Source organism: Bartonella sp. B1098 (genome assembly GCF_944896145.1).
Classification (GTDB): domain Bacteria; phylum Pseudomonadota; class Alphaproteobacteria; order Rhizobiales; family Rhizobiaceae; genus Bartonella.
Map to the genome: position 1 here is coordinate 57672 of NZ_CALYLP010000003.1, position 57671 is coordinate 115342.

Sequence of the window (57671 nt, forward strand, 5' to 3'; positions counted from 1 at the left end):
TTTAGCAGCACGCCCTTCCTTATGAACAGATGATGGATTACCAAATATCTCTAAAGATTCCAGTAATGCCATCCGTGCCTTTTTTTTGAGCGGTGTTGTTGCGTTATGATCAAAATATCGGCGTTTTATAACCATTTTACATCGCAATCATGAATCTTATGAATTGATGAAAAAAATAGCGCAATTTTCTTGAAAAGTGCACTTAAAAAAGAATATCTAATGATTATTTAAGAGATTCTATGGTAAAAGTCGACCAAGGTCAATGAGAGCCTTTATAGCATTTAAGGAGCATTTATTTTATGCCAGAAATTATTTTTAACGGTCCTGCGGGTCGGCTCGAAGGGCGTTATCAACCTTCCCAACAAAAAAATGCGCCCATTGCGATCATTTTGCATCCTCATCCTCAATTTGGTGGAACGATGAATCATAAAATTGTTTATGATCTCTTTTATATGTTCCAACAACGTGGCTTTACAACTCTCCGTTTTAACTTTCGTGGTATTGGTCGCAGTCAGGGGGAGTTTGATTATGGAATAGGAGAACTTTCAGATGCTGCAGCAGCTCTCGATTGGGTGCAAACACAACATCCAGACTCTAAAAATTGCTGGGTGGCAGGATATTCATTTGGAGCATGGATTGGTATGCAGCTTTTAATGCGTCGACCGGAAATTGAGGGATTTATCTCTGTTGCCCCTCAGCCTAATGTTTATGACTTTTCATTTCTTGCACCTTGTCCCTCATCTGGGCTTATCATTCATGGTGGTATTGATAAAGTCGCCCCCCCAAAAGACGTTCAAATGCTTGTCGATAAATTAAAAACACAAAAAGGTATCATCATCACACAAGAAATACTGGAAGGAGCTAATCACTTTTTTAGTGGATGCCATGAAGAACTTATTGAACGATGTGCCCACTATTTGGATAATCATATTACCAATGAATTTCTCGCTCCCCCTCCTGAAATACTTTCACTCACTTAGGAAAACACAACAGGTTTATAAAAAAGTCAGCAAAAGCCATCCCTGATCATAACAAAGTGATTTTTTTAGACTGTGTTTGCGATTTTTCTAAATTTTATTTCAGGATAGAAATAAGGATAAAAAAGTGTCTTTTTTATTTACTGGTTTCCGTTAAATTCCCTTTTTAAGCGTAAAAAGGGAATAATGCCTGTATTATTATCTTCATTACCAATATGTCGGGTTCTCTTGTGATATATGTCATTTATGGTAGATAAAGCATAAATGATCCATTATATAATCATCTATTATATAAAATGATTGCCCTCTTAAATTAGGAAATTAACTCTGTGTTTGCCTTTAAATCTGATTTTTTACACATTATGAGCGAACGTGGTTTTATCCACCAAATTTCGGATGAAAAAGGCTTAGATGATCTTTTTTCAAAAGAAACTGTCAGTGCTTATACTGGATTTGATCCAACAGCATCAAGCTTACATGCTGGAAGTCTTCTTCAAATTATGATGCTTTATTGGTTACAAAAAACGGGCCATCGCCCCATTGCTTTGATGGGCGGAGGGACAGGATTGATCGGTGATCCTTCCTTTAAAGATGAAGCACGACGGCTTCTAACACAAGATGATATCGCTGCAAATATTGATGGTATTAAAAAGGTATTTGCTAACTATTTGACATTCGGTGATCGAGAAAGCGATGCTTGTATTGTGAATAATGCTGAATGGTTGTGCAATTTAAACTACTTAGAACTTTTGCGTGATGTAGGAAAACATTTTTCTGTCAACCGTATGTTATCATTTGATTCTGTTAAACTCAGACTTGAGCGTGAACACTCTTTATCCTTCTTAGAGTTTAATTATATGATTCTGCAAGCTTATGATTTTGTTGAACTTTATAAACGTTACGGACTGCGTATGCAAATGGGGGGGTCTGATCAATGGGGCAACATTATTAACGGAATCGAATTAGGGCATCGTTTAGGAACACCACAATTATATGCATTGACATCACCATTGCTGACAACCTCTTCCGGTGCCAAAATGGGTAAATCATTGAATGGAGCTATATGGCTTAATGCCGATATGCTTTCACCTTATCAATTTTGGCAATATTGGCGCAATACAGAAGACGCTGATGTAACACGATTTTTAAAGCTCTATACCACATTACCCATGGATGAGATTCTTAAACTTTCTCTCTTACAAGGAACTGAAATTAACGAAGCAAAAAAAATTCTTGCAACAGAAATTACCGCAATGTTGCATGGGCGGACTCTTGCCGATGTAGCCGCAGAAACTGCCCGCAAAACATTTGAAGAAAAAACACTTGGAGAAAATCTTCCAACAGTTGAAATGAACGCAATAGAATTAAAAACGGGTGCTGGATTACTCTCTCTTTTAGTAAAAGCAGGACTTGCAAAATCAAACAGTGAGGCGCGCCGTCATATTCAAGGTGGAGGGATACGTGTTAATGATCAAATCATAAAGGATGAAACACACCTTATTATTGAAAAAGATGTCACGACAGAAGGAATCATTAAACTTTCTTTTGGTAAGAAAAAACATGTATTGATCAAACCTTTATAATCTATCGATGTCTCATTCATTCTATAGATTTTTCTCCCATGAGAGTGATGTTTCTTACGCCTTCTTTAATCATTTTTTTATTGAGCTTTTATAAAAGAATAATTTTTATATGATAGCGAAAAATCTTTGAAAATTTTATTCTAGAGAGTTGAAACTTTATTCCTTCTCTGTATGCTACTCATTGATCTTTTCACTCAAAAAGAAAGATAAAACATGACGAAATCAATGAAAGGGATTCTTGCTCCTGATTTTAACTTGCCACGCGATGGAGGAGAGATAGTCTGTCTTTCTGACTTTAGAGGCAAACCTGTTGTCTTATATTTTTATCCCAAAGATGATACAAGTGGATGTACAAGCGAGGCACTTGATTTCACGAAATTAAAGACGAAATTTGATGAAATCGGTGTTGCTGTTATTGGCATTTCTCCAGATAATGTAAAAAAACACGATAAATTTAAAGAAAAACATGGACTTGATGTCATTTTGGTTTCCGATGAAGAGAAAACAACCCTTGAAGCTTATGGTGTTTGGGTAGAAAAAAGCATGTACGGACGCAAATATATGGGTGTCGAACGAAGCACTTTTTTAATTGATGAAAATGGAAACATTGCAGAAGAATGGCGCAAAGTAAGCGTATCAGGACATGCTGAAAATGTTTTAGCTGCTGCAACGCTTTTACACCGTCATGATGGTGTATAAAATAGTATACTTTTAGAAGCAACAGAATCCTTCCCCAATAGATTTTATTTTTCCAACGGATTCAGTTTTTACAATATGTTTATTTATAAGGATAACTGATTATTTATTTTTTAAATTAATCCTCCTGATATCGTAAATTTTCTCCTTTCAGATTTTTCTTATCTTAAATGAATCAAAAATGAATTCATTTACACGTCATAAGTAGGTCGGGGTGTGAGAGGAAACTATTAAAAAAAAACAAGAAGATACCTCTTTGAACCATTCAACTATCAAGGGCTATTAATATATTACAACATCCATAAAACGAGCAATTTAAGAAATAAATCTGAACAGTTTGAAGGTGGAATATATCATTAACGAATATCCTCAACTTCTTTGTCTTTTCCATAAATACGCTGAGAAAGTGCGGCCTCTATAAATGCATCTAAGTTTCCATTAAGGACGGATTGTGGATCAGTATTTTCAATCCCTGTACGTAAGTCTTTTACAAGTTGATAAGGTTGAAGAACATAAGACCTAATTTGATGTCCCCATCCGATTTCTGTTTTAGAAGATTCAACTGCATTGCTTTCTTCTTCTCTTTTTTTGAGCTCCTCTTCATAAAGACGGGCACGGAGCATTGACCAAGCGGTGGCGCGATTTTTATGCTGAGAGCGCTCCGTTTGGCATTGAACAACAATACCTGTTTTTATATGTGTAATGCGAACAGCAGAATCTGTCGTATTAACATGTTGTCCTCCTGCTCCCGATGCACGATAGGTATCAATACGCACATCTGCTTCTGAAACATCAACTTCAATATCATCATCAATAACAGGATAAACCCAAATGCTTGCAAAAGAGGTATGGCGCTTTGCATTTGAATCAAATGGAGAAATTCGTACCAAGCGATGAACACCTGATTCTGTTTTTAACAATCCATAAGCATTATGCCCTTTTACAAGAATCGTCGCTGACTTTATTCCTGCTTCTTCTCCATCATGAATTTCTAAAACTTCAACCTTCATTTCATGCTGTTCAGCCCAGCGCATATACATACGCAATAACATAGAAGCCCAATCTTGGCTTTCTGTTCCCCCTGCTCCAGCATGAACTTCTAAATAGATATCATTAGGATCAGCCTCTCCTGAAAGAAGCACATCAATTTGCTTTTTATCGATCTCACTTTTAAGATTACGTATTGAATTTTCCGCATCGGCGATAATTTCAACATCACTTTCTTCTTCGCCCATTGCAATGAGCTCAATGCATTCTTCAAGTGTTTTTGTAAATGATAAAAGACTATTGATTGAATCATCAAGACGTTGACGCTCACGCATCATATCCTGTGCTTGTTGTACATCATCCCAAAGTGTAGGATCTTCTGCTTTTTGATTAAGATATTCGAGACGTTTTAGTGATTGATCCCAGTCAAAGATGCCCCCTTAGCAACTGAATTGCTTGTCGGATTTCATCAACTAATGTTTCTATTTCTGCTCGCATAATTTAACACCGTATTTTTTTACACTCTTTCTGGTTATGTCCTTAGTTTTTATACAATTTTAATAGCTTTTATCAAAAAACGGAACGAATCCATCATTCTATTTACAGGACTAACACTATTAAAAAACAGATAAAAACCAAGACTCATGGCAAAAGAAATTTTGTTGGTTAATACAGTCCCCCTGTCCCACTTTCAAGCGCTTTATTAACTTGTGGAGACGTGGTTATTGCTGGAACACCTTCTTGAAAAGAATTTGTCCCTCCAATGACTTGATATATATCAGCAGGACCAGTCCCTGGTTTAAATGCTTCTATAATGACATCTTGATCTCCTCTTTCCGCAAGCATTCCTGTTTTCCGATTAATTGGCATTAAAATCATACCCTTTGGCATCTTAAAGGGAACATCCGGCTTTCCTTTAAGAGCATCTTCCATAAATTCACCAAAAATAGGGGCAGCCAAGGAACTTCCCGTCCCGTTGTATCCCAACGATGCTGGTTGATCGTAACCAACAAAGACACCAACGACGAGGTCAGGGGTAAATCCCATAAACCAGACATCTTTAGAATCATTGGTGGTTCCTGTTTTAGCGGCAATATGTCTATTGAGATAACGTAAACGCGCTGCAGTACCACGCTGAACAACCCCTTCCATCATCGATGTAATCTGATAAGCCGTCATAGGGTCAAGAACTTGATCTCTTTCATCAATCAATGTGGGTTCTCTTTGATTATTCCATGAATGCGTATTACAATTTTCACAAATACGATCATCATGACGATAAATTGTCTTCCCATAACGATCTTGAATTCGGTCTATCAGAGAAGGTTTAATAGAGCGCCCCCCATTGGCAATAACAGAATAAGCTGTAACCATCCGTAACACTGTTGTTTCAGCTGCCCCTAGGGCCATGGGGAGATACGGTTGCAATTTATCGACTACGCCAAAACGCTCTGCATATTCAGCGACAAGAGGCATTCCCATATCATTGGCAAGCCGTACTGTCATAAGATTGCGAGAATGCTCAATACCATAACGCAGTGTTGAAGGCCCAGCAAAGGTACCACCATAATTTTTAGGTTGCCAAACTTCACCATTATATTGGCGAACTTCGATAGGACCATCTAAAATAACTGATGCTGGTGTATACCCGTTATCAAGTGCTGCTGAGTACACAATGGGCTTAAAAGCAGAACCAGCCTGACGATAAGCTTGTGTTGCACGATTAAATTCAGATGCAGCAAAAGAAAAACCTCCCACCATTGCAAGAACGCGCCCTGTATGCGGTTCCATAGCAACAATCGCCCCTTCAACCTTAGGGATTTGTTGTAAACGATAAGTGTTGTTTGTATTGGGTAGTTTTTCAACAAAAATGACATCTCCAACTTGAAGAACATGAGACAAGCTCTGAAAAGTTCTTCGATAACCATTTTCTTTCACAACATGAAGTGCCCATTTTGAATCAGCTTCAGATAAAACAGCAATTTCTCGTTTTTTTGAGAGCATACCAGAAGCTTCGCGCTGCGGCTGTAAACCAATTTCTACTTTATTGGAGTTTGCAGAAAGAACAACCGCTAAACGCCATTCAGGAACATCACTTAATCCTGTGATATTTGCAAGCTCTATCCCCCAATCATCTTTTTTATCAATATGCGCATAAGCTCCACGCCATCCGTGTGCATGATCAAATTTAATTAATCCATTATGCAAAGCCTGCCGAGCAATAAACTGTAAATGTGGGTCAAGCGTTGTACGGATCGAAAGTCCACCTTCGTAAAGTGTTTTAGCCCCATAGCGATGCATTAAACGGCGACGCACTTCTTCAGTAAAATAATCAGCCGCAAAAACATAGTTATCACTTCCGCGTATTGTCGCTCCCAAAGGTTTAGCTTTTGCTTTTTCTCCTTGTTCACGGGTTACATACCCATTTGCAACCATCCGGTCTATAACCCAATTGCGCCGATCAATAGCACGCTGTGTATTCTTAAATGGATCATAATTTGCTGGACCTTTTGGAAGAGCCGCCAAATAAGCACATTGTTCTAACGTCAGATCATTGACGGATTTATTAAAATAGGTCAAAGAGGCAGCAGCTATACCATAAGTACCACGCCCCATATAAATTTCATTGAGATAAAGTTCGAGAATGTGATCTTTTGAGTAAGTTTTCTCAATACGCATTGCTAAAATAGCTTCCTTAAATTTACGCTCTAATGTTGTTTCTGAACTTAAAAGAAAGTTTTTAGCGACTTGTTGCGTTATAGTTGATGCGCCTTCTGGACGTCTTCCAGAACCAATATTACGAATATTATTGATCAAAGCGCGAGAAAGCCCTTCGGGATCTAAACCAAAATGATGATAAAAATTTTTATCTTCAGCCGAAATAAAAGCATCTTTAACAAGCTTTGGGATTGATTGAATCGGTAAATAGAGGCGATGTTTTGTTGCAAACTCTGCCATAAGACGGCCATCAGCAGCATGGACACGAGTCATTACCGGTGGCTCATAAAGTGAAAGAACTTCATAATCAGGAAGTGCATTTGCTTGACCACTGGTCATAACACCCCATGTTATCGCGCCACAAAGTCCAGTAGCAACAAAAAAACGAAGAAGATATTTAAAAAAAATCATCATAAAAACGGCTATCGCTTTCTTCAGAATTAATCAAAGAAAAAATATGTTATTTCAATCACACTACGTGGATATCACCACAAGATTGAGAAAAAGAAAATTTGTTTTCTATCTTTATATTTATACTAGGGTAAACTAAAATCCCATATTAATTACTCTATTTTCTTATAAATTTAAAGAGGCTGTACCATTTTCTGTCTATATTCAGCGAATTGACGAATAGAATAAGCAATTGAGAGAGCCATTTGTTTTCTCCAATTAGGATCGTTTAATAACTTTTCATCCTCTTTATTGGATAGATATCCGATCTCTATCAAGACAGAAGGGATATCTGAAGCTCTTAAAACTTGAAAATTAGCATAGCGATGAGGATTATTGATTAAGTTGATATGACTCTTCGATAAACTTGAAATAACACTATTTGCAAAATTAACCGAAAATGTATGCGTCTCACGCCGTGTAAGATCCATCAAGATATCTGTAACTTCAAGCGTTTCATCTGCAGGCAAACCATCAAGCAAATCAACTTTATTTTCACTTTCAGCTAAAGATTTCGCAATGGCATCAGAAGCTTTATCTGATATGGTATACACCGTAGCACCGCGAAGAGAATGTACATCAATCGTATCCGCATGAATGGATATAAAAAGATCAGCATCAAATTCTTGCGCTTTTTTAACTCTTTCGCTTAATCTTAAAAAAATATTAGAATCACGCGTTAAAGCAACGCTAATATGCGGGTCTTTTTGTAATTCTTCTCGCAATGCACGTGCAAAATCTAAAGTTACATCTTTTTCTAAAATTCCAGTGACCCCTCGCGCACCACCATCAATACCACCATGGCCAGGATCAAGAACAACACGAAAATTTTGCGCCGGAATCAACGGTAGTTTTGTATCAAAATTTCTCCTTTGCTGGCTCTTTAATATCTTATCAAATTTTTCTTGTGTACTTTTACGAATATCAACCAGCAACTGCCATAAACCACTGTCTAATCTTTTTACAATACTTTTTTCAACAACAAAAGCTGTTCTGCTTGTCAAAATAATGCGTGAAGTTTGTATGTCAGAGAAAGCATAACGGACATCTGAGAGCATAACGGACAATGCATTTTGTTTCTTTAAAGGCATATTTTGCATTGAAAAGTCAATTGTAGGTAAATTAATAACCAAACGTGCAGGCCTATCCAAAATCTGCAAACGAATATTTGGTTTTGAATTGAAAAGCGCAATTATACGTGTATGAGCACTATCACCAATGGTTCGAAAATTGATAAGTTTCAAAGGATCCGCAGCTTGAACACCAGTTTGACATAACAAAAAGAATAATAAAAAGCATATGAATTGCACAATAACATCCCAATAGGCTGTTTTCAGCTGTTGGGTAAAAAAAACTCTTATCATAAGCCCTCTTATCATAAGCAAAGTAGTCTACACAATATTTGTAATAATTTATCTCGGTTATATAAAAACGATACACCAGATTTATTTTCTATTTTCAATAAATGTTAAGCCCCTTCATTATAAACACCTAAAAATGAAATTACGGTCATAAAAATATTCTCATGATACATGATTTACATTGTTACTTGCCAAACGCATGATATCAACATAAAAGAATATCGGTGCTTCCTAGCTGATAATAGATCTAATTATCTGTAACTCATAGTAAGTTGTCTTTAAAGGGGTTGTTGCATATTATGCGTTGAGACTTTGTTATGGATGAAAAATTTCTATGTTATAAAATTAGGATTGCGTTATTTAAGATTCGTTGGTTCGGATATCCGGACTGTTTTACAGATTATTTTACCAGAGACTTTTAAGAAATATGAGTTATAAAAAACAGATGGAGATAATGATGAGAAATGGTGTAAATGCAGTCATGCATCTACACGGGATGTTCCATCCTGTTTTTCTGGTACCTCCCTTTTATGGCAGACAGCTCTTTACATCTACGAATAATTACATCGTTCGTTTGAATAAAATTGGGCATGTCGCCTTCAGGATATTAACTTATGTCAAACAAAATGCTTATAGATGCCTCTCATCCGGAGGAAACACGTGTTGTTGTTGTTCACGGCAACAAAATTGAAGAACTTGATTTTGAATCAGAACATAAAAAACAGCTCAAGGGGAATATTTATCTTGCACGTATTACGCGTGTAGAACCATCTCTCCAAGCAGCGTTTGTTGAGTATGGTGGAAACCGACATGGTTTTTTAACATTTTCTGAAATTCATCCTGATTATTATCAAATTCCTATTGCTGATCGCCTTGCTCTTCTTGAAGAAGAAGAAAAGGCAGCTGTAGGAGAAAATCCAACAGATGTTTTTACGGAAGAAACAACTAAAAATAAAAAACGCTCCAGAAGAACAAAGAAAAATGCGAAAAACAATGCTATAGCAGCCGATGTTGAAAATGATAATACCTCCGAAGCTGTAACTATTGATCATACAGAAGAAATATTAAATGCCGATGTTTCTTATGATGAGATCGAAATGGTCGGTGCTGAAGACATCCGTGAAGAACTCCCAACCTATCAAAGAAAACAAGGGCGCCAGTATAAAATTCAAGAAGTGATTAAACGACGTCAAATTTTGTTGGTGCAAGTTATCAAGGAAGAACGTGGGAATAAAGGTGCCGCCCTGACAACATATCTCTCTCTAGCAGGTCGTTATTCTGTTCTCATGCCCAACACAGCACGCGGTGGTGGTATTTCACGAAAAATTACGAATGTACAAGACCGTAAGCGTCTTAAAGAAATCGTAAAAGAATTAGCCGTTCCAAAGGGGATGGGCGTTATCTTACGAACTGCTGGCGCTAATAGAACAAAAGCTGAAATTAAACGCGATTATGAATATCTTATGCGGTTATGGGATACGATTCGCACTTTGACACTCGAGTCAACGGCACCATGCCTTGTTCATGAAGAAAGTAATCTCATAAAGCGTTCTATACGAGATCTTTACAATAAGAACATTAGTGAAATTCTTGTCTCTGGAGACCAAGGATATCGTGAAGCGAAAGACTTTATGCGTATGCTTATGCCAAGTCATGCAAAAGTTGTGCAACCTTATCGCGATCCTACACCTATTTTTGCAAGAAATAATATTGAAATTCAGCTTGATAAAATGTTGCAACCACAGGTTTCTTTAAAATCTGGAGGATATCTTGTTATTAATCAAACAGAAGCACTTGTTGCTATTGACGTCAATTCTGGACGTTCTACGAGAGAATTCTCTGTTGAAAAGACAGCTTTACAAACAAACCTTGAAGCTGCAGAAGAAGTAGCGCGTCAATTACGCTTACGTGACCTTGCTGGTTTAATCGTGATTGATTTTATTGACATGCTTGAAGAACGCAATGTGCGATTAGTCGAAAAAAAATTAAAAGACTGTTTAAAAAATGATCGTGCTCGTATTCAAGTTGGCCATATTTCACATTTCGGCCTTTTAGAAATGAGTCGTCAACGTATTCGCATATCAGTTTTAGAAAGTACAACACAACCCTGCCCCCATTGCGCAGGAACAGGAAGTATACGTTCTGAATCATCAATTGCTTTACATGTCATGCGCTCCATTGAAGAATATCTTCTTCATAATTCGCAATATAATATTATTGTGCGCACACCCGTAGCAACAGCGCTTTATGTGTTAAATCATAAACGCAATATTCTTGTTAATTTAGAAACACGCTTTAAACTTAATATTAGTATTGAAGCAGATGATAGTATTGGAACGCAACATCTTGTTATTTCTAAGGGCACAATAGCAGAAAGCATTTCTCAATCTCCATTGGAAGATGACAATAAGCAAGAAATTGAAGATTCTATTTTCATGAAAAATGAATCTATTGACAATTCTCCTCCCATTGAAACAAAACAAAAGCCTCGACGCAAAAATCGCCACGATGAAATTACTGATCCGTATCTTTCCACCATTCATAAAAAAGAAGAGACATTGAGTGGTGATTCTTATCGTCGAGGACGTCGTAGAGGTCGTCGTGGTGGTCGACGTAATCAAGATAATAATCTTCATCAGATTCGCATTCCTTATGCAGAACCAGTAGGAGATTTTGCTCAGCAGGCTTTAGCAGAAATTAAAGCAACACACCGCAAACGTCGTGTTCCATCTACTCAATCTTCTAAACCTGAAGAAATAAAAAATGATACGCAAGCTCTCGATGTACAACAGCAAGATGAAACAACAAAAGATGAGACAAATCTTAAACGTAAAACACGTAGAACACGTTCTTCAAAGGCGGTAGAAAATAATCTCTCTCTAGAGAATGATCAAAACATTGCAGAACAAAAATCTCTTGAAGAAAAGCCTGAAAGCAGTTCGGTACGTAAAATTAGAGCAAAAAAAGCAGCAAAATCTGTTCATGAAGATGAGGATAAAACCCCTGAAAACACTAAGAAATCAACACGTAGAACACGTAAAAATTCATCCTCTAAAGAAACAACAGAAATAGAAAAAACATTAGAGAAAGAAACTGATATGAAGGTGGAGAGAACTGTCGAAACTTCTCCTTCCCCAATTGAAGAAACAATCAACCAACCTGTTGTTATTTCATCAACATCTCATGATTCTCCTAAAACTGCGCGTATTGGTTGGTGGAAACGTAGAACTCTTTCAAAAAATTAACAATAAAAAGAAACCGCTACAATTTTTTGTGGCGGTCTCAATAAACAATCATAGAAAAAGTTTGAACCAATTCTATGGCCTATGTGTATTATTTTTGTTTTGCTTTCTCTTGCTCAGCCCGCATACGCTCTTCAATTTCTTTTTGATTTGATTGAATAGCTTGCTGCAGCTTTATTTGCTCTTGTTGGAAATCTTTTTCTTCCATACCAGGACCGGTATACGCCGCTGTAAATCCATTAAGAGAAAATTCAATAGGATTAGCTGAACCACGGAAATTAACAGTGGTTACAACCATTTTTGTACCACTTTTCATAGCTGCAATAAGCTTATCATCTAAAACATCATTGGCAATACAACTTGGTCCATTACAAATGATATAAGGAATTTTTTTAGAGAAGCCATCACCTATTTGAATGTGAACACCTTCTGGCAAAAAACGACCTGTAGGCACTTGAATACCTACACGTTTTTCATTTTGCTTCCCTTTTATTTCAACAAGATTAAAAGCCGTTAAAGGTTGTCCCGTATTCGATAATACAGTATTCATTGTATTACAAATATCAACATCATGCTGCTTACTGCAAACTTTGTACCAACCTTGCGATAAAGTCTGCGCATTTGCAGAAATACCAGCTACAAGAAAAAGGGCAACTGCTCCAACGAATACTGAAACAGCAGAATAAAAATTTTTATGCGACATGATTAAGCTAATCCTTTCAACGCGCTTTTAAGTAATTTTAAAAAAATATTAAGTATAGTTCCAATTTAAATTTTATTAAATTATAATGAAATAAAACTTAATTTCATTATTTTTACTTCAATATAAAAAAAAAAGTCAAATTTAGAGAAAAAACTACGACGATCTATGTAAACTTTTATATACCCATATAGCTTTCCCCTCTTTATCACACGGGTATTTGATGCAATTTATCCATAAAACACCTCTGTGCAATTGTGCTAAGATTACACAAACGAATCAATATTGCAATATCAATTAAAATAAACTCCTATGCACTTCTAAAAATCTTACGAATTTAAACTTTTTACCTTTCACGTTAGCCTATAAGGCTTTAGAAACAAATATTGCAATGCATAAAGCTCAAAAATATTGGATAAAATTTATATTTTCTAGATGTCCCTAGTATAAAAGTATAAATGAAAAAGATAAAATTAACTTATAAGAACATTTGATAAACTAAATCCCTTCCTAGCCTGCAGTTTTTGAAGAATTGTAAGGAATTTTTTCTGTAGGCACTTTTCTATCCCTATTTATGAAACAATAGTGGTATGCTTTTGTCATAAAACCGCTTTCATAATAAAAACTGTGTATTTTATATCTTTTGGCTAAAAATTGAGTTTTAAAATACGCTACTAAGGAATTATTTTTTCTTACTTTAACGACACATTTTCTTAGATATACAATCTATAACTGTCGAAAATATTATTATCAATAAACTTCCTTTAAAATAAAATGACATATTAATTTATAAGAATAATTTAATTTTCATAATGGAAATTACATATTGCCTCACGCCTTCTCACCACAAAATGAACCAAATAAATTGTCGACGTTTCAGTTCTTCAAAGTTTAAAGGGAGTTTCAATTTTTCTGGCTCCTTAATCCCACTATAAATACAATAACAACAGCACCGCTCAATACACATTTAGATATTATCGACTTCATTGCATCATCAGTTCCAGATTTAAATACAGCTCTTAATTTTTCGTGAGTTACTCGCTTTACATTTCCTAAACAACTCTATACTGATATATTAAACGTCATTATATTGTATCACTGTATGGAATCAACTTTTAGCTTTGTAATGTGCGTAAGAAAGCTTTTATAAAATTATCTTAATAAAAAATTATAAATTCTTATAAAACTTTCCTTATCTTTTGCAAAATCAAAGATATAAATTATAAATGATTTAAACTTTAACACACAAATAAATTAAACATATCATTCTGTCCCTTATACAAATAACTTAAAGCTATCAAACATCTCTCTTATCGTATTAATAAAACAAGATTTATTATACAATAATGAATAGTTATTAAAATGATTAAATTGTTCTTATGTGATAAAAATAACAATATATTTATGATAAAATATTTTTTATTATTTAGTTTATTAACTTTATTTTTTATTTTATTCACTTGAAGACATTTTTCATAAAGTTTCTAAAATATACTGTTATAAAAAAATAAATATACTTTTATTTTGGACAAAATTACTATAAGAACAAGAAAATACTCTCTAATTGAACCACTTCTCAACACGGGAACGCATACAATTTATAATATTCTTTCTCTTGTCTGGAAGCATTATATTATATATTTCTCTCGTGCTTCTACATAATAAGGCCACGCTTTTTACATTCGAAGGATGACGTATCATCATATCCTTTATACCATTAATTATATGTTCTTCAAAATCTGAAGCACTACCCTCCATATATTGCTTCAAAGTGTTTGATTAATTCAGGATCAATTGAATTAATTGCGTCTTTTGCCCAACTAAAATCTTCTTGCTTCCAACCAAAATCTTTCCGTAATAAAGCACCTACATCACTATACAACATACTCTCTTGAATTTTACAAGAAAGAATAATAATGGGATAATACTCTATCGTTTCATTAATATCTCTATCGTTAAGAATCTCCATATCTGCTGCATCACTACTTACTCCTTTCATAGGCACTTCGAGATTTTAGATATTTTTTTACTTTACTTATTTTCTCTTCATATTCTCCTACTCTATACTCTCTTGCTCTATGCGCTCTATGTGCCAATTCTGTCTTCTTCTTCGCTAACTCATTTAGTTTTGAATGAAGCTTATAACGCTCTTCATTAAGATCGCTTTGTTCTTGTATAAGCCTATCGTGCTCTATATTATGAGAAGGTATTTGCGAAAGCGTTAAATCAGCGAATATCTTTTCGATAAACTTTATCCTCTTTTCAATAACTTGTAGTCTTTCTTTAATACGCTTGTATTTCTCATCAAGCGTTAAACTAGAAAGCGATAACTCGGTTAAGCTAAACTCAGCATGAGCATCTTTTATGCCATATATGCAAGGCAGTAACAAAAAAAACTACCGTTAGAAACTTTTGTAATGAAGCAAGCATGTTATCTTAACCTAAATTTTTCTTTTTAGAGCACTTGTAGAAAATACTTATATGCAAATGCTATTATTGCGGTTACACTGTCTAAGCTAATTTCTTCATTATATCAATACGTGTTATTAGAGGCGCTCCAAATAAATATATAAGAGGCTTTCATTATAAACTTAAATTTAATTCTTATAAAAAATTAATAAGTGTTTATTTTTATAGAGTAATTTTATAAAAATAAGGAACAATTCCAAAAAAGTAGAGAAGCTGTTTTAGACAGAATGTTGTTCTACCATTTTCACAAGCTCAGTCATAATCTTTGCTGCTCCAATAAGTCTTTCATCAACGCTAGCCCAATCCCGAATAAGAGCAATACTTTGATCTGGACGAATTTTTGCCATTGAACCTTGTTTTCCTACCCACTGAACAAGAGCAACACTATTGGCGAAATAGTTATTGCGAAACTGTATGACAATCCCCTTTGGTCCAGCATCCAATTTTTCTACATGAGCTTTTCGACACAATATTTTGATATGAAAAACTTTAAGGATGTGTTGAACTTCAAGGGGTAAAGGACCAAAACGATCGATTAACTCGGCTGCAAATTCATCAATCTGTTTTAAATTCTCGAGTTCTGTCAAGCGTCGATAAAGCCCCATACGTAATGATAAGTCAGGCACAAAACTTTCTGGTATCATCACGGTTGTAGCGAGTGAGATTTGAGGTGACCATTGCTTATCCTCACTTAGCTCTCCATCTTTTAATTCAGCAACAGCTTCTTCAAGCATTTTTTGATAGAGTTCAAATCCAACTTCTTTGATATGTCCTGATTGTTCTTCACCTAAAAAATTGCCTGAACCACGAATATCCATATCGTGACTTGCCAACTGAAATCCAGCCCCTAATGTATCTAGAGATTGTAACACTTTAAGACGACGATCAGCTGCAGATGTTAAAACTTTACCAGACGGAAAAGTAAAAAGTGCATAAGCACGTTGTTTTGAGCGTCCTACCCTCCCTCGTAATTGATAGAGCGCAGAAAGACCAAACATTTCAGCACGATGCACAATTAATGTATTAGCTGTTGGAATATCAAGACCGGATTCAATAATGGTTGTCGATAGTAAAACATCATATTGTCCATCGTAAAATGCATTCATAATATCATCAAGTTGTCCAGCTGGCATTTGTCCATGTGCTGTAACGAACTTGAGCTCTGGAACATGGGTTTTGAGATATTCTTCTACAAAGGAAAGATCAGAAATACGAGGACAAACATAGAAACTTTGTCCACCACGATAGTATTCTCGAAGTAATGTTTCGCGTATAACAAGTGCATCAAATGGAGTAATAAAAGTACGAACTGCCATTCTATCAATGGGTGGAGTGGTAATTAATGAAAGTTCACGTACTCCCGATAATGCCAATCCTAAAGTTCGTGGAATGGGGGTTGCTGAAAGTGTAAGAACATGAATATCACTTTTAAGCTGTTTTAAACGCTCTTTGTGTTTTACCCCAAAATGTTGCTCCTCATCAATGATAAGAAGACCTAACCGTAAAAAATCGACTGCACCACTTAATAATGCATGAGTTCCAATGGCAATATCAATCGTACCATCTGAAATCCCTTTTTTGACTTGTGTGAGTTCTTTCCCTCTCACAAGCCTTGATACATGACCAATTTTAACAGGTAATCCTTGAAAACGCGAAATAAATGTTTTGTAATGTTGACGTGAAAGCAAAGTTGTCGGTACAACGACAGCCACCTGATATCCATTTAAAGCTGCAACAAAAGCACTTCGAATAGCTACTTCTGTTTTTCCAAAGCCAACATCACCGCATATCAAGCGATCCATCGGCTTTCCTGAGGCTAGATCGTCTAAAACGGCATCAATGGCGTTCATTTGATCTTCTGTCTCTTCATAGGGAAAACCAGCAACAAACTCATCAAATGGTCCAACTGGTGGAAGTAAAGCAGGCGCAGCACGGGTCGCACGCTCCGCAGCTATGCGAATTAATTGCCCTGCCATTTCCAATAAATGTTTTTTAAGCCGAGCTTTACGTGCTTGCCAAGCAACACCCCCTAATTTATCTAAAGTTACCTCTGTTCCTTCTGAGCCATAACGCGAGAGAAGCTCAATATTTTCAACCGGTAAAAAGAGTAAATCACCTCCGGCATATTTAATTTCAAGACAATCTCGTAAAATTCCAGTCGTGGTGATGGTTTTTAGACCAACAAATTGGCCAATACCATGATCAATATGCACAACAAGATCACCAGAATTTAAAGCAGAAATCTCAGAAATAAAATTTGTATTACTCTTACGCCGCTTTGGCGATCTGATGAAGCGATCACCTAAGATATCTTGCTCTGCTATAATAGCTAAATCTTCAGCCTCAAAACCATGTTCTATCATGATAACAGCTGCTAATATGCGATCTCGTGGTGTTGCTTTGACTGTTTGCAAGGATTTTACAACTTCTATTTTTTTCAATCCATGCTCATCAAGAACTTGTACCAAACGATTAAGAGACCCTTCACTCCAACACGCTAAAAGTACTTTTTTGCCAGCAGCGCGTAAAGATGTGATGTGATTAATAACACTTGAAAAAACATTTTTTTCTTGCGCATTACGCTCTTTTACAAAATCATATCCCTGTTTAACTTGTGCGTGAATAACTGTTTGTTCCAAACTTTGTGGAATATTAAAAGGCGAAAAATCAATACGCTGTGAAGATTGTTGCACACATTCCAAAACACGCTCTGGCGTTAAATAGAGAAGACTAGGTTCTATTGGATGATAAGAAGTAGAACCTTCGTTATCATTTTCGCGCTCTTTGCGCGCATTATAATAGTCTTTAATAAGGCGATAGCGCTCAATAAAAACTTCTTCTATGAGATGTTCAAAAACAAGCGGTAAGTTGCCACAATGGTCAAAAAAAGTATCAAGGCTTTCATAAAAAAATGGAAGCCAATGTTCCACACCAGCAAAACGCCGACCTTGAGAAATTGCTTCATAAAGCATGTTATTTTTTTGTGATACACCAAATGTACGGGTATAATTGCTTTTAAAACGGCTGATGCATTCATCTGTCAAAACAACCTCGCTCATTGCCTGTAATAAAAGTTCAGTTTTTTGGCGTATTGTTCTTTGACTTTCTGGATCAAATACACGGATGCTTTCTAGGGTATCTCCAAAAAAATCAAGACGTAAAGGCTCAATATCCATAGGAGAAAAGATATCTAGTATTCCTCCTCTTACAGCAAATTCACCAACATCACGGACAACCGTAACGCGTTCAAAACCATTGGTTTCTAGAAATTGAATAAGATTCCCCATGTTATGGCGTTGGCCAACATGTGCATAAATAAGCTGAGCTTTTATCATTTCACGGGGAGGCAATTTTTGCATAATTGCATTGGCTGTTGTTAGGATAATTGCAGAATGTGGATTTTGACGTAAATTGGCCATGCGTGCCAATGCTGATAGTCGACGTGCCATAATAGCAATTCCTGGTGACACGCGATCATAAGGCAAACAATCCCAAGCAGGAAATTGAAGGACGGGCAAATTGGGCTCAATAAAATTTAAAACTTGTTGTAAATGTGCAATTTTTGTTCCGTCTCGGACAACATAGATAAGTGGTTTACCTTGTGCAATTTCTGAACTTAATTTAGCAAGAGCAAAGGCTTCAAATCCATCCGTAACGCCATCAAAAATCATATGAACAGGACTATTGGGGGGAGTGATATTTTTTTTAAATATAGGCATTGAAATCAATAAGTTAAGTAAGTACGGTAATTGGCAATATCACGAAAAAGAGGACTATCAATTTCAGAGGGTGGTGCAATTTCTCCGGTCATCCATGTGAGTAAGTCGCGATCATCAAAAGACATAATATACTCAAGTTCGGAGAGCGTTTTATCATTCATCCCTGTGATATGAGCATTAACATAATGTCCAAAAATGAGATCCATTTCACGAATACCGCGATGCCATGCACGAAAAATCAATCGGCGACGACGCATATCCAATTGATTTTTGTCAACGACAAAAGCTGTCATAAAAAGTCTCCTTGAATAAAGTAATATAAACCATTCAATTAGTCGTATAAAATTTATACCTTGCCTTAAGGAAATTCAATAATCTTCTGATCTTTAAGTGTAATTCGACGATGCATTTGCTTTGCCAAAGCGTAATTATGTGTTGCAATAAGAGCAGAAAGACCAGAGTGACGAACAAGAACAGATAAAGCTTGAAAGACATAAGCTGACGTTACAGGATCAAGATTTCCGGTAGGTTCATCCGCCAAAAGAACCGAAGGGCCATTTGCTACAGCACGTGCAATAGCAACACGCTGTTGCTCTCCTCCCGATAACTCTGAGGGACGATGGTTTGCCCGATGAGAAATACGCAAATACATCAATAATTTACGCGCACGATCTTCTGCGATGGACTTGTTTAATCCAGCTATCATTTGTGGTATCATAACATTTTCTAAAGCCGTAAACTCTGGAAGTAAATGATGAAATTGATAGACAAAACCAATATCGTTTCGTCTGATAGCTGTTCGCTCACGATCAGAGCGCTTTGCACAAGAAACACCCCGTAACAATACATCACCAGCTGTTGGTTTTTCTAATAACCCCGCAATATGAAGAAGTGTTGATTTTCCAGCACCAGATGGTGCGACAAGTGCAACAAGCTCTCCACGATTAAGAATAAAATTCGCTTTATCTAAAACAATGAGCGGCTTATGACTTTCAAAAAAGCGTCTTTCAATCTCTACAAGCTCTAAAATCGCTGTCATTATTCATACCTCAAGGCTTGTACGGGATCTAGTTTAGCAGCGCGCCATGCCGGAATGAGAGCAGCAAGAAATGACAAGAATAAAGCCATAAGAGCAACCAAAACAGTTTGCTTCCAATCAATTTGTGCAGGCAGTTTTGTTAAAAAATAAAGTTGAGGATTAAAAACATCGACATTAAATAACCAAGAGATAAAGTCTTGGATATGATTAATATTCGCGGTCGCGATAACACCTAAAATTAAGCCTAATATCGTTCCAATAAAACCAATCATCATTCCTGTGATAATAAATATACGCAAAATTGCACTCTGTTGAGCACCCATTGTGCGTAAAATTGCAATATCATGACTTTTATCTTTTACAAGCATAATAAGGCCTGAAATAATATTTAAAGCAGCAACAAGAACAATCAGAGAAAGAATGAAAAACATAACATTCCGTTCAATCTGTAAAGCTGAAAAAAAAGCCTGATTACGTGTACGCCAATCAATTAAATAGACCTGTTGATCAACTGCGTTTTCTACAACAGGTTTTATTTGATCAACAGCATCAGGATCGTTTAGAAATAATTCTACTGACTGCACCTTATCGCCTAAATTAAAAAACATTTGTGCTTCATGGAGAGGCATAAAAACAAATATTGAATCATATTCAGACATACCAACTTCAAAAATAGCAATGACTTTATAAGCTTTTACACGTGGTGTAACACCAAAAGGTGTCTCATCACCATCAGGGGTAATAATACGAAGATCCCTCCCAACTGTAAGCCCTAATTTTTCTGCTAAACCACTTCCAATTGCAACACCTTCTTCTTGATCAAACTGAGAAATCGAGCCTAATTTAATGTTTTGAGAAACTGTTTTAAGTTTTTCTAGATCTTGTTTGCGCATACCACGAACTAACGCACCAGAGCCACCTTGAACTTCACCTTGAACAAGCGCTTGACCTTCAATAACAGGCAAAGCAAACTTCACACCATTTGTAGCTTCTAAAGAAGAAATAAGAGTCTTATAATCAGAAAAACCAGAATCAACTGTTTGAACAATAAGATGCCCATTCATACCAAGAATACGATTGAGAAGTTCTGTACGAAAGCCATTCATCACCGCCATAACGACAACTAGAGCGAAGACTCCCAACATAATCCCAATAAGAGAAATAATTGAAATAACAGATGCGACGACATGCTTTTTATTGGGAATCATATAACGAAAAGCGATCATCCACTCATAAGATGAAAAGCATTTATTTTTCAGCCTCTTCATAACATTTCCTATTAAATTATAGAAAGTTGGCTGAGTACATCTTCAACCTTTAGAGATTTTTTTACACCTATTTTTCGATCTTTAATTTCAACTTCATTTTGTGCAATGCTGTTTGGGCCAACAATGATTTGCGTTGGCAAACCAATCAAATCCATTGTTGCAAATTTTGATCCAGGACGTTCATTTCTATCATCTAATAATGGATCAAAACCAGCATCCTTTAATCCCTGATAGAGAAACTCACATGCTTTTGTACATTTTTCATCATCGGGTTTCATATTGATAATCCCAAAATCAAACGGCGCCATCGACTTTGGCCAAATAATCCCCTTTTCATCGTGAGAAGCCTCAATAGCGGCCGCAACAAGACGTGAAGGTCCAATCCCATAAGATCCCATCGAGACCACATGCTCTTTTCCATCTTGTCCCATAACTTTTGCTCCCATTGGAGCAGAATATTTCGTCCCAAAGTGGAAAATATGCCCGACTTCAATACCACGCGCTGAAAGACGATCTTCCTCAGAAATTTTAGCCCACTCTTCTTCATTATGCATTTCTTCTGTCGCGGCATAAAAAGATGTCCACTGTCTAACAGTATCATCTAAAACAGCTTTATCACTAAAATCGATTGAACTGTGGGGAACGCTCAGTTCAAGAAATTGTCTATCACAGAAGATAGCACTCTCTCCTGTTTCTGCCAAAATGATAAATTCATGACTAAGTTCACCCCCTATTGGACCTGTATCTGCACGCATGGGAATTGCTTTTAAGCCAAGGCGAGAAAAAGTGCGTAAATAAGCCACAAACATACGATTATAAGATGTTTTAGAGCCTTCATAATCAAGATCAAAAGAATAAGCATCTTTCATTAAGAATTCTCGTGCCCGCATCACACCAAAGCGTGGGCGAATTTCATCACGAAATTTCCATTGAATATGGTACAAATTAAGCGGAAGATCTTTATAAGAACGAACATAGGAGCGAAAAATATCTGTCACCATCTCTTCATTGGTCGGGCCATAAAGTAAATCACGCTTTTGACGATCTTTAATGCGGAGCATTTCCAAACCGTAATCATCATAACGACCACTTTCTCGCCAAAGATCAGCAGATTGAATTGTAGGCATCAATATTTCTATTGCACCAGCACGTTCTTGCTCTTCACGAATAATTTTACAAACTTTATCAAGCACTTTTTTTCCTAACGGAAGCCAAGAATAAATCCCAGATGTTTGTTGTCGAATCATCCCAGCACGCAACATAAAACGATGAGAAATAATTTCTGCTTCTTTAGGATTCTCTTTTAAAAGTGGAAGGAAATATTGAGAAAGACGCATTGAAATAATTAACTCCTACTCAGATCTATCATATTGGAACAATTTAATATACCCTCTATTCATCTATAGCCGCATTCTGAATACTTGCAAATATAACGATCTTATTGTTTAAAAATTTGTTGTGCTTTATTCTCTATTTTTCTTATTGAGCAATAAAATAAGAATGCTCTTCTTTTTTTAATAACGTAATATGGAAATGCTTTATTTTGACTGATGTAAAAAAACTGTACAGAGAGGTTTTTTTTGCCAAATTTCATAAACAGCCGCTCTCACTGCACGTCGTGTTGCCTCTCGAATAACTTCATTATTTTTCCGCTTCATACGTGGAATATTATAAACTGTATTTTCCACAACCTTTAAAAGAATATCTTTTAAATTTTCCCCCTCTCCATTACTCTCAGGGAGTCCCAATATGCTTAGACCGATATCATCCAATAACTCATGCTTGCTATTCATATGGAGAGAAACCGCAACATGACCAGCATAACTTAATTTTCTACGCTCACGAATCCCTAGCTCATACTCATCTCCAAGAAGACAGCCATCTTTATAAATACGACCAACAGGCACGTGATCAATAACTTCTACAGGCGTTGGTGCAAGACGTAGCATATTACCATTTCTAATATCCCTAACAATTTTAATCCCTGCTTGACGCGCTAAAGCAGCTTGAGCAGTAAGATGTATTGCCTCACCATGCACAGGCACAAGTATCTGTGGTTTTATCCAATCATACATCTGTAAAAGTTCTGAACGACGGGGATGACCTGAAACATGAACAAGGGCATCTTCATTTGTAATAACTTTAATACCCAAATCGATGAAGCGATTTTGTATCTCAAGAATCGCTTTTTCGTTTCCTGGAATACTTCGCGATGAATAAATAACAGTATCTCCAGTAGAAAGCGCAATATTCCTCATCCCCTCACGTGAAAGTTTAGCCAAAGCTGCACATGGCTCACCTTGGCTCCCTGTGACAATTAAAACAAGTTCTTTTCGTGGGATGTAACCATAATCATCTTCCGTTACAAATGGCGCTAACCCATCCATATAACCAAGCTCTTGTGCAACCATAATACTTCGCTTAAGGGAACGCCCAATGACAAGAACCTTACGCCCAACAGCTTGAGCAGCAAGAGCAATAGAACGTATCCGACCAATATTAGAAGCAAAAGTTGCTATTGCAACACGCCCTTCAGCCTTCGAAATAATCTCAGAAAGACTGGTTTGGACCTGCTGCTCTGATGGAGATATACCATCTCGACATGCGTTTGTAGAATCACAAAGCAATGCTAAAACACCTTTGTCGCCTAACGCTCGAAATCTTTTTTCATCCGTTACAGCTCCAAGCGAAGGGGTATGATCAATTTTCCAATCACCCGTATGGATTACAGTTCCCAAAGACGTTGTAATGGCTAAAGATACAGATTCTGGTATCGAATGATTAACAGCAATAGCCTCTATGGTAAAGGAACCAACCTGAAAACAATCCCCTGCTTGAAAAATATTGAATGACATTTTTTGAGATTCAAAATCTGATTGCCTTTTACTTTCCAATAACCCTGCCGTGAAAGCTGTACAATAAACTGGAACTTGTAATTTTGGCCATAAATCAAGAACAGCCCCATAATGATCTTCATGTGCATGTGTTAAAACAAGACCACGTATATTATGTTTTTCACTTTCTAAAAAACGAATATCAGGGAGAACAAGATCAACTCCTGGTAATTCAGAACCAGCAAAACTCACGCCCATATCAACAAGTAACCATTCACGAAGATTTTGGGAGCCAAATCCATAAGCAGCCAAATTCATTCCTATTTCACCTACACCTCCCAGAGGTAAAAAAACAAATTCATTTTTATTGGTTGCAACCATTAATATCTCCCAAATCATTAAGATAATCTGATGGTAAAATAATTTCGTTAATAACCGCCTGCATGAACAGAAGCAGCCGAACCAAAATGAACATCTCCCGCTGTTATAATGGCTGTCTGACCATTTTTTTGTTTTATGATGCAGTTAAAATCACGATCAAGTCCCTCAAAAATACCCTCAACGATTTTTTCATCATTCATTACTTTGACATAGTTTCCGAGGTGAGCAGAATATAAAAGCCATTTATTTCGGATTATTTCACACCCTTTTGGTTGTTTCCAAAGAAGGTAATTTCTAGAAAAAGATTCTGTCAAAACTGTAAATAACTGTTCTGCTTCAATATGCAAACCGATATTCTTTAAGCTTGAAGTGGGATAGAGTGCAACTTCATAATTATATTTCACATTTATTCCAATACCAATAACCAATGCATTTTGTTGTGATGGCAATTTTAAAATTTCGAGCAAAACTCCTGAGCTTTTAGCACCTCTAAGCAAAATATCGTTTGGCCATTTTAAGCTCACAATATTGCCTGTTTGCTTTTCATCTTTTATAAATTGTTTTATTGCCTCTGCCACACTGACTCCAGCAACAAAACCAAGTTGAGCCGCCGTTTGATGAACGATATCATCCATTAACAATAGACTAGAATAAAGGTTCCCTTTTGGACTATTCCATGTCCTCCCTCTTCTTGCCCTTCCTTGTAATTGCTCTTGCGCAACAATCCAAAGATAACCTTGATGACCAGTTTGCGCTTTTCGTTGCGCAATGAGATTGGTTGAATCAACACTTTCGTACGATTCAACAGTGTATCCTTGTTTCTTTGCAAAATCTGATAAAATATAAACCATATTCATTAAAATAATGCAGCGGCCGCTTTTTCTGCCAATTCAGCAAACCAAATCCCAAAAAAGGTGTAAAATAAGATAAATAATGCAGAAAGACCAAGACAAAACTGAAGCTCTTTTGATAAAATAACAAAATGCGCTTTTGCGTCATCAAACCACATAATTTTAATAACCCGTAAATAGTAAAAAGCGCCAACAACGGAGGCTATCATACCAACAATAGCAAGAGGTGTCAGACCAGCATGAACAGCAGCAGAAAATGTATACCACTTCCCAAAAAAACCAGCCATAGGGGGTATACTGGCTAGCGAGAAAAGCTGTATTGTCATGACAATCGCCATAAACGGATTTGTCTTTGCTAACCCTGAAAGATCATAAATATTTTCAACATTGCCACTCTGAGATCGCATTCCAAGAATAAAAGCAAATGAGCCAAGAGTAACACCAAGATAAATGGTCATATAAAGGATAACGCTTTTTACCCCAAGCATATCTCCAGCTGATAAACCAACAAGTGCATAGCCCATATGACTAATCGATGAATAAGCCATTAAACGCTTAATATTATTTTGCCCAATTGCAGCAAACGCACCAAGTATCATTGATGCAAGTGCCATGAAAACCAAAATTTGTTGCCATGCAGGCATCACACTATCAACACACCCTAGGGGAATAAAGGCCATCACAATAATACGGATGATTAAAGCCATTGCAGCAACTTTAGGCGCCCCAGCAAAAAATGCTGTAATCGGTGTTGGGGCACCTTCGTAAACATCAGGTGTCCACATATGAAATGGAACAGCAGAAATTTTGAAAGCCAAACCAGCTAAAATAAATACAATTCCAAAAATAACCCCCAATTGTAAATTTTCACCTTTTAAAGCAAGAGCAATTTCGTGAAAACCAATTTGACCGGTAAAACCATAAAGCAAAGAAATACCATAAAGCAGCAATCCTGAAGATAATGCTCCTAAAACAAAATATTTTATACCGGCTTCAGAAGATTTTACATTATTACGATTAATCGCCGCTAAAACATATAAAGCTAAGGATTGTAGTTCTAATCCCATATAAAGCGACAGCATATTCCCCGCTGAAATCATAAACATCATGCCAAGGGTTGCAAAAAGAACAAGCACTGGAAATTCAAATATATTGAACTTTTGCGCATTAGCAAAACCAACAGACATAATAAGAGCAAAAAGTGCACCAACAAGCGTTAAAATTTTCATATAACGACCAAAAGAGTCAATAATAAGCGCATTGGTTTGAAATGCGCCACTTTTCGGAAAAACGATGAGAATAATAATGGTTGCCACCAGAAGAGCCATGGCTAAACCTGTTACTGTTAAAGAAGCACGTGCATTGGAATAAACACCAACCAAAAGCAACACTATTCCCCCTAATGCAATTAAAATCTCTGGAAGAATTAATACGAGTTGTGTTATTATTTCACTTTGCATGAGAATTCTTCCCTTATCTAGTGTAATTTATTGATGAGGGCTTCTACGGAAAACGCCGTCGCTTTAAGAAGTGGCGTTGGATAGATACCAAAGAATATTGTAAGAATAACCATCGGATAAAGAATAAATTTTTCCCTTAAAGAGAGATCTATCAGTACTTTTAAATTCTCTTTATCCAAGGAACCAAAAACCACGCGCCGATAAAGATAAAGAGCATAGGCTGCTGATAAGATAACACCTGTTGTCGCTAAAATAACAACCAATTTATTCACTTGAAAAACACCTATTAAGGTTAAAAACTCACCCAAAAATCCTGAAGTTCCAGGAAGTCCTATATTTGCCATGGTAAAGATTAAGAAAACAACAGCATATTTGGGCATATTATTTACCAAACCACCAAACGCTGAGATTTCACGTGTATGCAGACGATCATAGATTACCCCAACACAAAGAAATAAAGCTGCGGAAACAATTCCGTGTGACAGCATCTGATAAATAGCCCCTTGTATTCCCTGCTCATTCGCAGCAAAAATACCCATCGTTACATATCCCATATGCGCTATTGAGGAATATGCAATAAGTTTTTTGATGTCACTTTGAACAAGTGCAACCAACGAGGTATAAATAATTGCAATAAGCGATAATGTGAAAACAAGAGGTGCAAAATCTGCTGAAGCGATAGGAAACATAGGTAAAGAAAAACGAAGGAAACCATACCCACCTAATTTGAGTAAGACACCGGCTAAAATAACAGAACCTGCTGTCGGTGCTTCCACATGAGCATCAGGGAGCCACGTATGAACTGGCCACATCGGCATTTTAACAGCAAAAGAAGCAAAAAATGCGAGCCATAACCATATTTGCATATGGGCAGGAAACTGATAATTGAGTAAAGTTGGTATATCAAGTGTTCCTGCCTGCCAATACATAGCCATAAGAGCAACCAGCATAAGCACTGAACCAAGCAAAGTGTATAAGAAAAACTTGATACTTGCATAAACACGACGCGCACCACCCCACACCCCTATAATGATAAACATTGGAATGAGGCTACCTTCAAAAAAAACATAAAATAATATTGCGTCAAGAGCACAAAAGACCCCAATAATCGCAACTTCAAGAAGAAGAAAAGCAATCATATAAGCTTTTAATCTCTCTTTAACATTCTCCCAGCTTGCTAAAATACAGAAAGGTAAAAGAAAAGCCGAGAGAACAACAAAAAGAATAGAAATACCATCAACCCCCATATGATAGCTAATGCCATTCCCTAGCCAACTGAATTTTTCAACCATTTGAAAATTGGGGTTGCTAAAATCAAATCCTATCCAAATAATTAAAGAAATAACAAAAACAAATATCGTCGTAAAAAATGCGACATTGCGTATATTATGGCGTGCAGCTTCACTATCATCTTTGATAAACAAAATCAGAAGCACACCCACAAGTGGCAAAAATGTAACCGTAGAAAGAATAGGCCAATCGGTCATTAGTTTACGCCCCCGATCATCATCCATGTAATCAGCAATGCAACACCTATAAGCATCGCAAATGCATAGTGGTAAAGATAGCCTGTTTGCATCCGAACAACTCTATTTGTGATATCAACAACACGCGCTGCGATACCATTAGGACCTAGACCATCAATAATTTTACCATCTCCCACTTTCCAAAGAAAAGAACCAATCTTAAAGGTAGGACGAACAAACAAAAAGTTATATAATTGATCAAAATACCATTTTTGGTAAAGAAAATTATACACTCCTGGCATAATTCCAGCCAACTTTTTGGGAAAAGAAGGAAAAGCAATATAAAATAAATAGGCTAAAATAAATCCAAGACACATCGCTATAAATGGTGACCATTTTACCCAATTAAAAACGTGGTGGGCATCATGAAGAATATGATTGTGACTGCTTGTAAACAATGCTCCCTTCCAAAAAGCATCATAAAAGTCACCAAAAAAGTAAGATTGGAAAACGACACCTGCAAATATTGCCCCAAGAGATAAAATAAACAGTGGCATTAACATAACTGGAGGTGATTCATGAACATGATGCATAACATCAGCTGTTGCCCGTGGCTTCCCATGAAATGTCATAAAGATAAGCCTCCATGAATAAAAGCTTGTTAAAAAAGCCGCAAAAACAAGGAGATAAAAAGCATATCCTGAAGCAATATTATGAGATACAAAAGCAGATTCTATAATTGCATCCTTTGAAAAAAAACCAGCCGTCCCAAAAATTGTTCCTGGGATTCCAACACCGGTTAATGCAATGGTTCCAACCATCATCATCCAATAAGTGACCTTTATATGCTTGCGTAAGCCACCCATTTTGCGCATATCCTGTTCATCAGATACAGCATGAATGACAGAACCTGCACCAAGAAATAATAAGGCTTTAAAAAAAGCATGTGTAAAAAGATGAAAGACAGCAGCACCATAAGCTCCAACACCTAATGCCACAAACATATACCCGAGTTGAGAACATGTAGAATAAGCAATAACACGCTTAATATCATTCTGCACCAATCCCACAGTTGCTGCAAAAAATGCTGTTGTTGCGCCAACAATAATAATCACAGTCAAAGCAATCGAAGAAAGTTCAAAAATTGGCGACATACGCGCAACCATAAAAACACCCGCCGTTACCATTGTGGCAGCATGAATAAGTGCTGATACAGGCGTAGGTCCCTCCATTGCATCAGGAAGCCAAGTATGTAAAAGAAATTGTGCTGATTTTCCCATCGCACCAATAAATAATAAAAGACATGTAATGGTAAGTGCAGCCTGTCCATCAAGCTGCCAACCTAGAAATGTCAAATCTTGTATAAAGCTATTGTCTGCAGCTTTTGCAAAAATAGAGGCAAAATCAACTGATTGGAATAAAACGAAAATACTAAATATTCCTAAGAGAAAACCAAAGTCTCCAACACGATTGACCACAAAAGCTTTCATTGCAGCCTTATTAGCAGAATCGCGCTGAAACCAAAAACCAATCAAAAGATAAGAAGCAAGTCCCACACCTTCCCAGCCCAAAAACATCTGAATCAAATTATTGGATGTCACCAACATAAGCATCATAAATGTAAACAAAGAAAGATAAGAAAAAAAACGGGACCTTGAAGGGTCATGGTGCATATAACCAATTGAATAAATATGCACTAATGCCGAAACACTGTTCACCACAACAAGCATAACAGTTGTTAATGTATCAATATGAAAAGCCCAATTAAAGCTTAAATCACCAATGGTGAGCCAATGTAATACTAATACATCAATCGCTGAATTATGACCAAGTGCAAGATTGAAAAATGCTATCCACGACAATATGGCAACAATCACCATAAAGCTACATGTTATCAATTCGCTTGCACGATCTCCTATCGTTTTTCCACCTAGTGCAGCAATTAAAAAACCCAAAAGCGGAAGAAAGACAATCGTATAATACATCACGGGTTAGCCTTTCATTACATTAACATCTTCAACCGCAATGGAACCACGATTACGGAAAAAAACGACAAGAATTGCTAAACCAATGGCAGCTTCAGCAGCTGCAACGGTTAAGACAAATAAAGCAAATATCTGACCAACGAGATCATGAAGAAATGCCGAAAATGCAACAAAATTGATATTAACGGAGAGTAATATAAGCTCAATAGACATCAAAATAATAATCACATTTTTTCTGTTGAGAAAAATTCCAGCAATGCCAATTGTAAACATCAAAGCAGAAACAGTGAGATAATGCGCAATATCAATATACATATCCATAGCCCCCCTTAAATACCTTTACCTGATTCAACTTGCTTGATTTCAATGGCACTTTCTACCGTTCTAGAAACTTGCTCCGCAATAGACTGTCGTTTGACTCCCGACTTATGGCGAAGTGTTAAAACAATAGCACCAATCATTGCAACTAATAAAATTATTCCAGCAATTTGAAAATAGAAAACATAATCCGTATAGAGAATATCCCCTAATGCTTGTGTATTTGTTCGCTGCCCTAAGTCTGGCATTGGTTGCGTAACATGCGTTCTCAAGATTGGAGAAAAATGGCTACTCACAAAAACAACAATCAATTCTACAGCGATAATAATGCCAATAAGAGCTCCTATAGGCGCATATCGAAGAGCGCCACTCTTTAACTCAGCAAAATCAACATCCAGCATCATAACGACAAATAAAAATAAAACAGCGACAGCTCCAACATAAACAACAAGCAGGATAAGCCCCAAAAACTCTGCTCCTGCAAGCAAAAATAAAGCTGCTGCATTAAAAAATGCAAGGATTAAAAATAAAACAGAATGCACAGGATTGCGTGCTGTAATAACAATTACTGCACTTGTTAGCATAATAAAAGCAAACAAATAGAAAAATGCCGCCGCTAGATCTGTTAGCACAGGCTTCTCCTTAATTATTCAAACAATTGGTACAAACTTCATACCAGATTACAATTTATCGGAAAATTATCCGACACCTCATTGAGCGATACACTTAACGATAAGGTGCATCCATCAATATATTGCGAGCAATTTCTCGCTCCCAACGATCACCATTCATTAAAAGCTTTTCTTTATCATAATAGAGTTCTTCACGCGTTTCTGTTGCAAATTCAAAATTTGGCCCCTCAACAATAGCCTCTACCGGACAAGCTTCTTGACAAAAACCACAGTAAATACACTTAACCATATCAATATCATAACGAACGGTTCTCCGCGTACCATCATTACGTCGCGGTCCTGCCTCAATTGTTATCGCTTGTGCAGGGCAAATTGCTTCACATAATTTACAAGCAATACACCGTTCTTCACCATTCGGATAGCGACGCAATGCATGTTCACCACGAAAACGTTGAGAAACAAAACCTTTTTCATAAGGATAATTAATCGTAGGCTTTGGCGAAAAAAATTGACGCATGGCTAGGAAAAAAGCACTCACAAACTCCAATAAAAGGAGTGACTTTGCCGCCTGAATAAAACCTGACATTGTAAAATCTCCTCTTAAACGAAATTCGTAAACTTTAAAAAAGCCGCAGTTATCACAACCATTGCCAGTGAGAGAGGAAGAAAAACCTTCCAACCAAGCCGCATGAGTTGATCATAGCGATAACGTGGAACAAACGCTTTGACCATAGCAAACCAAAAAAATACAAAACAAACTTTTAAAACAAACCAAATAACACCAGGAACCCAATTAAGCCACCAAACATCCAAAGGAGGCAGCCACCCCCCTAAAAATAAAATGGTTGTCAAAGCGCACATTAAAACAATAGCAACATATTCACCAAGAAAGAAGAGCATGTAAGGCGTTGAAGAATATTCTACCATATGACCAGCAACAAGCTCAGACTCCGCTTCCACCAAATCAAATGGAGGACGGTTTGTTTCTGCAAGCGCAGAAATAAAAAATATAATAAACATTGGAAAAAGAATAAGCCAATTCCAATCGAGAAAACTGTTAAAAGGAAGACCTAGAGTTGTACCAAGGCCATTTGTTTGTTTAAGAACAATTGTTGTAAGATCCAATGAACCACTTACTAAAATAACGGTCACAAGCACAAAACCAATAGAAACTTCATAAGAAACCATTTGTGCTGCTGAACGAAGAGCTCCTAAAAAAGGATATTTTGAATTTGATGCCCATCCCCCCATAATAACACCATAAACTTCAAGAGATGAAATGGCTAAGATATAAAGTAATCCAACATTAATCTTCGCAACTTCCCAGCCCTCACTGACAGGGATAACAGCCCAAGTTGATAAAGCAAGTGTCGCTGAAACAAAAGGAGCTAAAAGAAAAACCCCCTTATTTGCACCTGCTGGGATAATAGGTTCTTTCACAACAAATTTAATTAAATCTGCAAAAGACTGTAGTAATCCCCACGGACCAACAACATTGGGACCACGTCGCAATTGTACTGCGGCCCAAATCTTTCTATCTGCATAGAGAAGATAAGCAACTAAAACCAACAGAACAACCAAAAGAAGAAGTGTTTTTCCAACGATAATAAGTAATGGCAATAGCCAAGTCATAAAGAAATCATACATCATTATTCCTTTTCCTTTGCCCTTACTCTACAGCTTGCATAGCACGGCTTCTTGCAAGAGATGAACATTCAGCCATAACGGCAGAAGCACGTGCTATTGGATTTGTAAAATAAAAGTCTTTAACCATAGAAGTAAATGCTTGACTTTCTAGGGAAACCATTTTTGAACCAAGCGCCTTAAGACCACTTATATCAGAAGGCATTATATCATCAATGGCACAAAGATGTGGATAATCATTAAACAAGCATTGTCTTAATTGAGAAAGAGAATCAAAGGGGAGCCTTTGTCCTAAAACATCCGATAAGGCACGCAAAATAGCCCAATCTTCTTTTGCTTCACCTGGAGCAAAACCAGCCCGATTTGTCATTTGAACACGCCCTTCTGTATTCACATAAAGCCCTGATTTTTCCGTATAGGCCGATGCAGGTAAAATAACATCAGCAGCATGTGCACCATTATCACCATGACTACCAATATAAATTTTAAAAGCTTTTATATTGGCCAATTCCACTTCATCAGCACCAAGCAAAAATAAAACTTCACAGGTTTTAAGAATATTTGCAACCCCAAGTTGAGACGTAAAACCTATGTCCAACCCTCCAACGGTCGACGCTGCATTATGAAGAACCCCAAACCCATTCCATTCTTCACTCAGAGCTCCAATATTATCCGCTAATTTAGCAAGACTTTTTAAAACAGATAACCCTTCATTGCCGCAAATCGCCCCTTCTCCGATAAGAATAAGAGGCTTCTTTGCTTCTTTTAAAACATTTAAAAAAGAATTCTCTCCACAAATAAGTGTCTTTAATGCGTCACTCCCAGATCCAAGATAAGAATAAGGATACCGTAAATCGACTTCCTCTCCAATGAGCGCGATAGGAAAATTTCCCATCCGTTGGCGTTTTAAAATACGCGCATTTAAAACAGCAGCTTCATGGCGTGGATTAGATCCCACAATAAGCAGGGCATCAGCCCGTTCAATCCCCGTAATTGTAGGATTAAAAATATAACTCGAACGCCCAAACTCAGGCGATAAAGCAACCCCTCGTTGACGACAATCAAAGAGCTTGGAACCCAACGAGATCAGCAATGCTTTAAGGGCATACATTTCTTCAACAGAAGCAAGATCCCCAGCAATAGCTCCAATTTTTTCTGGCAAGATTTTTGAGAGAATCATTTTAATTTTTGCAAAAGCTTCTGTCCAACTAACAGGTTGAAGCTTTCCGTCTTTACGTACATATGGTCTATCAAGCCGCTGAGTTCGTAACCCATCCCAAATAAAACGAGTTTTATCAGAAATCCATTCCTCATTTACATCTTCATTCGTACGCGGCATAATTCGCATAACTTCACGGCCGCGGCTATCAATACGGATCGCACTGCCAAGAGCATCCATAACGTCAATCGATTCTGTTTTAATCAATTCCCAAGGACGCGCATGAAAGGCATAAGGTTTTGAAGTTAAAGCCCCTACTGGACAAAGATCTATAACATTCCCCTGTAATTCAGATGTCATCGCTTTTTCAAGATATGTCGTAATTTCAGCATCTTCACCACGACCGATTAAACCAAGCTCAGAAATACCTGCTACTTCCGTTGTAAAACGAACACACCGTGTGCAATGAATGCACCGTGTCATAACCGTTTTGACAAGAGGTCCAATATATTTATCTTCTACAGCACGTTTATTTTCTGTATAACGAGAACAATCACGCCCATAAAGCATTGCTTGATCTTGAAGGTCACATTCCCCTCCCTGATCACAAACAGGACAATCCAAAGGATGGTTGATGAGAAGAAACTCCATCACACCTTCACGCGCTTTTTTTACCATCTCGGTATTGGTAAAAATCTCTGGCGCTTCACCATTAGGACCCAGTCGTAAATCGCGAACCCCCATAGCACAAGAAGCCTGAGGTTTTGGAGGTCCACCCTTAACCTCAACCAAGCACATACGACAATTTCCAGCAATTGATAAAGTTTCATGAAAACAAAAACGCGGGACTTCAGCACCAGCCGCCTCCGCTGCCTGAAGCAACGTGTAATAATCAGGGACTTCAATCTCTTTACCATCAACTTTGATATTTATCATCACCCATCCAACCTGCGGACAATCCACTTAAAATTTGCATTCGGTTGCTCTTAAAAAATTTTCTATCCCACTGCTTTCAAAGCAATATTCTTTCTTTGAACAATATTTCGCGTATATTCATCAATTCTACGCTCGATTTCCGGACGAAAATTGCGGATCAACCCTTGTACAGGCCATGCTGCAGCATCGCCAAGTGCGCAAATCGTGTGCCCTTCAATCTGTTTAGAAACCTCAAATAGCAGATCAATTTCACGCTTTTGCGCTCTTCCCTCAACCATACGTCCTAAAAGGCGCATCATCCATCCTGTACCTTCACGACATGGTGTACATTGACCACAACTTTCATGCTTAAAAAAAGCCGCTATACGCCAAATTGCCTTGATAATATCGGTCGATTTATCCATAACAATCATCCCCCCTGTACCAAAAGAAGATCCGACATCGCGCATACCATCAAAATCCATGATCGCATCAACCATATCCTCACCACGAACTACCGGACAAGAAGCGCCTCCTGGAATAACAGCTAAAAGATTATCCCATCCACCACGAATACCTCCCGTATGTTTTTCAATCAATTCACGGAAAGAAATACCGAGAGCTTCTTCAAAGGTACAAGGAGCATTCACATGCCCAGAAACCATAAACAATTTCGTTCCGACATTATTTGCACGCCCAATTGATGAAAACCACGAAGCCCCACGACGTAAAATCGTTGGAACAACCGCTATAGATTCGACATTGTTGACCGTTGTTGGACAGCCATAAATTCCCATATTTGCAGGAAATGGCGGTTTGAGACGAGGTTGTCCTTTTTTTCCCTCAAGACTTTCAAGAAGCGCTGTCTCTTCACCACAAATATAAGCACCTGCCCCATGATGAATAATAATATCACAAGCATGACCATATTTTGTTTTTTTGCCAAGCAATCCTGCTTCATAACATTCATCCACAGCCGCTTGAAGCGCTTCACGCTCACGAATATATTCACCACGAATATAAATAAAAGCAACATTTGCTCCCATTGCAAAAGTAGCAATTGCACATCCTTCAATCAAAGTATGGGGATCATGGCGTAAAATATCGCGGTCTTTACATGTTCCAGGCTCTGATTCATCAGCATTAACAACCAAATAATGAGGACGACCATCATTCTGCTTTGGCATAAAGGACCATTTCATTCCGGTAGGAAAACCAGCACCACCACGACCGCGTAAACCTGACGCCTTCACCTCATCAATAATCCAATCACGACCTTTATCAATAATCTCTTTCAGGCCATTCCAATGCCCACGCAACATCGCAGCTTTTAATGATTTATCTTTTAAACCATAAATATTGGTGAAGATACGATCTTTATCAGCAAGCATACCCCACCTTTTTTTCCATTACCCGTAGCATTTTTAGCTTTTCCTCAAATGCAATTTTTAAAAAACTTCTTAAAACTCTCTACTTTCAATTAAACGTCGTTATAATATGGATAAAATAATGAAATATCTTTTCAAAAAAAATATCTCACTCAGACCCCATTCCTTTATGACCCTTTTTCTTTGAAGATTTGAGAGAGTTCCTTTTTTCTTCATCCTCAAGAAGAGAGGTTAAACCACTAATCGGTTCCGATGATTTACGACTGTTTTGTGGTCCCACCGTTATTTCAGAACCTTTTCCTGCTTCAAATGCATCAATAATCTCTTCAAGACGCTCTGCTGTAAGATCTTCATAAGTATCTTTAAAAATCATAACCATAGGAGCATTCACACAAGCACCAAGACACTCCACCTCCTCCCATGATAATGTTCCATCCTGATTAGTCGTAAAAGGTTCATGATGAATTTTTTTCTGACAAACTTTAATCAATTCATCAGAACCACGTAACATACAAGGAGTCGTACCACACACTTGAATATGTGCTTTTGTCCCTACAGGCTTAAGCTGAAACTGAGTATAAAAAGTAGCAACCTCTAGGACACGGATATACGCCATAGAAAGAATTTGAGCGATATGCTCGATTGCAGCACGCGTCACCCAACCATCTTGCTCTTGTGCACGCATTAATAACGGGATAACAGCCGATTGTTCACGTCCTAAAGGATATTTTTCTATAGTATTTTTCACCCATATCTGATTTTCCTTTGTAAAAGAAAACTCTGAGGGCTGATAGATATCATCTGCAAGACGCCGTACGGACATTAACGATCAACCTCCCCAAAAACAATATCAATCGAACCTAAAATAGCTGTAGCATCTGCCAACATATGGCCTCGGGTTAAAAAATCCATAGCTTGAAGATGAGCAAACCCAGGAGCACGCAACTTAACACGATAAGGTTTATTGCTTCCATCAGAAACAAGATAAACACCAAACTCACCCTTTGGTGCTTCCACCGCAACATATACTTCTCCAGGAGGCGTATGAAAACCTTCCGTATAGAGTTTAAAATGATGAATCAGCGCTTCCATCGAGCTTTTCATTTCGCTCCGCTTTGGTGGTACAATTTTGTGATCCAAACTCGAAACCGGACCATTCTTTTCAGTCCCCAATAATCGTTCTACGCATTGACGCATAATTTTTGCTGATTGGCGCATTTCTTCCATACGAATAAGATAACGATCATAACAATCACTATTTTTACCTATAGGAATATCAAATTCCATTTCATCATAACATTCATAAGGTTGACTTTTACGCAAATCCCATGGCACACCAGCTCCACGGATCATAACCCCAGAAAAACCGCGTGCCCAAGCTTCGTCAATACTGACAACACCAATATCCACATTACGCTGTTTAAAAATTCGATTTGGTGTCACAAGCGCATCAAGTTTTCCAAGAGAAACAAGAAACGGATCAATAAAATTACCAATATCCTCAACTAAAGATTCGGGTAAGTCTTGATGCACACCACCGGGACGAAAATAATTTGCATGAAGACGAGCACCACAAGCACGCTCATAAAAAATCATCAATCTTTCACGTTGCTCAAACCCCCAAAGCGGTGGGGTCAAAGCACCAACATCCATCGCTTGTGTCGTTACATTAAGCAAATGATTAAGAATACGCCCAATTTCAGAAAACAAAACACGTATCAATTGCCCTCTTTTAGGAACTTTAATATCCAATAACTTTTCAATTGCAAGAACAAAAGCATGTTCCTGATTCATAGGAGCAACATAATCTAAACGATCTAAATAAGGCCCCGCTTGAAGATAAGTCTTTGTTTCCATTAATTTTTCAGTACCGCGATGCAATAACCCAATATGTGGATCTACACGCTCAACAACTTCACCGTCCAACTCCAAAACCATGCGCAAAACGCCATGCGCTGCAGGATGCTGCGGACCAAAATTGATATTAAAGTTTCGAACATTGACCTCAGCCACAATCAACCCCTTATTTTTTTAAAACTTCATATCAAATCTTAAAAAAAATCTATCATACTAAAAACATTTAACTACTTAAGAAATACACGACTCTAATATAATGCCTTATCAAAACCAATCTTATTTTTTTCCATCTTCTTTTCCATCACAGGGTAAAATATATTCTGCTCCTTCCCAAGGAGAAAGAAAATCAAAATTACGCATTTCTTGGCGCAAAACAACAGGCTCATAAATGACCCTTTTTGCTTCGTTATCATAACGGCATTCAACAAATCCTGTTACAGGAAAATCTTTGCGTAAAGGATAGCCTTCAAACCCATAATCTGTTAAAATCCGTCTCAAATCTGGATGATCTGAAAATAAAATCCCATACATATCATAGGCCTCTCGTTCATACCACTCTGCACCAGGATAAACCGCACAAGCTGAAGAAACAGGCGTATTTTCATCCGTACGAACTTTAACACGTAAGCGTAAATTCTCACGAGGAGATAAGAGGTGGTAAGAGACATCAAAGCGCTTATCGCGAGAAGGGTAATCCACACCACTAATGTCTGTAAGATTAATAAATTGACAGCGAGAATCATCACGAACAAACATTAAAACATCGGTAATTGCATCAAGACGCGCCACAATGGTTAATTCGCCAAAAGCAAGAACGGTCTCTTCAAGTTTATTGCCTAACTTGTTTTTCAAATAAACCGCAAGTTCAACCAATGCTTCATCCATCATAACACGAAAACTCTCTATCGCTCTATGGATCCAGTACGACGGATTTTTTTCTGTAACAACAATATTCCGTATAATAATGCCTCTGCTGTAGGCGGACACCCTGGAACATATATATCGACAGGCACGATACGATCACATCCACGCACCACTGAATAGGAATAATGATAATATCCCCCACCGTTCGCACATGATCCCATAGAAATCACATAACGTGGCTCTGGCATCTGATCGTATACTTTTCTTAAAGCAGGTGCCATCTTATTTGTTAGAGTACCTGCTACCACCATCACATCAGATTGACGGGGTGAAGCTCGTGGTGCATATCCAAAACGCTCATTATCATAATGAGGCATTGAGCATTGCATCATTTCAATAGCACAACAAGCCAAACCAAAACTCATCCACATTAAAGAACCGGTACGTGCCCAAGTAATCAAGGCGTCTGCTGATGTAATTAAAAAACCTTTATCTGATAATTCAGCATTAATATCACAAAAAAACTTATCATCTGATCCTATCAATTCCCCCGTATTGGGGTCAATGATTCCTTTTGGTTTGGGAGCGGTAATCGTTGAATTATTAGATCTTAATTCCATTCAAGAGCTCCTTTTTTCCATTCATATATAAATCCAATAGTCAAAATCGCTAAAAACACAATCATCGACCAAAAACCAAACATACCTATCGATTCGAATGAAACAGCCCAAGGAAAAAGAAAAGCAACTTCAAGATCAAAAATAATAAACAAAATTGAAACCAAATAGAAACGAATATCAAACTTCATACGTGCATCACTAAATGAATTAAACCCACATTCATACGCCGATAACTTTTCAGGATCGGGAGAACGATACGCTACAATATAAGGTGTAATCAATAAAACCCCAGCAATAACCGCTGAGACAATAATAAAAATCAAGACTGGCAAATAAGAGTTCAATAAATAAGCCATAACCCTCTTCCATCTTAATAAAATGCCTGAATTTAACATAATGATCCGATATTGCGAGATCAAACAGACAAATTTAATAATCGCTCTATTAATTCTACTCATACTGCTTGAAAGGTATACAGAGCGGTACTTTTCTTATCGGCATAGGTAACGCAGAGCAACAAAAGACGCAAGCCCTATTCTTATAAACCATGTAAAAAGGAAGAAAAAATATATCCCCCCCTAAATTAGACACTCTACCTAATTCACAGCACATGAATATCGTAAAAAGAAATCCCATAAGGAAACATAAAATGGCGCGAGTGACGGGGCTCGAACCCGCGACCTCCGGCGTGACAGGCCAGCACTCTAACCAACTGAGCTACACCCGCGCATTTTCTGCACCAATTTATTCTTGGTACAAGCGGTCGTGTAAGGGGTTCGTTCACTTATGTCAAGAAGGATTATGCATTTTTTAAAAAAATTATCAAATAGCATCTTTATTCTTGCGTTTAGAAAATTTTTTCCTTAAAGAGGAGCCATTCAGTTGCTGATCATTGCATTGGGCGATTAGCTCAGCTGGTAGAGCGCCTCGTTTACACCGAGGATGTCGGGAGTTCGAGTCTCTCATCGCCCACCATGCGCTTTTACTTCTTATATAACTTACTGATTTTATGTATGTTTATAAGAGGTGAGGGATACCCGAATAAAGTTAAGGGAATAGGATTTTGTAGCGTTCTCTCAATTATTACGAATCAGCACTTCTTTTCGAAGTGATTTTTTTGCCATTTAAGAAGAGGTTTGGATAATTTTAGAATGAAAAACCTTACGGTATCTTTTGTTTCCTCTATAATAACGTATTATATATAAAAACACAATAAAGTCAATAGCTTGTTTGCAATTATTTTATATGAATCCACTTAGAATCCATCTTTTTATGCATGTTTAATTTGACCATTTTTTATAAAAGATTGCCATGTATGAATAGACTATAAAAAGTAAATCATAAAGAGGCTTAAGAGGCAAAAACAACTTCAAACGTTTTAACTTTTTCCGAACTCGCAACAATCTTGATATCATTTCCCAATTTTGCCAAACATTCAAGCATTTTCATTTCACTTATTCCTCGAAATTCTCCACTCAAAAGTTTAGACAATTTGGGTTGCGTCATTTTTAAAAGTTGACTAGCTTGCTTTTGTGTTAAGTTTTTTTCTTTAAGAATTTGACTAATCTTATGTGCAAGTTGCGCTTTGATTAGCATCTCTCTAGAATCCGAAAAGCCAAGATCCAGATCCGCATAGACATTGGAACTACCGTGAAAAACATTGATCATTTTAATTCCCTTCTAATTTTTCTGCTAACTTGAGACGTTCTTTAATCAAGTTGATATCTGGTTTTGGTGTTGCAATGCCATGGGTCGATTTTTTTTGGAAACAATGCAACACATAAAGAGATTTTTTATATTGTACCGTATAAACAGCACGATAAGTTCCTTGAATATCACGTTCGATAATTTCTAGAACATTGGCAGATCCAAATCCCTTGAGAACCTTAACATTTTCTCCTTTATCTCCTATCTGAGCAAGATAAAGAGTATAACCAATCCTTTGTTGAATAAGATCTGAAAAACTTTTTATATCTTTTCGTGAAGATCCAAGCCATATGATACGTTTTATTTTACTCATAATTATTAATATATCCATATGGATATAATTTCAAGTGCTTATTTAATAATATGAAAATTAGGAATGCTTTATTCTAAAATAATGAGTTCGAATTTAAGCTGGTTAATTTGCAAAGAAATTAGGTTTTAATGAAAAGTGAAAATACGCTTATAAGAACCTCTTTAAGGGAATGTTTAAACGTTTGAAACATAAAATGAGATGATTATAAGAAACGCTTAAAACCTCTTTTATAACAGCTATAACTTAGTTATCATTTTCTCTTAAGAACGTCTTATTTACGAAAAAACAAAAATCTAGATTTCACAGCAGAGCAAATCTTAAAACTTAGGTTCTAAAAAGCGTTTGTTTATTTGTCTTATGAAAAGCTACTTTTAAAAACCAACGCGCGTAAATGTAAAAATGGGTTTTGTTATAGACATTTCACTTAATACATATTTGCTTTTGATTGTCTTAATAAACCTACAAAGCATTTTAATACGTTTTTATTTTAGAATGTCAGTTATTTGAATTCACTCAACTCAATTTTGAGCTTAGTATTTTAAAACGTTTTAAAGAAGCATTTTGATCATGTGCTTTATTTCAAATGAATCTCTTTAAAGAAAAGGGCATTTTATTAATACGTTTGATAGCCATAACAAGCGTTTATAGTTTTTCTCATTCAAATGAATGCTATCAAGATGATACCCATCATTTATGTTCCTTTTGATAAGTTTTCATAAAAACAAGAAAGCGCTTGCAATATAATACGTTTTGTATATAGGCATGCATTACTCCATTGTGGGTGATTAATTTTTAATCATTAGAATCAGAATTAGAAAGCCGCGTCATATCATTTGGCACGGCTTTCTTTTTGAATTCTCTCTTTTATGATACGTTTTAAACAATGCTTATAATGCATTTATAGCCATAAAGAAGGCACTCACATACTATTATTTGTTTTATTTCTCAATCTTTACAACCTCATCGCTTTTATAGACCTCATAATTATCGGGAACCAATCTTATTTTACTTTGTGTATCTATTTTTGCTCTTCCATAGGCACGACCCCAAACCTTGACATAACCAGAGATTTTCGCATTGCCATAGACCTTGCCATAAATCTTTGCAAAGCCTTTGATAGCAGCTTGTCCATAAATTTTTGCATTGCTGTAAATACAAGCAGACCCAGAAACCTTTGAATGACCATAGATCCTTGCATGATCATAAACAAAAGCATCATGAGAAACGCACGCATGATTATAAATATGGGAATTGCTATAAATACGGGCGCAACCACTCACATGAGCTTTGCCATAAACATTCCCTGCGACATGAGCACTGTCATAGACACAAGCATGGTCATAAATTTTTGCATATCGAGTGATTACAGCCTTGCCATAAACCTCAGCATTGCCATAGACACGCCCCCGCACATGAGAAAGATGCCTTACTTTTGCATGATCAGTAACATGAGCATAGCCATAAACAAGAGCCTCATCATAAACCCAGCAATTACCATCATGAGAGAGGTTATCTTCCTTTTCAATAAAGCCACCTAAAGAGCCGGCTTTAACATCAGCAAAGTCTCTTAAAGCACGTATACGATGTAAAATAATCCCATCAAAAGTGAAACTTTCATTAGTAAATTCATATTTTTTAGATACAATTGTACTGGTCATAGGTAACTCCTAATCTAATATTCGATAAATTTTTAAATGAAATGTTTAAAGAGGGGCGCCCCCGCACCACCGCTGCTTTTATTTACGCTGCTTTGTTTTCAATAATCTTTACAAGGTGATCGTTTTCATAAACCTCACAATTTATGGGAACCGAACATAAACCGCTATGTCTTTTTATTCTTGCATTGCCATAGACCTTGCCTCTAATCACGATATAATCAGAGATTTTCGCATTCCCATAAACAGAGCCGTAAACATCAGTATGAGACCCCACGCTAGCATTGCCATAAACCTTGCCATATATTTTTGCAGCGCCACTTACAACAGCATGATCATAAACCACGGCATTGCTATGAATACGTGCACTTCCTGACAATTTTGCATTCCCATAAACCCTTGCATATTGATAAACCCAAGCGTTATAAGAAAGATGCGCATTGTCATAAACATGAGCATTTGCATAAACGCGGGCGCGGTCACAAACATGCGCATTGCCATAAACAAAGCCCATGATAATAGCCTTATCAGAAACTTTTGCATTTTCATAAATATAGGCAGGATTTAAAACAAGAGCATTATCATATACCCAGCAATTGCCATCATGAGAGAGGTTGCTTTCATTTTCAATAAAACCACCTAAATCCCCAGCCTTAACATCAGCAAAGTCTCTTAATGCTTTAATACGATAAAATAAACGATTACCAAATTCAATAGCACCTAATGAAAGTTCATATTTTTTTGCAGGCTCTTGTTTATTAACAGAGGCAGTTTTATTTGAAATGTTAGAGGAAATTGTAGTGTTTTGTGATGTAGTTTTCATAACTAAATCCTTATCATAAAATTGTTTTTCAATTGACACCTCTATAAGGGCGCCGGGCGCTGAAAAACACGGTGATAAGTCCGTTGCTTACACTTTTCCCATAAGGGTATTATATGGTGTAAGCACACCCGACAAAATCATCATATATGCCAATCACAGCATAAAAGATAGTCAGTATTTTAAAGACTTTGGAAAGGCTGTATCGTAACCCATCCGCTTATCAAAAGTGTTTTTCAATCACTTGATTATTTATATAACAAAATACGTATTTATTGTCAAATAATATTTTATCTTTTTTTGATATTTTTTATGATTTTTTTAATGCATTGTGTGCAAATATTTATCATATGCTTATGAATTGCTTCTTTTCTATTATATGCTTTTAAAGCTATATTATGGGCTTTCTTAAACGATTGCGTTATTTTTTGAATCTATACATTTATAATATTTAGAAACGCTCTCATCATGCGTATTTTTAACTTTATAACCTATCTTGTTTTTTACTAAATGGTTTTAAAGATTTCTGTTAATTTCTTTTTATAACACATTTGCAACTTAACAGCCTTTTATAGGAACTGTCTTTATAACCAATGTTTTTCATTTGCATTGTGATTATGAAAACCTGCTGTTTTCACGCTTTCTCTATACCTGTTATTGTTTTTATAACCATGGCATTATTTTCCATTTTCATAAGAGAAACGATAATAGAATAATTGTGATTTATAGCCTGTTATGAAAACATCTAAAGAGAGATTGCTAATTATAGAGATGAGCAAAATCCCTTTTAATAGACTTTTGTCAGTGTTGTCAGTTTTGTCAGTTTTGTCAGTTTTGTCAGTTAACTCTAGACCCTATATTATTTTTTTTAAATGAGAGAAAATTAAAAACAATATATTTCAATATGTTAATATTTTAATGATACAATCTATATCGACAATACAACCATAAATTCAACTCATAATATATATGTGTCAGTTATCTGTCAGTAAATTGAACTGACAAAATGATTATTTTAGTGAGTGATTAAAACGTGCTTTATGAAAAGCGCATGAAAGTGAAAACTGATTATATTTTCAAAATCCCTTTAATGTATTTTTATCACTTCACTTTAATAGATAAATTTATAATTTTAGAAAATGATTAAAACATGTCTTATGAAAGCATGTGATCCTTTAAAGCTTTTTAAAAGACAGCCTATAATCATAAGGCATGCTATTAAAATCATTATGGTTATGAGTTTTGAGTATTTTGAAGATTTTGAAGGTTCTTTTTACACCCCTTTATAATATTTTTTTTAAATCAAAAAATAAAAGTTATTATATTTCAATACCTTAATTTTTATTAAGTTTAAAAATAACAACCTATAGTGATATTATAAAGCTATAAACACAACTCATAATATATTTTGAAGGTGTTTTGAGAGTGTTAGAAACCTTCAAAACCTATAAGCAAAATGAATCTATGTAACTCTTTTTAAACAGAGCTTTTGAAAAGGATAAAGCTATCATTTGAGATTACGGTATAATCTCTTAAAGGCAATCCAAAAGAAGCGTATTCTATTTAAGATGGGATTTCTTAAAAGTCTTAAAGCAATCAAAATAAATGTGTCTAAAAGTGCAAAGCTTCTTTTTTTAGAATAACGCATATAAACACTTCTTTTAAGATTGTATCTAATCAACTTAACAAAGAGGTATAGATTATAATAGCTATATCCTATACCCCTTATGAGTTATAAGGTCTTATAAGCTTATTCAGTTTCTTTAATTTCTAATTTTGGTAAGTTCTTAACAATCTTCATTGTCTCTAAACTTACGGTAATAACCCTTTGAAACAATTCTAGAGGGTAGGCAGGGTTGCCAATGGTCTCAACAGCATAGCGATTGGCATCATTCACAATACCACTTTTTTTATCAGTCTTTACACATTGACGCCCCATAACCCATTCAAGAGCAGGTCTACCATTGACGATATAGTTATAAGCCTCTAGAGGGATATCTGTCATTGTGATGTTGCTGTTGTAAATAACCGTTGTTTTATCCTTTTCCTTACTATTCTTAATTTTTGCGAATTTCATTTCTGTAACATAGTAAAATTTCTCAAGATTAGAGATATCAGTTAATTTTGGATTGCCTTTTTTAAATGTGACTGGATAAGGTTCCACATCTTCATAATTCACGTGTAAATGACCTAATTCACGTCCTGCTGTAACAAATTTCCAAAAATCATCAGCAGTTTTTACACAAGGGATACGAGGGAGTTCTTTAGAGAGGTTATCAGCATACCGAGAACGATAATCTTCTGAGTGAAGTATACCGTAAATGTAATAAAAAATATCTTCTTTAGTTATATTCTCATTAGGATAAGCAGCTTTAAAATGTGCTAACCCCGCATCTGTAATGCCGTCACGAACTTTCTTTTTTGTTTCTGTAGCAAACAAACTATGATCATGATGTTTTTCCTCTTCACAATAGAGCATAAGTGGATAGCATCTTGCTTTGTCTAAAATATCTAAGTTTATTGGCTTATTAGTCATGATACATGAGAAACCTGATTGACTTCCTATTCCAGAAATACAAATCCCAAGATTATTAGGAATATCTGAATTAAAAAATTGATGTGTTTGTGCTAGCATATCATTGAGAAATGGTGATGTATAATGCCATATAGTCATAAATGGTCGATAAAGAACAAGAGCTTTTAAACGAGACTCAAATGTTGCTTCTATACCCCGTTTTAATTTAGAGATAAGGGAACTCGTCCAGCTAATCTTGCTAGAATCATAGTTAATAATTTTTTTTACAGATATAGATGAATTTTCAGTAACAAGACGTCTCTGTATATTAAAAAAATCAATTGTTTTTTGCACAGATATATCCAAAGCATCACTCGAAAAGTTATGAACCCAAGCATCTCTTTTTGATATTATACCAAGAGATACTTTTTCAAAAATTTTAGAATCTATAAGTGTACTTCTATCCCCCATAGGCATGAACTGATCAAACTCCCCTTTTCTTTGTTTTATCCAGTCATGTTGTTCATTAGGAGTGATCGCAATAAATTGTTTGGATTGTATTATTCCTTTTATACTTTTAAATTTATGCAATTGGTATAACTTTTTCTTGGTAGAAAAATCATCTCCAATATCATGATAGTAAATTTTACAAGACTGTTTATTATTAGGATTGCGTACAAAAATCGTTATAGCTATGCCATTTTGGCACCCAGAGCCAAAAACGTTTTGTCCTTCTTTTGATAGTTCTTTTGATTTTATGTTTTTTCGAATATCACCACGAAGATTGATGATGTAAATAGAAGAATATTCACTCTGTAAGCAATTCCGCATACCATCGGCAAATGTTTTATCTATCCATCCATTTCCAGAAATATAAGCCACAACACCACCTTGTGGACTTAAGCGATTACTAGCCCATTTGATCGCTCTAATGTAACTATCATAAAGATTACGACGGTTTGTTCTTACATTCGATTCCGCTGCATATGTATTTTTTATGTTTGTATCAAGCGTGTCATAACGTACATTTGGATTATTATCATTGGCATTTTTTTGCCCTACTGAATAAGGAGGGTTGCCAACAATAACTTGGATATCGGCTTCCTGCTGTTTTTTACACCGCTCTGAATTCTCAAACATATAGCGTGTGAAGAAATCTTTCTCCTCCAGCATCAAAAACGTATCAGTTAAACAAATCCCTTCAAAGGGTATATAATCTCCTTTCATAAGACTATGATAGGTCGCTTCAATATTAATGGCAGCTATGTAATAAGCTAAGAGAACAATTTCGTTGGCTTTGATTTCATTTCGGAACTTATATTCCATATCCTCTGGTTTTATGAGATTGGATTGTAAAAGTCGTGTAATAAAGGTCCCAGTTCCAGTAAAAGGGTCTAGAATAGAGACGCCTCGAGAACTTAAGCTTTGTCCAAACTCTTGCTCTAAAACATCATTGACGGAATGTAAGATAAAATCGACTATTTCAATGGGGGTATAAACAATTCCAAGTTTATCTGTTGTCTTTTTGAATGCCTTGGTAAAAAAATCTTCGTAAAGTTTAGTAATGAGATTTTGTTTTGCGCGCGTTTCAATAATACCTTCTGTATCCTCCTTTACACTTTGATAAAATTTATCAAGATCTTTGGCTTCGTCTTTGATATTCATCTTATCAAGTTCAGCTAAGATCTTTTCCATAGCTTGCGAGATGGCGTTTTTACTCACAAACTCATTTCCATCAAACAAGGATTCAAAAATAGGACGCGTCACAAGATGTTGCGCCAACATCTCAAGTGCATCTTCTTGCTCGATACTGTCATTTAAACCGTTCTTTAATTCCTTATGAAAAACATGAAAAGCACGATAAGCTTCACTCTTTTTATCAGCGAGTATGCTTTTAAGACGGATAATATGATTTTGTGCAATTGCCGCAACATTACCCGCCCAGTTTCCCCATTGATTAGCCTCCCCACATTTTCTGACAATGATTGGCTTAATAGCACGCGATAATTCATCAATATAAAAATCGAATTCTTCTTGTACTTCATACCTATGAGGGTTTTCATTCGCTACTGAACCAATATGGAGCCCAGCACTTTCAGACTTTGCATGGAAGGATAGTTCGTCAACAACTGCGGTCATTGCTTGTAAAGCAGGGTCAAAAGTTACCCCTACAATCTCAAACAGATGACGAACATCTTGGTCTAGTTCTAAGGCTTTCATTTTGTTTTTGAAGTTGTCATCATGAGCACGCAAAGCATTGAGAACTTGCCAGATGACATCATACTTTTTATTGTTTTCTAAAGCCTGTTGTGGTGGAATATTGAAGGGAATACCAACGGGTAAAATGATATAGCCTGTTGTTTTACCTTCTGCGCGACGCATCACACGCCCCACCGCTTGTATCACATCTACATGACTTTTACGCGGGTGTAAAAACATAACCGCATCAAGAGCGGGCACATCGACTCCTTCAGAAAGACAACGCACATTGGTGAGCACACGGCAGTTATTTTCATCTGTATCTTCTTTAAGCCAATCAAGTAATTTGTTACGCTCTTTACCATTAAAAGTCCCATCAATGTGCTTAACATCAAAGATAAGAGATGTCTTACTTTCAGGAACAAATTTATGATATTCATCAATAGCATCATTGAAAATCTCACTAACGCGTTCAGATGTATTGATATCTTTACAAAAAGCCAGAGAACGACGCATAGGTTTTATGCCATCGTCTTCCTTCTTTTCTATTTGAGCCAGTGCTTTGTAGCAGCCAATGATTTTGGTTGTATCATCAAGAATAAGTTCGGAATTTTTATCTTTAAGACGTTTCTGAATTGTTGCGTTGATAATTGCTTCATCAACAGCTAAGACGATAACTTTATAGGGTGCTAAAAGTTTATCTTGTAGAGCTTTTGAAAAAGTATAAGTGTAAAGATTTTTCCCATAGAGCGCTTCATCATCCATGGACGCCAGAACGGCATCGGATACGTCAGCCTTCTTTTTCAGCTTGTCAGTAAAGATCTTAGGGGTTGCTGTCATGTATAGACGTTTTTTACCTCGAATGATGCTGTTATCATGAACCTTGATAAATTCAGATTCATTGTCATCAGTTCCCAATGAAGCACCAGTCGTACGGTGTGCTTCATCACAAATAATCAGATCAAATTCTGGTAATCCATATTCCTTTTGCGCATCGGAAATCACTTGAATGGAATGATAGGTTGAAAAGATGACGGTCATTGCCTCTGCGAAGCTTTCACAAGCTTCTTTGGCAAGGGCTTTTGCATCTGTTGTAGCAGGAAGAACAAGATCTGATGTTTCCATGCCAACAAGATCATCTTGGTTTTTACGACGCTTTCCTACTTTTGTATCCGAACACACCGCAAAGGAACGCAAGGGGATTTGTGTGTCCAGTGTCCATTCACGGATTGTTTGTGAGACTAAAGCAAGAGAAGGCACTAAAAACAAAACACGCTTGCCTTTTCCCGCTATGGTCTCTGCTATCTTAAGGCTTGTGAACGTTTTGCCTGTTCCACATGCCATAATTAGCTTGCCACGGTCTGCTTCTTTTAAACCTTCACAGACTTTCTTGATGGCTTCTTTCTGATGGGGACGAGGTTCTTTTGTAACTTTCAGAACAACTTCTTGTTTTGTTGCAAATATTTGCCAATCTATACGACTGTTTTCCATATGCCGAAGGTCAATGCGATAAACGGGTATCGCTTGTCCTTTAATCATGGCATTCACATTGTCACTTAATTCACTTTCAGTGCTATCAACGAGAAGGCGATATTTAAAGATGTCTTTTCCAGAGGCTGCGATAAAGCTATCAATATCCTTTTTACTGATCTGATGGTCAGCTTTATAAAACTTACATTGAATAGCCACATAGCCTTCTTGATTGCGAAGTTTTGCAACCAGATCAATGCCGATATCATTTTTATTCCAATCTTTACGCTCTTTAGCCCATTCAAAATAGCTTTCAACCTTTTCATAGCGTCCATAATGGATAGGGTCATGCATAAGATATTTGCTAACAAAATCTTCAAAAATTTTTCCCTTTTTAGCATTTGAAGTTGCTTGTTGACGATAATATTCCAACAGAGAGCGTAGAGTGACGTGTTTATTATCAGACTTAACAGATTGCAGCATATTACAATAAAAATCCCTTGTCTTATAAGATGATCAATAACCATCAAAAGAATCAAAACGAATTCAATTAAATGCGTTTAAAACAAATATCGATAAAAATGGGAAAAAACTGCTAAAAAGCCGATAATTTTTTCAAAAGAGTTTTTAAAAGGATACTTATCAACAGCCTATGAGAAAGATCAGATCAGCAAAATAGTGAAATTTGCTATTCATTTGATGTGTTAATCAAGACAGATGCAATACGTTCTTTTAAAATATCATAATGATTATTTTGATAAGTTTTATAAATCATTGAAAAGGGCATTTGTGTCAGTTCAATTTACTGACAGATAACTGACAGGTTTTAATCAATTTACATCATTGGTTATTTTTAAAGATTGCACCATTGATATGAGTTGTGTTTTAAAGTCATTAATCTATTGAAATATAATAACTTTTATTTTTGATTAAAAAATATATAGAAAGGGGGGGCTAAAAAGAACTGACAAGACTGACAGCACTGACAAAACTCTTTTTACAAAGTCATTCAGATCATTTTTTTTGGAAAAAAATTACTTAATGAGAATGCTATAAAAAGAGTTTTGTGTGATTGTTTTAAAAACTTCAAAAGAGGTGTTATTGTTTTATGCTGTTGTTTTTGACCAAAGGATGCCATTCATAATAGGCGCTAGGGTGTCCACTTGTCTGATGTGTTATAAACTTTTTTCGCAGGTGATTAGAACGACATAAAAGCTCTAAAGCTTGCTTCACAGCTTCTTTATCTTTTAAAGAACTCCAACATCGTCTATAGATATCCCTTGCCGTAAAAACATCGGGTAAACAATCACAGCGTTCGACAATCAATTTTGCACGCTCTGCTGTTAATGTATCCCCCGCTGCGTAAAGACGTTTCGCATGACTTATCAGATATTTTTCCCAACGCAACGCTGTTGTGATAGCATAGAGACCAATTTCAAAACCACCACTGTCAAGAAGTTCAAAAATCAACGCAAGGCTTGCTATAGTCTTTGGCATTTTTAAAACATGCGATTGTAAGCTTTTTGAGTGAGTATCTCTCTTTATAGCTTTCTATTAAAGGAAAAAACAAAAAAGAAATAATACTAACCATTTCAGATTTTCATAATGAAGAAAATTTTTTAGTTTTTCTGTTAGTGATGAAAATGTATTTCAAACAATAATGAATATGTTTTCAATTAATTTAAGAGATCCATAATTACATTTTGAATACGAATTTGGCGTATACAAAGATGACTTTAGACTTAGCTAAATATTGCTATGAAGAATACAAATAGAACTAAGAAAATGAGAAATGAAGTTTTTTGATTGGATAGAGAAAGAAATTAGGACGATTATATTCAGCAGGGATATTTTCATTTAGCTATTACTTTTAAAGATGTGTGAATAAATTAATGTAAAAAGCTTTGTTATGAGTAGGCTATTGAGTTAGAAATCTATACCAATCGCTTTGGCTTGCATCTTTTCGTAGAGTTTTTGCATTGCCTTGATATTTTCTCTTCGTGCATCAATGATAGATTTTTCAATGTCTGTTAAACGCGCTTTATCCAGATTTCCTAGCCTTGCATAATGGGATGCCATTGCTTGACGTGCTTCATCATAAGGCAAACCACCTTTCCGATTTTTAGATAAACTATAAGCTTCATTTATCACCTCATATTTCTTAGGATTTTCTACAAATGCTACATGCTTCTTAATAGTATCAATTTCAGTCAACGCTGTTTTAAGACTACTAATCATAGACTTGCTATTTCCATACTTAACCAAATCATTTGCTAGGATGTAACGTTCCTCCTCGAGGAGCAACAATAAATCTCCACTTTTACCAATATCGCGTATATAATTGTACAAATGTTTTCGCGCACTTTGCAATTTTTTGGTAGTTAATGCAGCATTAGAAATCTGTGTACGTGCATCTTCTAACGCTATAATTTGTTTTATCCTATCAGAAATGATAGCCTCCTATCACAACGTCTTTGTCTAACCAATCTGGACCATATTTTTCATCAGCATTTTTTGTAGAAAATCCCATATCACGAATAAATTGTGCTCCATTATGATGCTTAAGATTCAGAAGTGTATGAGCAGGTAGTTCAACCATTGCTAGCCATTCCCATACTGCTTGACCATCATTAGCTTTCTCTGCTGCTTCTGCTTCAGAAAGATAGATACTATCTAAGCCTAACCCGCCTGCTCGTAACTCTTCACGTTCAGCATCTGTCATATAACTTTTGGGTAATTTCTTTTGCATAGGAAATTCCTTTCTGTAATCGTCTTGAAATATTAATCTAATGGTTAAATTTGATCAATCAAATTTCCTATGAATTTTTCAATTTGTTGTTTGACATGAAAATAAGATAGCTGTTGATTATCTTTAATCATTTTGATTGTTTGTATCAAAGAAAATTATCGCATTTTCTGATACTAAGATTACACTTAATTGACAACATAAGGATGGACAAGGCTTTTCATTTTCACACGATGATTATCGATAGCAGAGTCCGTCCTATAATGTCTTCTTATATAAATGCTTGGGGCATCACAAATGCCTTGCATGGGATTTGGTATGGGCGTTATGAACTTGCCCGTTGTCCAGCTCATGATGATCAATTGACTAGCTTATCCAGTGAATAAATTAGCATATCTTATAAGTTAGATTCACTAGCAACTTTAAGAGTTTATAAAACGACAAGAAAAGAATCAGCTATACAAGAAAACTCAGTATCAATAACAATCCCCCTGCTCTGTTCTTTTGATTAAAGTATCAAGCTTACGTTTGCACCAATCTTTTCTTCTGTTTATAGTTTCTCTTTCAATATGGAGTGGAGAAAAATCTTTTTTGTTAGTATATTCTAACAATCCAAATTTTTGATTGTCTGTATTTTATCATCATGAGAATCCGTAAATAAGCGTAAAATTTTGTCATGTTCAATAAAGACGACAAGTTTTTTTTATGCCGCATCACTTTGACGTTGCTGTTTTGCTTGTTCGATGACATTAGTAAGATCCGATTGTAACCAACGGGATAAAAAACCAAATTTTAAAGGTTTTGGAAGAGAGCCATTGGTCACATGACGGCGGAAAGTTGAGACACTCATATGAAGCAATTTTGCACTTTCACGGTCTGTTAAAAGAATATCGTTTTCTGTCATAGTAAAATCCTTTCAAATATTAAAAAATGAGAACAAATCATAAGCATTTATTAAACACATTTTGGTTTATTTTTGAAGGTATTTTATTCATAGAAAACAGTATTTTATTATACATTTTCTCATGTGATAATTTATGAGTTTAATTGAGACGATATGAGAAAACAGAGAGATAAAGTTATCCACAGATAATGGGGTATTACACCCCATATCTTAAGATTGACCTGTGACATAAGCCGCCCATTTATCCATATAGACACGACGCTGTTCTAAATAATCTGTACGACGATAAGCACGCTCTACTTGCCCCCCAACCGTATGAACTAGAATGGTTTCAGCGACCTCATAGGGGGCATCGGTTGTTTCAGCAAGCCAATCGCGTAAACTAGAACGAAATCCATGCGGACAGGCTTCAAGTTTATTTTTTCTCATATACCAAACCATCATCGTATGTGAAAGAGGACCACGACCGGTAGGAGAAAAAAGAAAATCACTTTTAGAAATACAACGAGCTTGTTCAATAATTTTCAGTGCTTCTTTTGATAAGGGGACGCGAAATTCTGTTGTAGCATCACGCCTTCCTTTCATGTTTTCAGCAGGGATAGTCCAGACATCATCTTCAATTTGATCTTCACTAATATGACGCAAAGGATTGGTACGAACTCCTGTAAGTATAAGCAAACGCAAAGCCAGTTGTGTTAGGTTTGTTGTTTGGCAAAGTGTTTTATAAAAGGCAGGGACATCTTTCCAATCCATTGCAGGCATGTTTTGTGTTTTATGACGTTGTTTGCCTAAGAGCGCGCGTGCTTTTTCTGTTGCTTGTAAATCAACATTCAATCCCAGAGCAGTCGCATGTTTGAGACAAAGATTAAGACGATTAAGAGCTCTACGAGCTGTTCCAGCTTTTGTATGCCAGATAGAGCAAGGATATTGCGTATCTCTGTTTGGGTAATCTCAGAAACGGGTAGACAGCCTAATTTGGGGAGAATATGAAGACGTAATGGTAAAAACCAATGTCCGTCTTTACCGTCACCTTTTAATTCAGCTTTACGAGTTTCAAAAGTATCTACGGCAATATCTTTTAAATAATGGAGATTGCTTATTGCCTCACGCTTTTGTTTATCGCGTTCTTTAATAGGATCACGACCTTCACGTAAAACAGAACGCCATTGGTTTACAGTTTCACGGGCTTGTTTTAAAGAAACATCTCTTAAAGCACCCAAGCCCATTTCACGGCGCCGCCCGTGAAGGGTATAACGGTAAATCCATTGAGCACCACCATCTTTACGCTTATGGAGTAACAAGCCGGCACCATCGTTATATTTGCCAGCCCCCAATGTTGCAACAGACCTTGCATTAAGACGGTTCATAAGGACCATTTTTACTCCTTTCTTATACAAATTTAATCCACATACTCATCCCGCTTGTTATGTGCAAATGAGTGGTTTTGATTGATGCAACATAAACAGATTTGAAATGAGAGAATCTTACGATATTCGGGATTCTTATTCAATATGAATAACGCTAGATTATCATTATAAATCAATATCTTGTAGACATGAGATGGGGAATTGAACATGAAGAAGATGCCTTGAGAGAATATGCATTCATTTATGATACTGAAGTCACAAGGTGCGGCTTTATTCAACACCCCACAATAAAAATGGCGGGGGCTAGCCCTGATGGTCTGATTGATGAAGATGGGTTAATCGAAATCAAATGTCCTAGATCGACTAATCATATGCGGTTCATTATCGATAACGAAATCAAACCAGAATATCTCGCACAAATGCAGTTTCAAATGGCTTGTACGGGGCGCAAATGGTGTGATTTTATCAGTTATGACCCACGTTTTACGGGCGATTCATCTCTCTTTCGTATGAAAATCAAACGTATCCACCGTGATGAAAAGAAAATTGAAGAGATTAATCAAGCGGTTGAAAGCTTTTTAGCAGAAATAGAACGAGAGATACAAAGAATCTCAACAAAAGCCGCCTGAACTTTTGGGGGGCTTTGTTCTCGCATATTCCCTAGCTCCCACCCATTTGCATAAGGAAATTAAACATGTGTAATACCAAAGATGAGAAGCCTTGTTTTTTTACCATTGGTTATGAAGGAAAATCACTAGACCATTATCTGAATTGCCTCATAGAAAACAATGTTAAAACTTTGTGTAATGTTCGTAAAAATCCAATAAGTAGAAAACATGGTTTTTCAAAAAGGCAATTAGAGAAAGCTGTAAGCAACATTGGCATTGAATATATACACTTGCCTGAACTTGGAATTGCCTCTGAAAAAAGACGCAATCTGAAAACACGAGAAGATTATGAACATCTTTTTGAAGATTATCAAAATACAACTCTTAAGGATAATCTTCATGCAATAGAAAAATTATACCAGATTTTTTTAGATAAAAAACGTGTTGCTATTACTTGTTTTGAATCTGATGTGTGCATGTGTCATAGGGGAGAAATTACGACGGCTATTACACAACTAACAAATTGGAAATATGAAATTAAGCATATCTAACACATAACTTGCAATTTTTTAAACTGAAGGTGTTCTATAACACCTCTATCTCCACCCTTTCCTAACAATTTTCAATCAATTCGTGATTCACGATACGAGTGAATTGCATCTTAAATGTAAGGAGAAAAGAATGGCGCCTCGTCCTGCTACCATAACGCAACCAGCTATTGCACGCGCTTTAAGAGAAGCAAAAAAGCAAGGGTGTGAACTCATAGAAATAAAGCCAACCGGTGAACTGCTTATCTATCTTAAATCCGATATCCCAATACCAAACTCAACAACACACCCAGACAAACTTTTAGATTTCTCCACCAATGAATATTACGAAACCGCGCTCTCTAAGATGTAAAATACCATGCCTAAACCACGCCCTCCTCATCTTGTCAAAGAAGTCACACGTCATGGTAGAATTATATGGTATGTACGCATTGGTCATGGAAAACGCATTAGAATCCGCGGAACCTATGGAACACAAGAGTTTGTTGATAAATACAAAAGCGCACTTGCCGAATTGCAAGGGCTTATACTTCCTAAATCCAAAACCGGTAAACTTACTGAAGGTTCGTTTGCATGGCTGCTTAAGCAGTATTTAAACAGCTCTAATTGGCATAGTTACTCTAATACGACAAAGAAACAAAAAGAATACATTCTTATGAAGGTGTGCGATACAATAGGCAACGTTCCATACCAAGCAATTGAAAAGAAACATATCATAGCCGGTGTTGAACGACGTAAAGAAACGCCAGCAATGGCTATAAGCTTTCTGAAAGCCCTTAATGGACTTTTTAATTGGGCGATTGACCAAGATCTTTTAGAAAATAATCCAGCTTTAGGCATTAAAAGACCAGTCCTTAACAACAAAGATGGGTTTGCTGTTTGGACAGAAGAAGATGTCGAAAAGTATTATCAAAAATGGCATCATGGTACCCATGAACGTGTCTGGATTGATGTTCTTTTATATACGGGTTTGCGTCGTGGTGATGCCGTTCGCATTGGTTGGAAAGATGTAAAAGATAATATTATTCATCTCAAAACAGAAAAAAGCAAATTTCAAACAGATGTTTTTCTTCCGATTTTGCCTGAATTAGCCGAAACCCTTAAAATTGGTCCTATTGGTGATGAAACATTCATCTGTAGTAAAACTAATAAAAAACTCGTCAAAGAAAGTTTTGGCGATGCATTTAGAGAGGCTTGTTATACAGCAGGCATTAAAAAATCAGCCCATGGTTTAAG

Annotated in this window: 45 protein-coding genes, 2 tRNA genes and 2 pseudogenes (2 of these 49 cut by a window edge); 10 read left to right on the forward strand and 39 right to left on the reverse strand. The window is 36.4% G+C overall.

All coding sequences use genetic code 11. The features are described 5' to 3' along the window. Positions 1 to 135: the 5' end (the start) of a cysteine desulfurase family protein gene (locus NNJ85_RS04665; protein ID WP_254474029.1), read on the reverse strand. Its footprint begins 1023 nt before the window's first position; the window shows 135 of its 1158 coding nt (coding positions 1–135); the start codon lies at positions 133 to 135; the stop codon falls past the left edge of the window. A 164-nt stretch (positions 136 to 299) separates the two neighbouring features. Between NNJ85_RS04665 and NNJ85_RS04670 the strand changes: the two genes are divergently transcribed. The 3 genes from NNJ85_RS04670 to NNJ85_RS04680 all read left to right on the forward strand — a co-directional run bounded on the left by NNJ85_RS04670 (position 300) and on the right by NNJ85_RS04680 (position 3259). After that, entirely contained in the window at positions 300 to 980 is a 681-nt protein-coding gene (locus NNJ85_RS04670) for an alpha/beta hydrolase (protein WP_139413204.1), read from the forward strand. A 326-nt stretch (positions 981 to 1306) separates the two neighbouring features. After that, positions 1307 to 2560, forward strand: a complete 1254-nt coding sequence (tyrS, locus tag NNJ85_RS04675) for a tyrosine--tRNA ligase (protein ID WP_254474038.1) — start codon at positions 1307 to 1309, stop codon at positions 2558 to 2560. Positions 2561 to 2773: 213 nt separating this feature from the next. Further along, a complete protein-coding gene (locus NNJ85_RS04680; protein ID WP_254474040.1) occupies positions 2774 to 3259 on the forward strand; it encodes a peroxiredoxin in 486 nt (161 codons plus the stop codon). 353 nt (positions 3260 to 3612) lie between these two features. Here NNJ85_RS04680 and prfB read toward each other — a convergent pair. The 3 genes from prfB to NNJ85_RS04695 all read right to left on the reverse strand — a co-directional run bounded on the left by prfB (position 3613) and on the right by NNJ85_RS04695 (position 8775). Further along, a protein-coding gene (gene prfB, locus NNJ85_RS04685) for a peptide chain release factor 2 (protein ID WP_254474042.1) occupies positions 3613 to 4741 on the reverse strand; the annotation gives its coding sequence in 2 pieces (ribosomal slippage) (positions 3613 to 4671 and positions 4673 to 4741; 1128 coding nt in all). A gap of 168 nt (positions 4742 to 4909) precedes the next feature. After that, complete coding sequence (locus NNJ85_RS04690) at positions 4910 to 7375, reverse strand: penicillin-binding protein 1A (protein ID WP_254474045.1); 2466 nt, start codon at positions 7373 to 7375, stop codon at positions 4910 to 4912. Positions 7376 to 7545: 170 nt separating this feature from the next. Beyond that, on the reverse strand, positions 7546 to 8775 hold the full coding sequence (locus tag NNJ85_RS04695) for an N-acetylmuramoyl-L-alanine amidase (RefSeq protein WP_254474047.1): 1230 nt from the start codon (positions 8773 to 8775) through the stop codon (positions 7546 to 7548). A 611-nt stretch (positions 8776 to 9386) separates the two neighbouring features. On the opposite strand from NNJ85_RS04695, the gene NNJ85_RS04700 reads away from it, so the two are divergent. Then, positions 9387 to 12017: a ribonuclease E/G gene (locus tag NNJ85_RS04700; RefSeq protein ID WP_254474049.1), complete on the forward strand. Its 2631-nt coding sequence runs from the start codon at positions 9387 to 9389 to the stop codon at positions 12015 to 12017. Positions 12018 to 12105: 88 nt separating this feature from the next. Here NNJ85_RS04700 and NNJ85_RS04705 read toward each other — a convergent pair whose 3' ends face one another. The 25 genes from NNJ85_RS04705 to NNJ85_RS04825 all read right to left on the reverse strand — a co-directional run bounded on the left by NNJ85_RS04705 (position 12106) and on the right by NNJ85_RS04825 (position 40310). Further along, positions 12106 to 12717 (reverse strand): invasion associated locus B family protein, encoded by a 612-nt coding sequence (locus NNJ85_RS04705; protein ID WP_254474052.1) that lies wholly within the window; start codon positions 12715 to 12717, stop codon positions 12106 to 12108. A 1744-nt stretch (positions 12718 to 14461) separates the two neighbouring features. Then, on the reverse strand, positions 14462 to 14713 hold the full coding sequence (locus NNJ85_RS04710) for a hypothetical protein (protein WP_254474053.1): 252 nt from the start codon (positions 14711 to 14713) through the stop codon (positions 14462 to 14464). Further along, positions 14697 to 15104, reverse strand: coding sequence for a hypothetical protein (locus tag NNJ85_RS04715; protein ID WP_254474055.1), 408 nt, complete (start codon positions 15102 to 15104; stop codon positions 14697 to 14699). Before NNJ85_RS04715 ends, NNJ85_RS04710 begins: the two co-directional genes overlap by 17 nt. 297 nt (positions 15105 to 15401) lie before the next feature. Further along, a complete protein-coding gene (gene mfd, locus NNJ85_RS04720; RefSeq protein WP_254474057.1) occupies positions 15402 to 18902 on the reverse strand; it encodes a transcription-repair coupling factor in 3501 nt (1166 codons plus the stop codon). Positions 18903 to 18907: 5 nt separating this feature from the next. Next, complete coding sequence (locus NNJ85_RS04725) at positions 18908 to 19195, reverse strand: succinate dehydrogenase assembly factor 2 (protein ID WP_254474059.1); 288 nt, start codon at positions 19193 to 19195, stop codon at positions 18908 to 18910. A gap of 65 nt (positions 19196 to 19260) precedes the next feature. Further along, entirely contained in the window at positions 19261 to 19941 is a 681-nt protein-coding gene (locus tag NNJ85_RS04730; RefSeq protein ID WP_254474061.1) for an ABC transporter ATP-binding protein, read from the reverse strand. Next, positions 19941 to 21209, reverse strand: coding sequence for a lipoprotein-releasing ABC transporter permease subunit (locus NNJ85_RS04735; RefSeq protein ID WP_254474065.1), 1269 nt, complete (start codon positions 21207 to 21209; stop codon positions 19941 to 19943). The genes NNJ85_RS04730 and NNJ85_RS04735 overlap by 1 nt, the downstream gene beginning before the upstream one ends. A gap of 11 nt (positions 21210 to 21220) precedes the next feature. Further along, a complete protein-coding gene (gene proS, locus NNJ85_RS04740) occupies positions 21221 to 22546 on the reverse strand; it encodes a proline--tRNA ligase (protein WP_254474067.1) in 1326 nt (441 codons plus the stop codon). Between the two features lie 201 nt (positions 22547 to 22747). Then, complete coding sequence (locus NNJ85_RS04745; protein ID WP_254474069.1) at positions 22748 to 24424, reverse strand: ribonuclease J; 1677 nt, start codon at positions 24422 to 24424, stop codon at positions 22748 to 22750. A gap of 47 nt (positions 24425 to 24471) precedes the next feature. Beyond that, positions 24472 to 25281, reverse strand: a complete 810-nt coding sequence (locus NNJ85_RS04750; RefSeq protein WP_254474070.1) for a biotin--[acetyl-CoA-carboxylase] ligase — start codon at positions 25279 to 25281, stop codon at positions 24472 to 24474. Beyond that, positions 25281 to 26735 carry an NADH-quinone oxidoreductase subunit NuoN gene (gene nuoN, locus NNJ85_RS04755; protein WP_254474071.1) on the reverse strand — a complete coding sequence of 485 codons (1455 nt, stop codon included), beginning with the start codon at positions 26733 to 26735 and terminating at the stop codon, positions 25281 to 25283. Before nuoN ends, NNJ85_RS04750 begins: the two co-directional genes overlap by 1 nt. 17 nt (positions 26736 to 26752) lie before the next feature. Continuing rightward, entirely contained in the window at positions 26753 to 28222 is a 1470-nt protein-coding gene (locus tag NNJ85_RS04760) for an NADH-quinone oxidoreductase subunit M (protein ID WP_254474864.1), read from the reverse strand. Then, positions 28222 to 30186, reverse strand: a complete 1965-nt coding sequence (nuoL, locus tag NNJ85_RS04765; RefSeq protein WP_254474865.1) for an NADH-quinone oxidoreductase subunit L — start codon at positions 30184 to 30186, stop codon at positions 28222 to 28224. The genes NNJ85_RS04760 and nuoL overlap by 1 nt, the downstream gene beginning before the upstream one ends. Positions 30187 to 30192: 6 nt before the next feature. Beyond that, on the reverse strand, positions 30193 to 30501 hold the full coding sequence (nuoK, locus tag NNJ85_RS04770) for an NADH-quinone oxidoreductase subunit NuoK (protein WP_120102367.1): 309 nt from the start codon (positions 30499 to 30501) through the stop codon (positions 30193 to 30195). Positions 30502 to 30515: 14 nt separating this feature from the next. Then, positions 30516 to 31136 (reverse strand): NADH-quinone oxidoreductase subunit J, encoded by a 621-nt coding sequence (locus NNJ85_RS04775; RefSeq protein ID WP_254474072.1) that lies wholly within the window; start codon positions 31134 to 31136, stop codon positions 30516 to 30518. 94 nt (positions 31137 to 31230) lie between these two features. Beyond that, positions 31231 to 31722: an NADH-quinone oxidoreductase subunit NuoI gene (nuoI, locus tag NNJ85_RS04780; RefSeq protein ID WP_004860049.1), complete on the reverse strand. Its 492-nt coding sequence runs from the start codon at positions 31720 to 31722 to the stop codon at positions 31231 to 31233. 14 nt (positions 31723 to 31736) lie between these two features. Then, positions 31737 to 32783 carry an NADH-quinone oxidoreductase subunit NuoH gene (nuoH, locus tag NNJ85_RS04785; RefSeq protein WP_254474866.1) on the reverse strand — a complete coding sequence of 349 codons (1047 nt, stop codon included), beginning with the start codon at positions 32781 to 32783 and terminating at the stop codon, positions 31737 to 31739. A 22-nt stretch (positions 32784 to 32805) separates the two neighbouring features. Beyond that, complete coding sequence (gene nuoG / locus NNJ85_RS04790; RefSeq protein WP_254474073.1) at positions 32806 to 34875, reverse strand: NADH-quinone oxidoreductase subunit NuoG; 2070 nt, start codon at positions 34873 to 34875, stop codon at positions 32806 to 32808. A 62-nt stretch (positions 34876 to 34937) separates the two neighbouring features. Then, positions 34938 to 36245, reverse strand: coding sequence for an NADH-quinone oxidoreductase subunit NuoF (nuoF, locus tag NNJ85_RS04795; RefSeq protein ID WP_254474074.1), 1308 nt, complete (start codon positions 36243 to 36245; stop codon positions 34938 to 34940). Positions 36246 to 36390: 145 nt separating this feature from the next. Then, positions 36391 to 37065 carry an NADH-quinone oxidoreductase subunit NuoE gene (gene nuoE, locus NNJ85_RS04800; RefSeq protein WP_254474075.1) on the reverse strand — a complete coding sequence of 225 codons (675 nt, stop codon included), beginning with the start codon at positions 37063 to 37065 and terminating at the stop codon, positions 36391 to 36393. Continuing rightward, positions 37065 to 38255 (reverse strand): NADH-quinone oxidoreductase subunit D, encoded by a 1191-nt coding sequence (locus NNJ85_RS04805; RefSeq protein ID WP_254474077.1) that lies wholly within the window; start codon positions 38253 to 38255, stop codon positions 37065 to 37067. The genes nuoE and NNJ85_RS04805 overlap by 1 nt, the downstream gene beginning before the upstream one ends. A gap of 120 nt (positions 38256 to 38375) precedes the next feature. Next, positions 38376 to 38984 carry an NADH-quinone oxidoreductase subunit C gene (locus tag NNJ85_RS04810; RefSeq protein ID WP_254474867.1) on the reverse strand — a complete coding sequence of 203 codons (609 nt, stop codon included), beginning with the start codon at positions 38982 to 38984 and terminating at the stop codon, positions 38376 to 38378. Positions 38985 to 39001: 17 nt separating this feature from the next. Further along, positions 39002 to 39583: an NADH-quinone oxidoreductase subunit B family protein gene (locus NNJ85_RS04815; RefSeq protein ID WP_254474078.1), complete on the reverse strand. Its 582-nt coding sequence runs from the start codon at positions 39581 to 39583 to the stop codon at positions 39002 to 39004. After that, entirely contained in the window at positions 39574 to 39939 is a 366-nt protein-coding gene (locus NNJ85_RS04820; protein ID WP_254474079.1) for an NADH-quinone oxidoreductase subunit A, read from the reverse strand. Before NNJ85_RS04820 ends, NNJ85_RS04815 begins: the two co-directional genes overlap by 10 nt. A gap of 294 nt (positions 39940 to 40233) precedes the next feature. Continuing rightward, a tRNA-Asp gene (locus NNJ85_RS04825) sits at positions 40234 to 40310 on the reverse strand. Positions 40311 to 40482: 172 nt separating this feature from the next. On the opposite strand from NNJ85_RS04825, the gene NNJ85_RS04830 reads away from it, so the two are divergent. After that, positions 40483 to 40558 (forward strand) — tRNA-Val (locus NNJ85_RS04830). A 375-nt stretch (positions 40559 to 40933) separates the two neighbouring features. Here NNJ85_RS04830 and NNJ85_RS04835 read toward each other — a convergent pair. The 8 genes from NNJ85_RS04835 to NNJ85_RS04870 all read right to left on the reverse strand — a co-directional run bounded on the left by NNJ85_RS04835 (position 40934) and on the right by NNJ85_RS04870 (position 53011). Next, entirely contained in the window at positions 40934 to 41251 is a 318-nt protein-coding gene (locus NNJ85_RS04835) for a helix-turn-helix domain-containing protein (protein WP_254474080.1), read from the reverse strand. 1 nt (position 41252) lies between these two features. Beyond that, positions 41253 to 41603: a type II toxin-antitoxin system RelE/ParE family toxin gene (locus NNJ85_RS04840; RefSeq protein WP_254474081.1), complete on the reverse strand. Its 351-nt coding sequence runs from the start codon at positions 41601 to 41603 to the stop codon at positions 41253 to 41255. 938 nt (positions 41604 to 42541) lie between these two features. Further along, a complete protein-coding gene (locus NNJ85_RS04845) occupies positions 42542 to 43261 on the reverse strand; it encodes a hypothetical protein (RefSeq protein ID WP_254474082.1) in 720 nt (239 codons plus the stop codon). 82 nt (positions 43262 to 43343) lie between these two features. After that, complete coding sequence (locus NNJ85_RS04850; RefSeq protein ID WP_254474083.1) at positions 43344 to 44081, reverse strand: hypothetical protein; 738 nt, start codon at positions 44079 to 44081, stop codon at positions 43344 to 43346. A gap of 1747 nt (positions 44082 to 45828) precedes the next feature. Continuing rightward, the gene (locus NNJ85_RS04855) at positions 45829 to 50745 is read right to left on the reverse strand and encodes a type ISP restriction/modification enzyme (protein ID WP_254474085.1); all 4917 of its coding nucleotides are present in this window, start codon (positions 50743 to 50745) and stop codon (positions 45829 to 45831) included. Between the two features lie 615 nt (positions 50746 to 51360). Further along, positions 51361 to 51807: a DUF3987 domain-containing protein gene (locus NNJ85_RS04860; RefSeq protein ID WP_371923333.1), complete on the reverse strand. Its 447-nt coding sequence runs from the start codon at positions 51805 to 51807 to the stop codon at positions 51361 to 51363. 381 nt (positions 51808 to 52188) lie between these two features. Continuing rightward, positions 52189 to 52500: a hypothetical protein gene (locus tag NNJ85_RS04865; RefSeq protein ID WP_254474087.1), complete on the reverse strand. Its 312-nt coding sequence runs from the start codon at positions 52498 to 52500 to the stop codon at positions 52189 to 52191. A 205-nt stretch (positions 52501 to 52705) separates the two neighbouring features. Further along, complete coding sequence (locus NNJ85_RS04870) at positions 52706 to 53011, reverse strand: hypothetical protein (RefSeq protein ID WP_254474094.1); 306 nt, start codon at positions 53009 to 53011, stop codon at positions 52706 to 52708. Between the two features lie 260 nt (positions 53012 to 53271). Between NNJ85_RS04870 and NNJ85_RS09655 the strand changes: the two genes are divergently transcribed. After that, the gene (locus NNJ85_RS09655; protein ID WP_256481011.1) at positions 53272 to 53394 is read left to right on the forward strand and encodes a hypothetical protein; all 123 of its coding nucleotides are present in this window, start codon (positions 53272 to 53274) and stop codon (positions 53392 to 53394) included. Between the two features lie 317 nt (positions 53395 to 53711). On the opposite strand, the gene NNJ85_RS04875 is transcribed toward NNJ85_RS09655, so the two are convergent. Continuing rightward, positions 53712 to 53912, reverse strand: coding sequence for an AlpA family transcriptional regulator (locus NNJ85_RS04875; protein WP_254474096.1), 201 nt, complete (start codon positions 53910 to 53912; stop codon positions 53712 to 53714). Between the two features lie 210 nt (positions 53913 to 54122). Next, positions 54123 to 55288: pseudogene (locus NNJ85_RS04880) on the reverse strand (tyrosine-type recombinase/integrase). 176 nt (positions 55289 to 55464) lie between these two features. Between NNJ85_RS04880 and NNJ85_RS04885 the strand changes: the two are divergent. The 4 genes and pseudogenes from NNJ85_RS04885 to NNJ85_RS04900 form a co-directional block, all read left to right on the forward strand. Next, positions 55465 to 55908 (forward strand): annotated as a pseudogene (locus NNJ85_RS04885) (lambda exonuclease family protein); the annotation flags it as partial. 65 nt (positions 55909 to 55973) lie between these two features. Continuing rightward, positions 55974 to 56438, forward strand: coding sequence for a DUF488 family protein (locus NNJ85_RS04890; RefSeq protein WP_254473289.1), 465 nt, complete (start codon positions 55974 to 55976; stop codon positions 56436 to 56438). Between the two features lie 130 nt (positions 56439 to 56568). Further along, on the forward strand, positions 56569 to 56787 hold the full coding sequence (locus NNJ85_RS04895) for a hypothetical protein (RefSeq protein ID WP_254472629.1): 219 nt from the start codon (positions 56569 to 56571) through the stop codon (positions 56785 to 56787). Positions 56788 to 56793: 6 nt separating this feature from the next. Next, positions 56794 to 57671: the 5' portion of a tyrosine-type recombinase/integrase gene (locus NNJ85_RS04900; protein WP_254472631.1), read on the forward strand. It continues 160 nt past the right edge of the window; only the first 878 of its 1038 coding nucleotides appear in the window; its start codon is at positions 56794 to 56796; the stop codon falls past the right edge of the window.

Coding starts and splice junctions, on each gene's coding strand:
- nuoK (WP_120102367.1), bottom strand. CDS start 30,501: ATGTATATTGATATTGCGCATTATCTCACTGTTTCTGCTTTGATGTTT.
- NNJ85_RS04730 (WP_254474061.1), bottom strand. CDS start 19,941: ATGACAGCGATTTTAGAGCTTGTAGAGATTGAAAGACGCTTTTTTGAA.
- nuoI (WP_004860049.1), bottom strand. CDS start 31,722: ATGTCAGGTTTTATTCAGGCGGCAAAGTCACTCCTTTTATTGGAGTTT.
- NNJ85_RS04690 (WP_254474045.1), bottom strand. CDS start 7,375: ATGATGATTTTTTTTAAATATCTTCTTCGTTTTTTTGTTGCTACTGGA.
- NNJ85_RS04680 (WP_254474040.1), top strand. CDS start 2,774: ATGACGAAATCAATGAAAGGGATTCTTGCTCCTGATTTTAACTTGCCA.
- NNJ85_RS04820 (WP_254474079.1), bottom strand. CDS start 39,939: ATGGCTTATTTATTGAACTCTTATTTGCCAGTCTTGATTTTTATTATT.
- NNJ85_RS04670 (WP_139413204.1), top strand. CDS start 300: ATGCCAGAAATTATTTTTAACGGTCCTGCGGGTCGGCTCGAAGGGCGT.
- nuoL (WP_254474865.1), bottom strand. CDS start 30,186: ATGTATTATACGATTGTCTTTCTTCCGCTTTTGGGTTTTTTAATTGCT.
- NNJ85_RS04875 (WP_254474096.1), bottom strand. CDS start 53,912: ATGACAGAAAACGATATTCTTTTAACAGACCGTGAAAGTGCAAAATTG.
- NNJ85_RS04700 (WP_254474049.1), top strand. CDS start 9,387: ATGTCAAACAAAATGCTTATAGATGCCTCTCATCCGGAGGAAACACGT.
- NNJ85_RS04745 (WP_254474069.1), bottom strand. CDS start 24,424: ATGGTTGCAACCAATAAAAATGAATTTGTTTTTTTACCTCTGGGAGGT.
- NNJ85_RS04865 (WP_254474087.1), bottom strand. CDS start 52,500: ATGATTAGTAGTCTTAAAACAGCGTTGACTGAAATTGATACTATTAAG.
- nuoN (WP_254474071.1), bottom strand. CDS start 26,735: ATGCAAAGTGAAATAATAACACAACTCGTATTAATTCTTCCAGAGATT.
- NNJ85_RS04870 (WP_254474094.1), bottom strand. CDS start 53,011: ATGCAAAAGAAATTACCCAAAAGTTATATGACAGATGCTGAACGTGAA.
- NNJ85_RS04810 (WP_254474867.1), bottom strand. CDS start 38,984: ATGGATGAAGCATTGGTTGAACTTGCGGTTTATTTGAAAAACAAGTTA.
- NNJ85_RS04735 (WP_254474065.1), bottom strand. CDS start 21,209: ATGAAGAGGCTGAAAAATAAATGCTTTTCATCTTATGAGTGGATGATC.
- NNJ85_RS09655 (WP_256481011.1), top strand. CDS start 53,272: ATGTCTTCTTATATAAATGCTTGGGGCATCACAAATGCCTTGCATGGG.
- NNJ85_RS04890 (WP_254473289.1), top strand. CDS start 55,974: ATGTGTAATACCAAAGATGAGAAGCCTTGTTTTTTTACCATTGGTTAT.
- NNJ85_RS04710 (WP_254474053.1), bottom strand. CDS start 14,713: ATGAAAGGAGTAAGTAGTGATGCAGCAGATATGGAGATTCTTAACGAT.
- nuoE (WP_254474075.1), bottom strand. CDS start 37,065: ATGTCCGTACGGCGTCTTGCAGATGATATCTATCAGCCCTCAGAGTTT.
- nuoG (WP_254474073.1), bottom strand. CDS start 34,875: ATGATAAATATCAAAGTTGATGGTAAAGAGATTGAAGTCCCTGATTAT.
- NNJ85_RS04840 (WP_254474081.1), bottom strand. CDS start 41,603: ATGAGTAAAATAAAACGTATCATATGGCTTGGATCTTCACGAAAAGAT.
- NNJ85_RS04895 (WP_254472629.1), top strand. CDS start 56,569: ATGGCGCCTCGTCCTGCTACCATAACGCAACCAGCTATTGCACGCGCT.
- NNJ85_RS04815 (WP_254474078.1), bottom strand. CDS start 39,583: ATGGAATTAAGATCTAATAATTCAACGATTACCGCTCCCAAACCAAAA.
- nuoH (WP_254474866.1), bottom strand. CDS start 32,783: ATGTATGATTTCTTTATGACTTGGCTATTGCCATTACTTATTATCGTT.
- NNJ85_RS04845 (WP_254474082.1), bottom strand. CDS start 43,261: ATGACCAGTACAATTGTATCTAAAAAATATGAATTTACTAATGAAAGT.
- proS (WP_254474067.1), bottom strand. CDS start 22,546: ATGCGTCTTTCTCAATATTTCCTTCCACTTTTAAAAGAGAATCCTAAA.
- NNJ85_RS04850 (WP_254474083.1), bottom strand. CDS start 44,081: ATGAAAACTACATCACAAAACACTACAATTTCCTCTAACATTTCAAAT.
- NNJ85_RS04750 (WP_254474070.1), bottom strand. CDS start 25,281: ATGAATATGGTTTATATTTTATCAGATTTTGCAAAGAAACAAGGATAC.
- NNJ85_RS04705 (WP_254474052.1), bottom strand. CDS start 12,717: ATGTCGCATAAAAATTTTTATTCTGCTGTTTCAGTATTCGTTGGAGCA.
- NNJ85_RS04835 (WP_254474080.1), bottom strand. CDS start 41,251: ATGATCAATGTTTTTCACGGTAGTTCCAATGTCTATGCGGATCTGGAT.
- nuoF (WP_254474074.1), bottom strand. CDS start 36,245: ATGCTTGCTGATAAAGATCGTATCTTCACCAATATTTATGGTTTAAAA.
- NNJ85_RS04760 (WP_254474864.1), bottom strand. CDS start 28,222: ATGACCGATTGGCCTATTCTTTCTACGGTTACATTTTTGCCACTTGTG.
- mfd (WP_254474057.1), bottom strand. CDS start 18,902: ATGCCTATATTTAAAAAAAATATCACTCCCCCCAATAGTCCTGTTCAT.
- NNJ85_RS04725 (WP_254474059.1), bottom strand. CDS start 19,195: ATGACAGCTTTTGTCGTTGACAAAAATCAATTGGATATGCGTCGTCGC.
- NNJ85_RS04695 (WP_254474047.1), bottom strand. CDS start 8,775: ATGATAAGAGTTTTTTTTACCCAACAGCTGAAAACAGCCTATTGGGAT.
- NNJ85_RS04855 (WP_254474085.1), bottom strand. CDS start 50,745: ATGCTGCAATCTGTTAAGTCTGATAATAAACACGTCACTCTACGCTCT.